This is a genomic window from Sphaerisporangium sp. NPDC049003 (assembly GCF_043197795.1).
Lineage (GTDB): Bacteria > Actinomycetota > Actinomycetes > Streptosporangiales > Streptosporangiaceae > Sphaerisporangium.
This window is the reverse complement of the sequence record NZ_JBICTU010000017.1, coordinates 1-56,712: the sequence shown is the minus strand read 5'-3', so window position 1 is coordinate 56,712 and position 56,712 is coordinate 1. Positions and strand designations below refer to the sequence as shown.

Annotated in this window: 53 protein-coding genes and 1 tRNA gene (1 of these 54 only partly in view); 24 read left to right on the top strand and 30 right to left on the bottom strand. The window is 70.2% G+C overall.

Going from position 1 to position 56,712, the window contains the following annotated elements; translation table 11 throughout:
• Nucleotides 1-1,668, top strand: partial view of an RNA polymerase sigma factor gene (locus ACGFIV_RS19860; RefSeq protein WP_358553623.1) — the 3' portion only. 27 nt of this gene lie to the left of the window's left edge; the window shows 1,668 of its 1,695 coding nt (coding positions 28-1,695); the start codon falls outside the window, past its left edge; the stop codon is at nucleotides 1,666-1,668.
• Between the two features lie 147 nt (nucleotides 1,669-1,815).
• Entirely contained in the window at nucleotides 1,816-2,790 is a 975-nt protein-coding gene (locus ACGFIV_RS19855) for a hypothetical protein (protein WP_358553621.1), read from the top strand.
• Here ACGFIV_RS19855 and yaaA read toward each other — a convergent pair.
• On the bottom strand, nucleotides 2,777-3,541 hold the full coding sequence (yaaA, locus tag ACGFIV_RS19850) for a peroxide stress protein YaaA (RefSeq protein WP_358553619.1): 765 nt from the start codon (nucleotides 3,539-3,541) through the stop codon (nucleotides 2,777-2,779). The two genes, ACGFIV_RS19855 and yaaA, sit on opposite strands and share 14 nt — an antisense overlap.
• Before the next feature lie 102 nt (nucleotides 3,542-3,643).
• Here yaaA and ACGFIV_RS19845 point away from each other — a divergent pair, with 102 nt between their 5' ends.
• Nucleotides 3,644-4,375 (top strand): GNAT family N-acetyltransferase, encoded by a 732-nt coding sequence (locus ACGFIV_RS19845; protein ID WP_392836692.1) that lies wholly within the window; start codon nucleotides 3,644-3,646, stop codon nucleotides 4,373-4,375.
• Between the two features lie 188 nt (nucleotides 4,376-4,563).
• Here the strand turns inward: ACGFIV_RS19845 and ACGFIV_RS19840 are convergent, their stop codons facing one another.
• The gene (locus ACGFIV_RS19840; RefSeq protein WP_358553615.1) at nucleotides 4,564-4,791 is read right to left on the bottom strand and encodes a hypothetical protein; all 228 of its coding nucleotides are present in this window, start codon (nucleotides 4,789-4,791) and stop codon (nucleotides 4,564-4,566) included.
• 244 nt (nucleotides 4,792-5,035) lie between these two features.
• On the opposite strand from ACGFIV_RS19840, the gene ACGFIV_RS19835 reads away from it, so the two are divergent.
• Nucleotides 5,036-7,108 carry a DNA topoisomerase IV subunit B gene (locus ACGFIV_RS19835; protein WP_358553613.1) on the top strand — a complete coding sequence of 691 codons (2,073 nt, stop codon included), beginning with the start codon at nucleotides 5,036-5,038 and terminating at the stop codon, nucleotides 7,106-7,108.
• A 241-nt stretch (nucleotides 7,109-7,349) separates the two neighbouring features.
• Here the strand turns inward: ACGFIV_RS19835 and ACGFIV_RS19830 are convergent, their stop codons facing one another.
• Nucleotides 7,350-7,850 (bottom strand): carbonic anhydrase, encoded by a 501-nt coding sequence (locus ACGFIV_RS19830; protein ID WP_358553611.1) that lies wholly within the window; start codon nucleotides 7,848-7,850, stop codon nucleotides 7,350-7,352.
• A gap of 140 nt (nucleotides 7,851-7,990) precedes the next feature.
• On the opposite strand from ACGFIV_RS19830, the gene ACGFIV_RS19825 reads away from it, so the two are divergent.
• Nucleotides 7,991-8,320: a hypothetical protein gene (locus tag ACGFIV_RS19825; RefSeq protein ID WP_358553609.1), complete on the top strand. Its 330-nt coding sequence runs from the start codon at nucleotides 7,991-7,993 to the stop codon at nucleotides 8,318-8,320.
• A 109-nt stretch (nucleotides 8,321-8,429) separates the two neighbouring features.
• Here ACGFIV_RS19825 and ACGFIV_RS19820 read toward each other — a convergent pair whose 3' ends face one another.
• Entirely contained in the window at nucleotides 8,430-10,964 is a 2,535-nt protein-coding gene (locus ACGFIV_RS19820) for a DNA topoisomerase IV subunit A (protein ID WP_358553607.1), read from the bottom strand.
• Nucleotides 10,965-11,149: 185 nt separating this feature from the next.
• Here ACGFIV_RS19820 and ACGFIV_RS19815 point away from each other — a divergent pair, with 185 nt between their 5' ends.
• Nucleotides 11,150-11,965, top strand: coding sequence for a TauD/TfdA family dioxygenase (locus ACGFIV_RS19815; RefSeq protein ID WP_358553605.1), 816 nt, complete (start codon nucleotides 11,150-11,152; stop codon nucleotides 11,963-11,965).
• Between the two features lie 121 nt (nucleotides 11,966-12,086).
• Nucleotides 12,087-14,183 (top strand): RecQ family ATP-dependent DNA helicase, encoded by a 2,097-nt coding sequence (locus ACGFIV_RS19810; protein ID WP_392836684.1) that lies wholly within the window; start codon nucleotides 12,087-12,089, stop codon nucleotides 14,181-14,183.
• Between the two features lie 222 nt (nucleotides 14,184-14,405).
• Here the strand turns inward: ACGFIV_RS19810 and ACGFIV_RS19805 are convergent, their stop codons facing one another.
• Nucleotides 14,406-15,299 (bottom strand): carbohydrate kinase family protein, encoded by an 894-nt coding sequence (locus tag ACGFIV_RS19805; protein ID WP_392836681.1) that lies wholly within the window; start codon nucleotides 15,297-15,299, stop codon nucleotides 14,406-14,408.
• 147 nt (nucleotides 15,300-15,446) lie between these two features.
• On the opposite strand from ACGFIV_RS19805, the gene ACGFIV_RS19800 reads away from it, so the two are divergent.
• The 3 genes from ACGFIV_RS19800 to ACGFIV_RS19790 all read left to right on the top strand — a co-directional run bounded on the left by ACGFIV_RS19800 (nucleotide 15,447) and on the right by ACGFIV_RS19790 (nucleotide 20,030).
• Complete coding sequence (locus ACGFIV_RS19800; protein WP_358558691.1) at nucleotides 15,447-18,128, top strand: bifunctional GNAT family N-acetyltransferase/acetate--CoA ligase family protein; 2,682 nt, start codon at nucleotides 15,447-15,449, stop codon at nucleotides 18,126-18,128.
• Nucleotides 18,129-18,307: 179 nt separating this feature from the next.
• Complete coding sequence (locus ACGFIV_RS19795) at nucleotides 18,308-18,898, top strand: DUF5998 family protein (RefSeq protein WP_358558689.1); 591 nt, start codon at nucleotides 18,308-18,310, stop codon at nucleotides 18,896-18,898.
• Nucleotides 18,899-19,220: 322 nt separating this feature from the next.
• Entirely contained in the window at nucleotides 19,221-20,030 is an 810-nt protein-coding gene (locus ACGFIV_RS19790; protein ID WP_358558687.1) for a sulfurtransferase, read from the top strand.
• A 118-nt stretch (nucleotides 20,031-20,148) separates the two neighbouring features.
• Here ACGFIV_RS19790 and ACGFIV_RS19785 read toward each other — a convergent pair whose 3' ends face one another.
• The 4 genes from ACGFIV_RS19785 to ACGFIV_RS19770 are packed head-to-tail and all read right to left on the bottom strand — an operon-like array spanning nucleotide 20,149 to nucleotide 24,734.
• Entirely contained in the window at nucleotides 20,149-22,656 is a 2,508-nt protein-coding gene (locus ACGFIV_RS19785; RefSeq protein ID WP_392836675.1) for a CHAT domain-containing protein, read from the bottom strand.
• Complete coding sequence (locus ACGFIV_RS19780; protein WP_358558684.1) at nucleotides 22,635-23,144, bottom strand: hypothetical protein; 510 nt, start codon at nucleotides 23,142-23,144, stop codon at nucleotides 22,635-22,637. Before ACGFIV_RS19780 ends, ACGFIV_RS19785 begins: the two co-directional genes overlap by 22 nt.
• Nucleotides 23,141-23,659, bottom strand: coding sequence for a sigma-70 family RNA polymerase sigma factor (locus ACGFIV_RS19775; protein ID WP_358558682.1), 519 nt, complete (start codon nucleotides 23,657-23,659; stop codon nucleotides 23,141-23,143). Before ACGFIV_RS19775 ends, ACGFIV_RS19780 begins: the two co-directional genes overlap by 4 nt.
• 43 nt (nucleotides 23,660-23,702) lie before the next feature.
• On the bottom strand, nucleotides 23,703-24,734 hold the full coding sequence (locus ACGFIV_RS19770) for a S8/S53 family peptidase (RefSeq protein WP_358558680.1): 1,032 nt from the start codon (nucleotides 24,732-24,734) through the stop codon (nucleotides 23,703-23,705).
• A 191-nt stretch (nucleotides 24,735-24,925) separates the two neighbouring features.
• Between ACGFIV_RS19770 and ACGFIV_RS19765 the strand changes: the two genes are divergently transcribed.
• Complete coding sequence (locus ACGFIV_RS19765) at nucleotides 24,926-25,420, top strand: DUF3145 domain-containing protein (RefSeq protein ID WP_358558678.1); 495 nt, start codon at nucleotides 24,926-24,928, stop codon at nucleotides 25,418-25,420.
• A gap of 171 nt (nucleotides 25,421-25,591) precedes the next feature.
• Here ACGFIV_RS19765 and ACGFIV_RS19760 read toward each other — a convergent pair whose 3' ends face one another.
• The gene (locus ACGFIV_RS19760) at nucleotides 25,592-25,987 is read right to left on the bottom strand and encodes an ATP-binding protein (protein WP_358558676.1); all 396 of its coding nucleotides are present in this window, start codon (nucleotides 25,985-25,987) and stop codon (nucleotides 25,592-25,594) included.
• Nucleotides 25,988-26,228: 241 nt separating this feature from the next.
• Between ACGFIV_RS19760 and ACGFIV_RS19755 the strand changes: the two genes are divergently transcribed.
• Both ACGFIV_RS19755 and ACGFIV_RS19750 read left to right on the top strand, forming a co-directional pair.
• A complete protein-coding gene (locus ACGFIV_RS19755) occupies nucleotides 26,229-27,092 on the top strand; it encodes a helix-turn-helix transcriptional regulator (protein ID WP_358558674.1) in 864 nt (287 codons plus the stop codon).
• A gap of 25 nt (nucleotides 27,093-27,117) precedes the next feature.
• Nucleotides 27,118-27,360: a DUF397 domain-containing protein gene (locus ACGFIV_RS19750; RefSeq protein WP_358558672.1), complete on the top strand. Its 243-nt coding sequence runs from the start codon at nucleotides 27,118-27,120 to the stop codon at nucleotides 27,358-27,360.
• Nucleotides 27,361-27,436: 76 nt separating this feature from the next.
• Here ACGFIV_RS19750 and ACGFIV_RS19745 read toward each other — a convergent pair whose 3' ends face one another.
• The 9 genes from ACGFIV_RS19745 to ACGFIV_RS19705 form a co-directional block, all read right to left on the bottom strand.
• Nucleotides 27,437-28,861: an acyl-CoA carboxylase subunit beta gene (locus ACGFIV_RS19745; protein WP_392836666.1), complete on the bottom strand. Its 1,425-nt coding sequence runs from the start codon at nucleotides 28,859-28,861 to the stop codon at nucleotides 27,437-27,439.
• A gap of 12 nt (nucleotides 28,862-28,873) precedes the next feature.
• Nucleotides 28,874-30,106, bottom strand: a complete 1,233-nt coding sequence (gene fabF / locus ACGFIV_RS19740; protein WP_358558670.1) for a beta-ketoacyl-ACP synthase II — start codon at nucleotides 30,104-30,106, stop codon at nucleotides 28,874-28,876.
• Between the two features lie 73 nt (nucleotides 30,107-30,179).
• The gene (locus ACGFIV_RS19735) at nucleotides 30,180-30,419 is read right to left on the bottom strand and encodes an acyl carrier protein (RefSeq protein ID WP_358558668.1); all 240 of its coding nucleotides are present in this window, start codon (nucleotides 30,417-30,419) and stop codon (nucleotides 30,180-30,182) included.
• Nucleotides 30,420-30,490: 71 nt separating this feature from the next.
• On the bottom strand, nucleotides 30,491-31,438 hold the full coding sequence (locus ACGFIV_RS19730) for a beta-ketoacyl-ACP synthase III (RefSeq protein ID WP_392836879.1): 948 nt from the start codon (nucleotides 31,436-31,438) through the stop codon (nucleotides 30,491-30,493).
• A 5-nt stretch (nucleotides 31,439-31,443) separates the two neighbouring features.
• Nucleotides 31,444-32,370: an ACP S-malonyltransferase gene (locus tag ACGFIV_RS19725; protein WP_392836876.1), complete on the bottom strand. Its 927-nt coding sequence runs from the start codon at nucleotides 32,368-32,370 to the stop codon at nucleotides 31,444-31,446.
• A gap of 117 nt (nucleotides 32,371-32,487) precedes the next feature.
• Entirely contained in the window at nucleotides 32,488-33,597 is a 1,110-nt protein-coding gene (locus ACGFIV_RS19720) for a helix-turn-helix domain-containing protein (protein WP_358557004.1), read from the bottom strand.
• Between the two features lie 105 nt (nucleotides 33,598-33,702).
• Nucleotides 33,703-34,152, bottom strand: coding sequence for a DUF350 domain-containing protein (locus ACGFIV_RS19715; RefSeq protein ID WP_358556999.1), 450 nt, complete (start codon nucleotides 34,150-34,152; stop codon nucleotides 33,703-33,705).
• A gap of 37 nt (nucleotides 34,153-34,189) precedes the next feature.
• Nucleotides 34,190-35,344, bottom strand: a complete 1,155-nt coding sequence (locus tag ACGFIV_RS19710; protein WP_392836660.1) for a glutathionylspermidine synthase family protein — start codon at nucleotides 35,342-35,344, stop codon at nucleotides 34,190-34,192.
• A gap of 33 nt (nucleotides 35,345-35,377) precedes the next feature.
• A complete protein-coding gene (locus ACGFIV_RS19705) occupies nucleotides 35,378-35,824 on the bottom strand; it encodes a hypothetical protein (RefSeq protein ID WP_358556993.1) in 447 nt (148 codons plus the stop codon).
• A 198-nt stretch (nucleotides 35,825-36,022) separates the two neighbouring features.
• Here ACGFIV_RS19705 and ACGFIV_RS19700 point away from each other — a divergent pair, with 198 nt between their 5' ends.
• Nucleotides 36,023-37,045: a PHP domain-containing protein gene (locus ACGFIV_RS19700; RefSeq protein WP_358556990.1), complete on the top strand. Its 1,023-nt coding sequence runs from the start codon at nucleotides 36,023-36,025 to the stop codon at nucleotides 37,043-37,045.
• Between the two features lie 77 nt (nucleotides 37,046-37,122).
• Complete coding sequence (locus ACGFIV_RS19695) at nucleotides 37,123-37,767, top strand: WYL domain-containing protein (protein WP_358556987.1); 645 nt, start codon at nucleotides 37,123-37,125, stop codon at nucleotides 37,765-37,767.
• Between the two features lie 111 nt (nucleotides 37,768-37,878).
• On the opposite strand, the gene ACGFIV_RS19690 is transcribed toward ACGFIV_RS19695, so the two are convergent.
• Together ACGFIV_RS19690 and aceE are read right to left on the bottom strand one after the other, a co-directional pair.
• On the bottom strand, nucleotides 37,879-39,579 hold the full coding sequence (locus ACGFIV_RS19690; RefSeq protein ID WP_358556985.1) for a serine protease: 1,701 nt from the start codon (nucleotides 39,577-39,579) through the stop codon (nucleotides 37,879-37,881).
• Nucleotides 39,580-39,711: 132 nt separating this feature from the next.
• Nucleotides 39,712-42,468 (bottom strand): pyruvate dehydrogenase (acetyl-transferring), homodimeric type, encoded by a 2,757-nt coding sequence (gene aceE / locus ACGFIV_RS19685; protein ID WP_358556982.1) that lies wholly within the window; start codon nucleotides 42,466-42,468, stop codon nucleotides 39,712-39,714.
• Between the two features lie 326 nt (nucleotides 42,469-42,794).
• Between aceE and ACGFIV_RS19680 the strand changes: the two genes are divergently transcribed.
• The 7 genes from ACGFIV_RS19680 to ACGFIV_RS19650 all read left to right on the top strand — a co-directional run bounded on the left by ACGFIV_RS19680 (nucleotide 42,795) and on the right by ACGFIV_RS19650 (nucleotide 46,567).
• A complete protein-coding gene (locus ACGFIV_RS19680) occupies nucleotides 42,795-43,199 on the top strand; it encodes a DUF1918 domain-containing protein (protein WP_358556979.1) in 405 nt (134 codons plus the stop codon).
• A gap of 10 nt (nucleotides 43,200-43,209) precedes the next feature.
• On the top strand, nucleotides 43,210-43,617 hold the full coding sequence (locus ACGFIV_RS19675) for a secondary thiamine-phosphate synthase enzyme YjbQ (protein ID WP_358556976.1): 408 nt from the start codon (nucleotides 43,210-43,212) through the stop codon (nucleotides 43,615-43,617).
• A gap of 134 nt (nucleotides 43,618-43,751) precedes the next feature.
• Nucleotides 43,752-44,180 carry a DUF3052 domain-containing protein gene (locus ACGFIV_RS19670; RefSeq protein WP_358556973.1) on the top strand — a complete coding sequence of 143 codons (429 nt, stop codon included), beginning with the start codon at nucleotides 43,752-43,754 and terminating at the stop codon, nucleotides 44,178-44,180.
• 119 nt (nucleotides 44,181-44,299) lie between these two features.
• On the top strand, nucleotides 44,300-44,761 hold the full coding sequence (locus tag ACGFIV_RS19665; protein WP_392836650.1) for a peroxiredoxin: 462 nt from the start codon (nucleotides 44,300-44,302) through the stop codon (nucleotides 44,759-44,761).
• A 132-nt stretch (nucleotides 44,762-44,893) separates the two neighbouring features.
• Complete coding sequence (locus ACGFIV_RS19660; RefSeq protein ID WP_358556968.1) at nucleotides 44,894-45,127, top strand: hypothetical protein; 234 nt, start codon at nucleotides 44,894-44,896, stop codon at nucleotides 45,125-45,127.
• 205 nt (nucleotides 45,128-45,332) lie between these two features.
• Nucleotides 45,333-46,457: an ROK family protein gene (locus ACGFIV_RS19655; RefSeq protein ID WP_392836647.1), complete on the top strand. Its 1,125-nt coding sequence runs from the start codon at nucleotides 45,333-45,335 to the stop codon at nucleotides 46,455-46,457.
• Between the two features lie 35 nt (nucleotides 46,458-46,492).
• A tRNA-Val gene (locus ACGFIV_RS19650) sits at nucleotides 46,493-46,567 on the top strand.
• 103 nt (nucleotides 46,568-46,670) lie between these two features.
• On the opposite strand, the gene xerC is transcribed toward ACGFIV_RS19650, so the two are convergent.
• The 9 genes from xerC to ACGFIV_RS19605 all read right to left on the bottom strand — a co-directional run bounded on the left by xerC (nucleotide 46,671) and on the right by ACGFIV_RS19605 (nucleotide 53,868).
• On the bottom strand, nucleotides 46,671-47,795 hold the full coding sequence (gene xerC, locus ACGFIV_RS19645) for a tyrosine recombinase XerC (RefSeq protein ID WP_392836644.1): 1,125 nt from the start codon (nucleotides 47,793-47,795) through the stop codon (nucleotides 46,671-46,673).
• Nucleotides 47,795-49,423 (bottom strand): replication initiator, encoded by a 1,629-nt coding sequence (locus ACGFIV_RS19640; RefSeq protein WP_392836873.1) that lies wholly within the window; start codon nucleotides 49,421-49,423, stop codon nucleotides 47,795-47,797. The genes xerC and ACGFIV_RS19640 overlap by 1 nt, the downstream gene beginning before the upstream one ends.
• A 44-nt stretch (nucleotides 49,424-49,467) precedes the next feature.
• A complete protein-coding gene (locus ACGFIV_RS19635; protein WP_358554431.1) occupies nucleotides 49,468-49,620 on the bottom strand; it encodes a hypothetical protein in 153 nt (50 codons plus the stop codon).
• 6 nt (nucleotides 49,621-49,626) lie between these two features.
• Nucleotides 49,627-51,039: an FtsK/SpoIIIE domain-containing protein gene (locus ACGFIV_RS19630; protein WP_392836641.1), complete on the bottom strand. Its 1,413-nt coding sequence runs from the start codon at nucleotides 51,037-51,039 to the stop codon at nucleotides 49,627-49,629.
• 95 nt (nucleotides 51,040-51,134) lie between these two features.
• A complete protein-coding gene (locus ACGFIV_RS19625) occupies nucleotides 51,135-51,467 on the bottom strand; it encodes a hypothetical protein (protein ID WP_392836638.1) in 333 nt (110 codons plus the stop codon).
• On the bottom strand, nucleotides 51,464-51,745 hold the full coding sequence (locus ACGFIV_RS19620) for a hypothetical protein (RefSeq protein ID WP_392836635.1): 282 nt from the start codon (nucleotides 51,743-51,745) through the stop codon (nucleotides 51,464-51,466). The genes ACGFIV_RS19625 and ACGFIV_RS19620 overlap by 4 nt, the downstream gene beginning before the upstream one ends.
• Entirely contained in the window at nucleotides 51,745-52,161 is a 417-nt protein-coding gene (locus ACGFIV_RS19615; protein WP_392836632.1) for a plasmid replication, integration and excision activator, read from the bottom strand. Before ACGFIV_RS19615 ends, ACGFIV_RS19620 begins: the two co-directional genes overlap by 1 nt.
• A gap of 117 nt (nucleotides 52,162-52,278) precedes the next feature.
• Complete coding sequence (locus tag ACGFIV_RS19610) at nucleotides 52,279-53,010, bottom strand: GntR family transcriptional regulator (protein ID WP_392836629.1); 732 nt, start codon at nucleotides 53,008-53,010, stop codon at nucleotides 52,279-52,281.
• Nucleotides 53,011-53,457: 447 nt separating this feature from the next.
• The gene (locus ACGFIV_RS19605) at nucleotides 53,458-53,868 is read right to left on the bottom strand and encodes a hypothetical protein (RefSeq protein ID WP_392836626.1); all 411 of its coding nucleotides are present in this window, start codon (nucleotides 53,866-53,868) and stop codon (nucleotides 53,458-53,460) included.
• A 478-nt stretch (nucleotides 53,869-54,346) separates the two neighbouring features.
• Here ACGFIV_RS19605 and ACGFIV_RS19600 point away from each other — a divergent pair, with 478 nt between their 5' ends.
• Together ACGFIV_RS19600 and ACGFIV_RS19595 are read left to right on the top strand one after the other, a co-directional pair.
• Nucleotides 54,347-55,600, top strand: a complete 1,254-nt coding sequence (locus ACGFIV_RS19600) for an XRE family transcriptional regulator (protein WP_392836623.1) — start codon at nucleotides 54,347-54,349, stop codon at nucleotides 55,598-55,600.
• Complete coding sequence (locus ACGFIV_RS19595; RefSeq protein ID WP_392836619.1) at nucleotides 55,597-56,130, top strand: flavoprotein; 534 nt, start codon at nucleotides 55,597-55,599, stop codon at nucleotides 56,128-56,130. The genes ACGFIV_RS19600 and ACGFIV_RS19595 overlap by 4 nt, the downstream gene beginning before the upstream one ends.
• Nucleotides 56,131-56,712 lie beyond the last annotated feature (582 nt).

The window sequence follows — 56,712 nt, the reverse complement described above, 5'->3', positions numbered from 1 at the left end:
AAGCCATCTGAGCTGAACGAGCCCGTCATTCAGCGGCTCATCGAGCGTGGGCGCTCGCAGGGTTTCCTCGAGTCTGAGGATGTCCGCAAGGCCTTCGAGGAGGCGGACATCCCGATGTCGCACGCCGCTGGGTTCCTTCGGAACCTCAGCAAGGAGGGTGTGACCGTCGTGGTGACCGCCGCGGACTCGGCGGCGCCCAAGAAATCTCGTGGCCCGGCCAAGCGTCGCACCGCCGCCCCCGTGAAGAAGACCAAGACCGCCACCGCGGCGGCCAAGGAGCAGCCCGATACCGTCACGGCCGTGGTGAGTGGTGCCGGGGGCGAGGCCGCGGCGCCGGCTGAGAAGCCGGTCGCCAAGAAGCCCGTGGCCAAGAAGGCCGCGCCGGCGAAGAAGGCCGCATCAGCCCCTGACGCTCCCGCCAAGGTCACAACCCCTGCCGCCCTCGCCAAGAAGGCCAAGCCGGAGGTCGCCGTGCCCGCGTCGCCATCGCCCAAGATCGAAACCAAGCCCAAGGTCTCCTCCGAGGATGACGAGGACCTCGACATCGAGGGCGACCTCGAGCTCGAGGACTTCGACATCGACGTCGAGGTGGAGGCCGTGGCCGAAACCGACACAGAGACCGAGGTAGAGGCCGAAGTGGAGGTCGAGGCGGAAGCCGAGGCCAAGCCCGGAGCCGAGGTCCAGAGCGACGACGAGGTCCTGATCCTCTCCGATGACGACGACGACGCGCCCGTGGCGCAGGTCGCCGCCGCCGGAGCCACCGCCGACCCGGTGAAGGACTACCTCAAGCAGATCGGCAAGGTCCCGCTGCTCAACGCCGAGCAGGAGGTCGAGCTGGCCAAGCGCATCGAGGCCGGTCTCTTCGCCGAGGAGCAGCTCGCGAACGACGGCGAGAGGCTTCCCGTCGACGTCCGCGCCGAGCTTGAGTGGATCGCCGAGGACGGCCGCCGCGCCAAGAACCACCTGCTGGAGGCCAACCTCCGCCTGGTGGTCTCGCTGGCCAAGCGTTACACCGGCCGCGGCATGCTCTTCCTCGACCTGATCCAGGAGGGCAACCTGGGTCTGATCCGCGCGGTCGAGAAGTTCGACTACACCAAGGGTTACAAGTTCTCCACCTACGCCACGTGGTGGATCCGCCAGGCGATCACCCGTGCCATGGCGGACCAGGCGCGGACCATCCGCATCCCCGTCCACATGGTCGAAGTGATCAACAAACTGGCCCGGGTCCAGCGGCAGATGCTGCAGGATCTCGGTCGCGAGCCGACTCCCGAGGAGCTGGCGCGCGAGCTCGACATGACCCCTGAGAAGGTCGTCGAGGTCCAGAAGTACGGCCGCGAGCCGATCTCCCTGCACACCCCCCTCGGCGAGGAGGGTGACAGCGAGTTCGGCGACCTGATCGAGGACTCCGAGGCCATCGTCCCGGCCGACGCGGTCAGCTTCACCCTGCTCCAGGAGCAGCTCCACTCCGTGCTCGACACGTTGTCGGAGCGCGAGGCGGGCGTGGTCTCCATGCGGTTCGGCCTCACCGACGGCCAGCCGAAGACGCTCGACGAGATCGGCAAGGTCTACGGGGTGACGCGCGAGCGCATCCGGCAGATCGAGTCCAAGACCATGTCGAAGCTCCGCCACCCGTCGCGCTCGCAGGTCCTGCGCGACTACCTCGACTGATGACGGCACGGCTCCCGCCCAGACAGGGCGGGAGCCGTTCGTCATCGGCCCCATGGTGCGAAAGGGCCTTCCTTGGACAGCGCCGTTTACGCAGCCGTAACGTGGCGGTAGCGGCGCGAGTCTTGACGGCTTCTAGGCTCACCGCCCATGGGTGTGATCGAAGTGGATCGGGCGCGTGCTCGGGGGCCACGACCGATCGCAAGCCGTCCCTGGGCCGACGCCGTTCTCGACGACGCGGTGAACGCCCTCGGACGCGGATATCTCGAACCCGCCATTCCCGCGCTCGTCGCGACCCGGGGTGACCCCGAGGTCCGCGCGTTGCGGGTCGAGGCGCTGGCCAAGGCCGCCGTGGGCCTCGCGGGAGGCATCGAGGCCCTGCTCTCGCGCGACCGGGTCAACCCCGATCTGTGGCTGTGGCTCGGCCGCACCCGCGTCGAGGAGGCCTGGGAGATCAAGCCCGATGTCCGGGCGCGGGCCGTGCAGGCCGACCGGGTGCGCGTCTTCCATCAGGCGATGGAGGCGGCGCGGGCCCCGCTGCTGGCGGCCGCCCAGCTGATGCCGGCCGATCCGGCGCCCTGGGTCTCCCTTCTGTGGCTGTCCCTCGGCCTGGAGCGGCCGAAGGAGGAGAAGGACTCCATCTGGTCGGAGGCGTCACGCCGTCACCGCACACTGTTCGCCGCCGGTCTCGCCCGGCTGGTCACGCTGTCCCCCGGCTGGGGCGGCACGAGCCAGGAGATGTTCGACTTCGCCCGGGCCGCGGGCCGGCAGGCCCCCGACGGCGATCCGCTGGCGGCGTTGCTGCCCCTGGCCTACTTCGAGCACGTCGCGGGCGAGCGATCGGGGCGGTCGCGCGCCTGGGTCTCGTACGAGGTGCAGCGCGAGATCACCTCGGCGGCGGGCCGCTGGCACGAGCCCAGGGGCGGCAGGGCGCATCCAAGGGCCGTGGAGGCGCACAACGCCTTCGGCGCGGCGTTCTACCTGGCCGACATGCGGCGGCCGGCCCGAGGGCACCTCTCGCGCACGGGCGGCAGGTTCAGCGTCCTGCCCTGGTCGCACATGGGTGACCCCGAGAAGGAGTTCCTCAAGGCGTGTTCACGGCTGAATGTGATCACGAACGGATAACGACGTCCAGGGTCCAGGGCCTGCCCTTCCTGGGCGGGTCGCCGAGCTCGGTCTCGTGGCCGAGCCCCGCCAGGAGCTCGGCCAGCTCCTGGGGGCTCCGCGGATCGGCGCCGCTCTCGACCAGGGAGCGCGCGACGGCGCCGCGCGTGGCCTTGGCCATGTGGCTCACCACCGAGCGGGTGCCGTCGGTCTCTCTCAGCACGCGCACCGTCGTGGCACGCGAGCCGGGCTGCCAGGCCTGGGCGTACGTCGACGACCTCAGGTCGACGACCATCCCCGACTCGGCGTCGAGGACCTCCGCCAGGGGGGAGCGCCAGTGGGCCGCGAGGCCGCCCAGGGGCGGCAGCCGTACGCCCATGGACAGGCGATAGGGCGGGACGCGGTCGGAGAGCCGCAGCGCGCCCCACAGCCCCGAGAACACGATCACCGAACGCTGGGCGCGGCGGCGCGCCCTCGCGTCGAGGGAGCCGAGCCCGAGGTTGTCGTAGAGCACGCCGGTGTAGAGCCGCGACACGGGCAGGGTGGGGGCGGTGCGCAGCCGCCGGTTCCTGTCGAGCTCACCCGCCTGGCCGGGGGACAGGCCCAGAACCGCGACGGCCTCGTCCTCGGGGCCCTGGACCAGGGCGGTGAGAGCGTCGAGGGCCTTCTCGCGCGCGGAGGTCAGGGCGGGGAAGCTCAGTGAGCCGAGATCCAGGGCGGCCCCCCTACCGCGGGTGGCCTTGCCCTCGGACGGCGGCAGCAGGATCAGCACGGGGCCCGATCCTAGCCTCCCGCAGGTCAAGGGGTCTCCACGGCCCCGGCGTACCCGGCCGGGGAGCATCGGCTAAGGGGGAGCATCGGCTAATCTGCGCCGATGAGCGGGGAGAGCCTTGACTTCGACGACCTCGTGCACCGGGCCTGGCCGGCGCCCTGCCAGGAAGCTCTGGACGGCTGGGTGCTGCGCTACGCCGACGGCGTGACCAAGCGCGCCAACTCGGTGCTTCCCTGGGCCACGCCGGATGATCTGGACAAGGCGGTCGGCGGCGCCGAGAGGTTCTACGCCGAGCGGGGGCTGCCGTGCGTGTTCTCCATCGGCCCGCGCGCGTCGCCCGGTCTGGACGAGGAGCTGGCCGGGCGGGGATACCACCTGGTCGACGAGACGGTCCTCATGGTCGCCTCGACGGCCGTGGAGCCCGCGTCCCCCGCGCACGAGGTGGAGATCCTCGACCATCCGTCGCAGGCGTGGCTCGCCGCCTGGTGGGCGGTGGACGGGCGGTTCGGGGACGACGGCCTGGGCGCGGCCGAGCGGATCATGAGAGGCGTGCCCGCGAGCTACGCCGCCGTCCAGTGGGACGGCGGTCCGGTGGCCGTGGGGCGTTCCGTGCTCCAGGGCGGCACGCTGGGGATCTACTGCATGGCCACGCTGCCGCACGCGCGCCGCCGGGGGCTCGGCCGCAGCGTGCTGCGCGCCCTGCTGGCGCACGGCCGGAAGCGAGGCGCCGGTGAGGCGTACCTCGTCGTCATGGCGACCAACCTCGCGGCCAGGTCGATGTACGCCTCGGAGGGTTTCACGCCGTCGGGCGGCTACCACTACCGGGTGCGGTGACCGCTCCGGGGCGCCCCGGGACCTCCGCACGGACGGGCCTCGTCCGCCCGTGCCCGCGGTGTCACCTGGCCGGAGAGAGCGACGCGGCGAGCCCCGAGAGGGACGTCCGGGGGGACGCCATCCGAGATCGCCGCGTTCACTTATGTGGTTGTCACTCGATTATCGGGGTCAGAGCGGCGGGCGCGTGCTCACCGTTCGCTGGCGTTCGATGTAGGGGTTTCGCTCAGGCGCGCCGACTCGTCCTGGATGTCGGCACCCTTGTCGCGAAGGGCCGCGACGTGCCGACGTCCGTGGTGAGCGCAGAACAGTAGCTCCCCGCCCACGGGGAGGGACGCGCGGATGTACGCCTGGGCGCCGCACCGGTCGCACCGGTCCACGGCGGTCAGCGGCTTGGTGGGGGCGAGAGCTCCAGTCACGTATCGCCTTTCGGGTCACCCCACTGACGTGGGGATTTGGCGTCAGTCACTTGGCTCAACATCTAACCCGATGCAGACGTTCCCAATCGCCTTCCGGATACGCCGAGAGCAGAATGTGTCGTTAAGTGACGTGAATCGAGGTCCGCCTGACGCGGAAGCCCATGTTGGTGGCACGCTTAGGCGCGCCGGAACATCAAGAAACGGTAGGCTACGCACACATGTTCGATGCTCAGTGGGAGTGGGAGTGACCGCAGTCAGCACGGAGGCGGGTTACACGGCCCGTCATCTGTCGGTGCTGGAGGGCCTGGAGGCCGTCCGTAAGCGCCCCGGAATGTACATCGGGTCCACTGACAGCCGCGGCCTCATGCACTGCCTCTGGGAGATCGTGGACAACGCCGTCGACGAGGCTCTCGCCGGCTTCTGCAAGCGCATCGAGGTCGAGCTGTTCCCCGACGGGTCCATCGAGGTCCGCGACGACGGCCGCGGCATCCCCGTCGACGTCGAGCCCAAGAGCGGCCTCGCGGGCGTCGAGCTCGTCTATACCAAGCTCCACGCCGGCGGCAAGTTCGGCGGCGGCTCCTACGGCGCCTCGGGCGGCCTGCACGGCGTCGGCGCCTCCGTGGTCAACGCCCTGTCCGCCCGGCTCGACGTCGAGGTCGACCGGGGCGGGCGCGTCCACGAGATCAGCTTCCGCCGCGGCGTGCCCGGCGTGTTCGACGGCGACGGCCCCACCGCCAAGTTCAAGAAGAAGTCGGGCCTGCGTGACGGCGGCGCCCTCGCGAGCAAGATCACCGGCACGCGCGTGCGCTGGTGGGTCGACAGCCAGATCTTCCTGCGTGAGGCCGAGGTCTCGCTCGACGAGATCCACGTCCGCGCGCGGCAGACCGCCTTCCTGGTCCCCGGGCTCACGATCTCGGTGCGCGACAGCCGCGGCGAGGAGCCCGTGGAGGAGGAGTTCCGCTTCGACGGCGGCATCTCCGAGTTCACCGAGTTCCTGGCCCGCGACGAGTCCGTCTGCGACGTCATGCGGCTCCAGGGCGTCGGGCACTTCCACGAGACCGTCCCCGTGCTCGACGAGCAGGGCCACATGACCTCCACCGAGGTCGAGCGCGAGCTCACCGTCGACGTCGCCGTGCGCTGGGGCAAGGGCTACGAGACCACCGTGCGCTCGTTCGTCAACGTGATCGCCACCCCCAAGGGCGGCACCCACGTCAGCGGCTTCGAGCGCGCCCTGGTCCGCACGATCAACGAGCAGCTCAGGGAGACCCGCCTGCTCAAGAACGGCGACGACCCGGTCACCAAGGAGGACATCCTTGAGGGCCTGACCGCCGTTGTCACGGTCCGGGTCCCCGAGCCGCAGTTCGAGGGGCAGACCAAGGAGGTCCTCGGCACCTCGGCGGCGAGCCGCATCGTGTCCCACGTGGTCTCGCGCGAGCTCAAGGACCTGTTCGCCAGCACCAAGCGCGCCCACAAGCTGCAGCTCCGCGCCGTACTGGAGAAGATCGTCGCGGCGGCCAAGGCCCGCATCGCGGCCCGCGAGCACCGCGACAACCAGCGCCGCAAGAGCGCCCTGGAGAACTCCGCGCTGCCCGCCAAGCTGGTCGACTGCCGCAGCGACGCCGTCGACCGCAGCGAGCTGTTCATCGTCGAGGGCGACTCCGCCCTCGGCACCGCCCGCGCGGCCCGCGACTCCGAGTTCCAGGCCCTGCTGCCGATCCGCGGCAAGATCCTGAACGTGCAGAAGGCCTCGGTCGCAGACATGCTCAAGAACGCCGAGTGCGCCGCGATCATCCAGGTGATCGGCGCCGGCTCGGGCCGGGGCTTCGACATCGAGGCCGCGCGCTACGGCAAGGTCATCCTGATGGCCGACGCCGACGTCGACGGCGCCCACATCCGCTGCCTGCTGCTGACGCTCTTCCACCGCTACATGAAGCCCATGGTCGAGGCGGGGCGCGTGTTCGCCGCCGTGCCTCCCCTGCACCGCATCGAGGTCACCAACCCGGGCAGGGGCAAGGACAAGTACATCTACACCTACTCCGACGCCGAGCTGCACAGGGTGCTGCGCGACCTCGAACGCCGGGGCAAGCGCTGGAAGGATCCCATCCAGCGCTACAAGGGCCTCGGCGAGATGGACGCCGACCAGCTCGCGGAGACCACCATGGAGCCGCGCCACCGCACGCTCCGCCGCGTCCGCATCGAGGACGTCGAGGCCGCGGAGCAGATCTTCGCGCTTCTCATGGGCAGCGACGTCGCTCCCCGCCGCGAGTTCATCGTCGGCAGCGCCGCCGAGGTCGACCGCGACCACATCGACGCCTGAGGCGGCGACCGCGCTCACGCGACCCGGCCCCTCGGAGCCGGCCGCGTGTTGGCGCGACCCGGCCCCTCGGAGTCTGCCGCGCGTTCACAGGGGGCGGCCCCTTCGAGCCGCCCGCGCGCTTACGGCACCACCGCCTCGGGGCTGCCGCGCCCTCGTGTGACCCGGCGGGCCCTCTGGGCCCCCGCCGGGTCACACGGCCGCGGTCTCCAGGCTGTGGCCCGTCACAGCCCCGTCTCGGGGGTCACAGCGTGACGGGCATCAGCTTGCCCGTGTGGACGTCGTAGACCGCTCCGCCGATGGCGAGGCGGTCCGGCAGGTACGGGTAGGTGCGGATCCGGATCAGGTCGCGCCGCAGGGCCGCGTCCTGGTCCGGCACCGTATGGAACTCCAGGCTCCGCGTGTCGACGCCGTACTCCCGGCTGATCAGCTCGTGGACGTCCTCGTCGGTCGACTTGGCCATCCGGCAGTCGGTGTGCGGCATGACCAGGACACGGTCGACGCCGAGGAGGTACACGGCGAGCACCAGCGTGCGCAGCACGTCTGGCGTGACCCGGGCTCCCGCGTTCCGAAGGATCTTCGCGTCCCCCGCTGTGAGACCCAGCAGGCCAAGCGGGTCGATCCGCGAGTCCATGCACGTCACCACGGCGAGGCCACGTAGCGCGCGGCCGCTAAGGTTCGAGCCCTGGAAGTTTTGGGCGTATTCCTCATTGGCGGTCAGCAGATCGTCGAATGCTTCCGTCATGGTGCCAATATTCCCGGATGCCGTTTTCGGTAATACCCCCGGGGGTGTCCGGAAGCGGCTTCGCAAAGATCCCACGATCAGTTGTCGCTTTCGGTGATGATGGTTCAACGCTACGTGCAACATCGTCGGGGGGGTTCGCGGTGGGGACGACCGATTCGCTCGCCGGATATCTACGCGCTCGGGCCAGGTGGCGACTCGACCGGGTCCAGCGCAAGGACGGCGGCTGGAACGCGCGCTGCGCGCTCGCGCTGCTGGACGCCGCCGCCTACGCGCAGACGCTTCCCGAGGACGACCCGCTGGTCATCGCGCTGGAGGAGGCCGGCTGCTTCGGCCCGTACGGGTTCGGCGACTTCGAGCCGGGTGAGGCGGCGGCCAAGCTGATCGACTTCTGGCACGACGGCGAGCCGTGGGAACTGCTGACGGCCATTCCACCTGTGGCCAGGGGAGACGCCGTCCCGTCGGGACACTAGCGGCGCGGGCCACCCCTTCTGCCTCTGCGACGCCGGCTATCGCGACCGGCCCCACGGGCGGCTGAGCGGCGCCCGGCTCTGTTAGCCGGGCGCCCGGGCTCAGGAACGGCTACTCGCCCGGCTCGGCCGCCTCCAGGCCCTCCTGGTCTTCTTCCAGGCGCCCACCCGCCCGGCCCTCGCGGCCGACGGCGGGGCCGCTGCCGAGCGCCCCGCCGATCGCGGCGATGGCGGAGGCCATCCGGAGACCGGAGCCGTCGCGGCGGCCCAGCTCGGACGGCAAATCGACGGGCCTGCCTGTCGAGGACACCGCCTTGATCGGGGCCGGGCCCGCCCAGGCGAGGATGAGCACATCCTCACCCTTGAGGAAGCGCTGGGCGCGCACGCCGCCCGTCGCCCTGCCCTTGGGGGGGAACTCGGCGTAGTCGGACACCTTGCCGCCTCCGGTCTCCGTGCCGGGAAGCGCGGTGGCGGAGCCGGCGACGGTCACGACGCGGGCCTCGCGGGCGGGGTCGACGACGCCGAACCAGATGACCTTGGCGCCGTCGTCGAGGCGGATGCCGGCCATGCCGCCGGCAGGGCGCCCCTGCGGCCGTACGGAGGAGGCCGAGAAGCGCAGGAGCTGGGCGTCGGAGCCGATGAACACCAGGTCGTGGTCGTCCGAGGTCAGCTCGACGGCCCCGACCACGCTGTCGCCCGGCTTGAGGCCGATGACCTCGAAGTCGTTGCGGTTCGCGGGATACTCGGGCACGACACGCTTGACCATGCCCTGCGCGGTGCCGAGCGCGAGGCCGGGCCCCTCGGGGTCGAGGGATCCGAGCCCCACGACCAGCTCGCCGGGGTTCAGCGTGACGTACTCGCTGACCGGGTGGCCGCCCGACAGGGACGGCGGGCTGGCCAGAGGCGGCAGGGTCGGCAGGTCGACCACGGAGACCCTGATCAGGCGCCCGGCCGACGTCACCACGCCGACCTCGCCCCTCACCGTCGACCGTACGACCGAGACCAGCACGTCGTGGGCCGAGCGTTCCTCCCCTGCGCCGAGCGGCGAGTCGTCGCCCGTACGGGCGAGAAGGCCGGTCGAGGAGAGCAGCACCAGGCAGGGGTCGTCGGCGACCTCCAGCGGGATCGCGCCGGGGGTCGTGACCGCCGCGGCCTCCAGCAGGACGGTGCGGCGCGGCGTGCCGTACGTCTTGGCGACCTCGGCCAGCTCGGCCGAGACGACCCGGCGCAGCCGGTCCTCCGAGGACAGGATCGCGGTCAGCTCGGCGATCTCGTCCTGGAGAACCTGCCGCTCGCGGTCGAGCTCGATCTTGTCGTACCTGGTGAGGCGGCGCAGCGGCGTGTCGAGGATGTAGTTGGACTGGATCTCCGAGAGGTCGAAGACCTCCATGAGCCGGGTGCGCGCCTCGGCGGAGTCGGCGGACGACCGGATGACCTGGATGACCTCGTCGATGTTGAGGAGGGCGACGATGAGGCCGTCGACCAGGTGAAGGCGTTCCTCACGCCTGCGCCGCCGGTAGGCCGAGCGGCGGCGCACGACCTCGATGCGGTGGTCGACGAAGACCTGGAGCAGCTCCTTGAGACCGAGGGTGCGGGGCTGGCCGTCGACCAGCGCCACGTTGTTGATCCCGAAGGTCTCCTCCATCGGGGTCATGCGGTAGAGCTCGGCGAGCACGGCCTCGGGGTGGAAGCCGTTCTTGATCTCGATGACCAGGCGCAGGCCCTTGTGCCGGTCGGTGAGATCCTTCAGATCGGAGATGCCGGAGAGCTTCTTTGAGGTCACCAGCTCCTTGATCTTGGTGATGACCCGTTCGGGGCCGACGTTGAAGGGCAGCTCGGTGACGATGATGCCCTTGCGGCGCGGGGTGACCTGGTCGATCGTCGCCTTGGCGCGCATGCGGAAGGTGCCGCGCCCGGTCTCGTAGGCGTCCCTGACGCCGGCCAGCCCGATGATCGATCCACCGGTCGGCAGGTCGGGCCCTGGCACGAAGCGCATGAGCTCGTCGAGCGAGGCGTCCGGGCTCTTGATGAGGTGACGGGCCGCGGCGATGACCTCGACGAGGTTGTGGGGCGCCATGTTGGTCGCCATGCCGACCGCGATGCCCGCGGCGCCGTTCACCAGGAGATTCGGGAAGGCGCTCGGCAGGACCGTGGGCTCGGTCTCCTGGCCGTCGTAGTTGGGCTTGAAGTCGACGGTCTCCTCGTCGATCGACTGCACCATCAGCATGGACGCCGGGTCGAGGCGCGCCTCGGTGTAGCGCATGGCCGCGGGCTGGTCGTCGGGCGAGCCGAAGTTGCCGTGGCCGTCGACCAGCGGGAGCCGCATCGAGAACGGCTGCGCCATGCGCACCAGGGCGTCGTAGATCGCGGTGTCGCCGTGCGGGTGGAGCTTGCCCATCACGTCACCGACGACCCGTGAGGACTTGACGTGCCCCCGGTCGGGCCGCAGGCCCATCTCGCTCATCGAGTAGAGGATGCGGCGCTGGACCGGCTTCAGTCCGTCGCGGGCGTCGGGGAGCGCGCGCTGGTAGATCACGGAGTACGCGTACTCCAGATAGCTGGTGCGCATCTCGGTCGAAACGTCGATGTCGACGATCCGCTCCTCGAAGTCCTCGTCTGGCGGGGGTGTGGTAGTCCGTCGGGCCATATCGAACATTGTGCCGAAGGTGCAAGGTGCTGCGCGACTCGACGGGCTTCCGGGTCCGTACGGCCGGCGGTGGTGACCGCCCATCGCGACCGGTCCCGCTCTCGGGACCGTGAGTCCATCTTGACCAAGCGGTTGCTTGCTTACATGCTGGGGTGGGGTGACGAAGAGGGAGGGCTACAGGAGACATGATCGAGTTCAGGCCCATGACCAGGAACATCGGCGCCGAGGTCACCGGGGTCGATCTGCGCAAGCCGCTGTCGGAGGACGAGGTCCACACCATCAGGCAGGGCTGGCTGGAGCACCTGGTGCTCTTCTTCAGGGACCAGCCCATCGACGACGACGAGCACGCCCGGTTCGCGCTGCGCTTCGGCGCCCTCAACATCCCGGCGTTCAACAAGGACCAGACCAGCCCCATCCACCGCCTCGACCAGGTGGACCCCAAGGGCGAGGGAGGCGACGAGTGGCACAGTGACAACACCTTCGAGCCCGAGCCGCCCATGGGGTCCCTGCTGCGTTGCCTCCGGCTGCCCTCGGTGGGCGGCGACACGATGTGGGCCAACGCCTACATGGCGTACGAGACGCTGTCCCCGCCGATCCAGCGGCTCTGCGACGAGCTGACCGCGGTCCACGACATCACGAACTCCATGAAGAAGGCCATTTCCAAGGGGCACAACTATGATCTCGCCGCCATGCAGGCGAAATGGCCGCCGTACGAGCGCCCGGTCGTGCGGGTCCATCCGGAGACCGGCAGGAAGTCCCTGTTCGTGAACCGCGCGTCCACCACCCGCCTGGTCGGGCTGTCGGACCGGGAGAACGAGGCGCTCCTGCCGTACCTCGTCGACCACATCCGCTCGCCGGAGTTCCAGGTGCGCCTGAACTGGCGGCCGGGCACGCTGGCCTTCTGGGACAACCGCAGCACTCAGCACTACGCGGTGGCCGACTACACCGAGCGTCGTGTCATGCACCGCGTCACCATCGCCGCATTCGACGAGCACAGGTAGCCGGCGCCTGGGGACAGTCGCGGGCGAGAACGGCTCGAACCATCTCGAACCGGGCGTCGGTTATCCACAGCGGGGGCCTTGACGGCCTGAAACGTCGCCGGGACCTGGTACCCATGGAGCCATGGTTGACGAGAGCGGTCTGCGGGCCGAGGCGGAGCAGCGGCTGCGAGCGCTCGCGGGGGAGCACGCGAGGCTCAGAGACGACCAGTGGTCCGCGATCCGGGCGCTGGTCGTCGACCGGCGGCGCGCGCTGGTCGTGCAGCGCACCGGCTGGGGCAAGTCGGCGGTCTACTTCATCGCCACCGCGCTCCTGCGGGCCAGGGGCGCCGGCCCCACGGTCATCGTCTCGCCGCTGCTCGCCCTGATGCGCAACCAGATCTCCGCCGCCGGCCGCGCCGGGGTCCACGCCGCCACGATCAACTCCGCCAACGTCGACGAGTGGGATCTCATCCACGCCGATGTCGAGCGCGGCGAGGTCGACGTGCTGCTGGTCAGCCCCGAGCGGCTCAACAACCCCGACTTCCGCGACCTGGTCCTGCCCAAGCTGGCGGCGAGCGCCGGCCTGGTCGTCGTCGACGAGGCCCACTGCATCTCCGACTGGGGCCACGACTTCCGTCCCGACTACCGCCGTCTGCGCACCCTGCTGGCCGATCTTCCTCCGGGGGTTCCGGTCCTCGCCACCACGGCCACGGCCAACGCCCGGGTCACCCGCGACGTCGCCGAGCAACTCGCCGGCCTCACCACCCCCGCGACTTCCGAGGCGCTGGTGCTGCGGGGGCCGCTGGAGCGCGACAGCCTGCATCTGAGCGTCGTGCGCCTTGCCACCGCCGAGCAGCGGCTGGCCTGGATCGCCGAGACGCTGCGCGAGCTGCCGGGGTCCGGCATCATCTACACCCTCACCGTGGCCGCCACCCAGGAGATCGCCGCCTACCTGCGCGACCAGGGGCACGAGGTGGCCGCCTACTCCGGCCAGACCGATCCCGCGGAGCGGCTCGCCGCCGAGCAGGCCCTGCTCGGCAACCGGCTGAAGGCGCTGGTCGCGACCTCGGCCCTCGGCATGGGCTTCGACAAGCCCGACCTCGGCTTCGTCATGCACGTCGGCGCTCCCGCGTCGCCGGTGGCCTATTACCAGCAGGTCGGCCGGGCGGGGCGCGGCGTCGAGCGCGCCGAGGTGATCCTGCTCCCCGGGCCCGAAGACCGCGACATCTGGGCCTACTTCGCCTCACTGGCCTTCCCGCCCGAGCCCGTGGTCCGGGCGACCCTCGCGACGCTGGCCGAGCAGGGCACGATGTCCACGGCCGCGCTGGAGACCCGGGTCGACCTCAGCCGCAACCGGCTGGAGACCATGCTCAAGGTCCTCGACGTCGACGGCGCGGCCAAGCGGGTCAAGGGCGGGTGGCAGGCCACGGGCCGTCCCTGGGTGTACGACACCGAGAGATACGCGCGGGTCGCCGCCGAGCGCGCGGCCGAGCAGCAGGCCATGCTCGGCTACATCTCCACCGGCGAGTGCCGCGAGCAGTTCCTCAGGCGCCACCTCGACGACGACACCGCCAAACCCTGCGGTCGCTGCGACAACTGCACCGGAGCGCACCGCTCGGTCGACATCGCGGCGGGAGCGGTCACGAGCGCCCGCGAGCGGCTTCACCGTCCCGGGGTCGAGGTCGAGCCCCGGCGTCAGTGGCCCACCGGCCTCAAGGAGCTCGGGCTCTCGGGCCGCATCCGTCCCGAGGCGGCGGCGGAGCCGGGCCGGGCGCTCGGGCGGCTCACCGACATCGGCTGGGGGAACGTCCTGAGGCGGCTGCTGGGGGATCGGGCCGCCGACGGCCCGGTGCCCGACGAGGTCTTCGCCGCCGTGGTCGCGGTGCTGAGCTCGTGGCGATGGGCCGAGCGCCCGGTCTCGGTGGTCACCGTGCCTTCCACGACCCGGCCGGTGCTGATCACCTCGCTGGGGGAGCGGCTGGCCGCCATCGGCAGGCTGAGCTACCTCGGCTCCCTGACCTACCGTCAGGGCCCTCCGGGGCGCCAGCACAACAGCGCCCAGCGGGTGCGTGCTCTGCGGGCCACTCTCGCGCCCCCGGTCGCCGACGTCTCCGGCGGTCCGGTGCTCCTGGTCGACGATCGCGTGGACACCGGCTGGACCATGACCATCGGCGCGATGCTCCTCCGCGAGGCCGGCGCCCCCGCCGTCCTCCCCCTGACCCTGGCCACCACCAACTGACCCTGGTCACCACCAACCGGCCGCCGGTAACCGACCTGACCGCCAGCGCCTGATCCGTTCGGGACGCGTGATCCGTTCGGGACGCGTGATCCGTTCGGGACGCGTGATCCGTTCGGGACGCGTGATCCGTTCGGGACGCGTGATCCGTTCGGATGCGGTGGAGTGGTCAGAGGCTGTGGAGTGGTCGGATGCGGTGGGAGTAGTCGGATGCGGTGGGAGTAGTCAGAGGCGGGGGCGGGCGCCCAGGTTGGCGATGGCCTTGGCGGCCAGGGCGTTGCCGGCGGCCAGCGCGTCGGCGGGCTGCTTGCCCTCCAGCCACGGCTGGAGGAACCCCGCGGTGAAGGCGTCACCCGCGCCCGTGCCGTCGACGATGCGCTCGATGTGGTCGGCCGGTGCGCGGACGGGCTCGGCGCGGTTGTTGGTGTACCAGAGGGACCCCTCGGCACCCAGCTTGATCACTACCTGGGGGAACCACGCGGTGAGCACCTTGGCGGCGGACGCCGGATCGTCACGACCCGTGAGCACCTTGGCCTGGGCGTCGTTGGCGAACAGCAGCTTGGCGCTGTGGGTCCACTCAAGGAACGGCTCGGCGCCCGTGCGCTCCAGCGGCGCGGCGGAGGCGCAGTCGATCGAGATCGACATGCCGGCCCGGCGCGCGTGGTCGAGCGCCGCGAGACCGGCGTCACGCGAGCCGTCGTTGAGCAAGGTGTACCCGGAGACGTGCAGGTGACCGCCCTGGGCGAACAGGTCGCGAGGGAGGTCTTCTGGAGAGAGCGCGGCGTTGGCACCGGGGTCGGAGAGCAGCGTGCGCTCGCCCTTGTGAGTGACCAGCACGACACACGTGCCGGTCGGCCGCTCGGGGTCCATCACCAGGCGGGCGTCGACGCCGTATCCCATGAGCTCCATGTCACGGTTACGGCCCGTGATGTCGGCGCCTCGGCGGCCGACGAAGGCCACCTCCGCACCCTCGACGGCGAGCCAGGACGCGATGTTCGCCCCAGAGCCGCCACCATGCATGGTGACGACGGCCGGAGTGTCGCTTGCCCTGGCGAGAGGGTAGCGGGCGCGTGCGACCGCATCGGTCATCAGATCGCCCACCACGACAACCCGCGTCATGATGTCACCACCTTGTTGGCACTACAGGAGGCTGCTGACAGAAAACCTAACAGCTTCAAGCCAGGGCGTGGGGCATAGAGCGGACACGCGTGCACAGTCGATGCACAAGCGTTGCCCAGCAATCCCGACACCAGGGCCCTTACCCTCATGAATGTGGAACCTCACTACCCCGCTCACTGGGAGGCCGACGTCGTCCTGGCCGATGGGGGTACCGCACACCTGCGGCCCATCCGGCCCGAGGACGCCGACCTGCTCCGCGCGTTCTATTCCAGGCTCTCGGACCAGTCGATCTACTTCCGCTTCTTCGGCCCGCGTCCCCGCCTCTCCGACCGCGAGGTGGCGTGGTTCACCACCGTCGACTACGTGAACCGGGTCGCGCTGATCGCGACCCTCGGCACCAAGATGGTCGCGGTCGTCCGCTTCGACCGGCTGGACCAGCAGGACAGCGCCGAGGTGGCGTTCCTGGTGGAGGACGCGCACCAGGGCAGGGGAGTCGCTTCGGTCCTCATGGAGCACCTGCGCGCGGCGGCGCGGGAGCATGGCATCAAGCGCTTCATCGCCGACGTGCTGCCGTCCAACAGTCGCATGATGGCCTTCTTCCGCCAGGCCGGGTACACCGCGCAGAGCCAGTTCGAGGACGGGGTCGTCCGCATGACCCTGGACCTCGCGACCACGGAGACCTCGCGTGAGGTCACGATGGCGCGGGAGCACCGGGCCGAGGCGCGCTCCATCGAGCGGCTGCTCACGCCGGCTTCGGTGGTGGTCGTCGGCGCCGGCCGGGAGGCGGGCGGCATCGGGCAGACGGTGCTCCGCAACCTCCTCGGAGCCGACTTCAGCGGCCCGGTGTACCCGGTCCACCGTGAGGTGAGGGCGGTGGCCGGCGTCCGCGCGTACAAGAGCGTCTCGGCCATCGACGGCGACGTGGATCTCGCCGTGGTGGCCGTGCCCGCGGACGCCGTGCTCGACGTCGTCGAGGAATGCGCCGGGAAGGGCGTGAAAGGCCTGATCGTGGTGTCGTCCGGCTTCGGGGAGACCGGGCCCGAAGGACGGGCCCGCCAGGACGATCTTGTGCGCATCGCCCGCGCGTACGGCCTGCGCGTGGTCGGCCCCAACTGCCTCGGCATCGCCAACACCGACCCGTCCGTCCGCCTGAACGCCACCCTGGCCGCCCACCTGCCCGGACGGGGGCGCGTCGGCTTCTTCAGCCAGTCGGGCGCGCTCGGAACCGCGCTGCTCCAGCGGGTCGCCCAGCGTGGCATGGGCATCTCGACCTTCGTGTCCGCCGGCAACCGGGCGGACGTGTCGGGCAACGACCTCCTGCAGTACTGGGAGGGGGACCCCGCGACCGACGTGATCCTCCTCTACCTGGAGTCGCTCGGGAACCCGCGCAAGTTCGCCCGGCTGGCCCGGCGCACGTCGCGCAAGAAGCCGATCGTCGTCGTCAAGAGCGGCGGCGCCACACAGGGGGTGCCGGTGGGGCACGCCGCGCCCGTCCTCGGGCTGCCGGACACCGCGCTCAGCGCGCTGTTCGAGCAGGCGGGGGTGATCAGGGTGGACGACCTCACCCAGTTGTTCGACGTGGCCCAGTTGCTCGCCTATCAGCCGCTGCCCGCCGGGCCCAGGGTCGGGGTGGTCAGCAACTCCGACGCGCTGGCGCTGCTGGCGGTGGACGCCTGCGTGGCGGCCGGGCTGGAGCCGTGCCCGGCGGCCAACCTCGGGGCACGGGCGGGGGCGCGGGAGTACCGCGAGGCGCTGGCCGACATGACCTGCGAGGTGGACGCCCTCGTCGCGATCTACATGCCGCCCGTGCCGGGGAAAGCCGCCGAGGTCGCCGCCGAGCTCGTACGGGTGGCGCGGGAGACCGGCAAGCCCGTCCTCGCCACCTTCGAGGGGCGCATGGGCATGCCTCACGAACTGCGCGTCCCGGGCGAGGCGGGCGATCCCGGCAAGGGGTCCATCCCGTCCTACCCCGCCGCGGAGGAGGCCGTACGAGCTCTCGCCCACGTGGTGCGGCACGCGTCCTGGCGGGAGAGGCCGCACGGGACCTCCCCCGAGCTCGACGGCGTGGACACCAGGGGCGCCAGGGCGGTCATCGAGAAGGTCCTCGCGGCCGCCGGCGCCGCTGAGCCTGAGGCCGGTTCGGGCGAGAGCCCGATGGCGGGCGGCCCCCTGGAGATCGACGCTACGGAACTGCTGGCCAAGTACGGGCTGGAGGTCTGGCCCGCCGAGGTGGTGACCTCGCCCGACGAGGCCGTCGCCGCGGCCGGGCGCCTCGGCTGGCCCGTCGTCGTGAGGTCCGCCGACCCCGAGGTGGCCCACCGGGCAGGCACGGTGCGGCTCGGGCTGTCCGATCCGGGCGGGGTGCGCCGCGCGTACGACGACCTGGCGGCGCGGCTCGGCCCGGAGGTGGTGCTCTCGGTCCAGCGGATGGCCCCGCAGCCCGCCGTGCCGACCCTGGTGAGGGTGGTGGACGATCCGGACTTCGGGGCGGTGGTGTCGTTCGCCTTCGGGGAGGTCACCGCGCGGCTCCTCGGCGACGAGGCCTTCCGGCTGGCCCCGCTGACCGCCGAGGACGCGACCGCGCTCGTCCGGTCCGTACGTGCCGCGCCCCTGCTGTTCGGCGAGTACGGCTACCCGCCCGTGGCGGTGGAGGCGCTGGAGGACCTGCTGGTCCGGGTCGGACGGCTCGCCGACGAGCTTCCCGGGGTGGCGCTGGACCTCGACCCGATCCTGGTCGGGGAGTCCGGGGTGAGCGTGCTGGGCGCGAGGGCCGTGCTCCGGGACAGCGTCGGCCCGCGTCCCGACAGGGGCCCGAGACGCCTGCGGTGAGCCCGTACGTCACTCCAGGTGTTCCTATCTGGAGTATTGGGGCTTCTGTGGCCAGAGTGGCGGAAAACGCGAGCGCCGGACGGATCCCGTGACCCCGCCGCCGCCCTTCTCCGCGCGAGGCGGCCATGGTGGGCGGCCATGAGGTGAAACAGCGTGCCGAGACAGGGCAGGATGGACCCATGAGGGAAACCCGAGTCTCGGCCGCTGGTCTGCGCGAGGCTATCGAACGCAGCGGCTACTACCCCGATCTCGTGGCCGACGCGGCCGAGTCCGCGCTGGGCAAGGAGCAGGTCACGGCGTACGTCGTGCATCATGAGGCCACCTTCGATCCGGCGATGGAGGTGCGCAGGCACGTCACCGTGGTGGTCCTCTCACCCACCCGGCTCCTGGTGTGCCACACCGACGAGCACCCGCCCGCGGACGGCATGCCCACCTCACACGCGTCCACGACCACGGAGGCCGTGCGTCTCAGCCGCGTCCAGTCCGTGGCGGTCACCCGGGTGGTTCCCGATCCCGCCTCGTACGTCGCGGGCGTGCCCCCGACCGAGGTGACGCTCACGATCGGCTGGGGTGCGATCTCCCACGTGGACCTCGAACCCGCCACCTGCGGGGACGAGAACTGCGAGGCCGACCACGGCTACACCGGCGCGATCACCGCCGACGATCTGTCGCTGCGGGTGAGCGAGGCGGCCGACGGGCCGGAGGCCGTGGGCAACGTCCTGGCCTTCGCCAAGGCGCTCTCCGAGGCGACGGCGCGCGCGGCGACCTGACCTTCGCGACCCGACCCCCCGACGCCGGCCGGCCCCGCCGAGCGGAGGCGCCTCGCGTGGGCCTCTCCGCTCGCGGGACCCGGGCGTGGACATCGGCGGGCACCAGAGCAGAGACTGGCATCTGTCCAAAGACGAAGCCGCTGACCAGTAGCCGTTGACCAGAAGCCAGAAGCCGCTGACCAGCAGTCACCATCCAGAAGCCGTGAACTCGGCAGCCGCGAACCGCAAGCCGCGAACTCAGCGGCCGCCATCCATATGACGAAGGAGGGAAGGGGCTTCCTCCCATGGCTGAAAAGGCACGGGCGTCCGCCCCGGAATTCCCATGAGCCTCAGCCCCTTGATCGACCCCGGTGATCTCGGTGACGCCACGATCCTCGACGTGCGGTGGCGCCTGGTCGGGACGCCCGGCATCGAGTCCTACCGCGAGGGACACCTGCCCGGCGCGGTGTTCTGCGACCTCGACCGTGACCTCGCCGCCCCGGCGGGGCCCGGCGGCCGTCACCCGCTGCCGGAGGCCGGCGCCTTCCAGGAGGCCATGCGGCGGCTCGGTGTGTCCGGTTCCCGCCCCGTCGTGGTCTACGACGAGGCCGACTCCACGGCGGCGGCCCGGGCCTGGTGGACGCTGCGCTACTTCGGGCATCCGGATGTGCGCGTGCTCGACGGCGGCTACCGCAGATGGGCCGACGAAGGGCTTCCGGTGACCAAGGAGGAGCCCGTTCCCGGGCCGGGCGACTTCACGGCCCGTCCGGGCGGCATGCCGGTGCTGGACGCCGCGCAGGCGGCGGCGCTGGCGGATGACGGCGTGCTGCTGGACGCGCGTGCCGGAGAGCGCTACCGGGGCGAGGTGGAGCCGGTCGATCCGGTGGCCGGGCACATCCCGGGCGCGGTCAACGCGCCGACCTCGGAGAACGTCGACGGGGCCGGGCGCTTCCATCCGGCCGAGTTCCTCAGGGAGCGGTTCATCACGTTCGGGGTGCTGCCGGAGGTGCCGGTCGGGGCCTACTGCGGCTCGGGGGTCACCGCCGCCCACGAGGTGCTGGCGCTGACCCTCGCGGGGGTCCCCGCAGCGCTCTACGTCGGCTCCTGGTCGAACTGGGTGACCGACCCCTCCCGCCCGATAGCCAAGACCTGACGCCCAGACCCACAACCCCCCTCACCCCGTCGCCTGGGGCGGGCGCTCACCCCGGCGACTCGTCAGGCCTGATCGCGAAGGGGACGGTCCATCCCAGATCCCGTGCCGTGCTGGGGTTTCAGCCCTCCGGAGGGCTGTTCGGCCGTCCGAGGGAGCCGAAGCAGGCGAAGCCGGGGACGCCGGTCTTCTCGCTCGCCGCCGCGAGCGCCGCGGCCGGGGTGTGCCCGGAGACGAGCAGCGCGTGGAAGAGCGTCATGAGCGTCAGCGCCTCGTCGTCGCGGACCGGCACGAGACCGGCGACGACGCACTCGGTCCCCTGGTCGAGGAACGCCCCGGCGAGGCCGAGCGGCGCTCCGTCGACCGGGGCGTGCGCCATCCCCGCGTCGCAGGCCGACAGTACGACCAGCCCTGGCGTCCGGCGGAGCCGGAGCAGGTCGTAGGCCATCAGCGGGCCGTCGTCCAGCGCGATGCTCGACAGCAGCGGGCCGCGCGCGCAGAAGGTGCCGTGCGCGGCGATGTGCATGATGTCGGACGCGCCGAGCGCTTCCACCACATCGGACAAACGGGCGCCGACCCGTGAGGCCACCACATCGGAGGAACCGGCGCCGACCCGTGGGGCCGCGCCGGAGGCCCCCTGGTGGGTGCGGACGACCATCGCCGCCTCGGCGCCCGCATGTTCCAGACCGGGCCCCGCCACGGCCACCACACGGGGACCAGGAGTCGCCGGACGGCCCTGGGTCGTCGCCAGCCAGGCGTTCGCGCTTGAGGCGACGCAGAGGGCGCGTCCACGGAAAGGGGGTAGCACCGGCCACGGCAGGGTGTGCAGGGCTCCGGTCGGGACGATGATCGCCGGGCGGTCTCCGATGTCACCGGCCAGCGGCCCGAGCAGCCGTGCGGCAAGCCTCTCGGCCTCCCGCGCCGCCCCGCTGCGCGTGCCCGTGTCGCGCAGGCCCGCACGCCGCAGGCCGTACCGGAGCCGGATCGTCGCCTCGGCGGCGGCCGTGTACGAGCCGAGCGGTCGCAGCACGCAGCCCTCGCCCGTGACGACCACGGCGGCGAGCCGGTCGCCGTGCCTCACCGTCTCGATCAGCACGGCGTCGCCGAGCGCCGCGCGCAGCCGTCCGACGGCCGGCGGCTCCCCTGGACGCCCGCGCGCCATCGCCCGCCAGTGCTCGGCCCAGCCCAGCACGATCTCGGGCCGTCCGTCCATCGGCGCGGTCGCGGGCCGTTCGCCGCCCAGCGCGAGTGACAGCCCGAAGTCCGCGAGCCGCGCGCCCGCCCGTACGGCGTGGGCGCGCACTCCGGGGTCGCCCAGGCGCTCGTTGCCCTCGGTGGCCTCCGCGAGGCCCGCGAGCAGTGCGGAGAAGGCTCCCGGCCGGTCGCCCCGCAGGCTCCGCTCAAGGGCCACGGCATGGTGGCGGACGACCCGGTGGGTACGTCCCGCGGGCTGCTCGCCGGCGGTGACGAGACCGAGCTCGGCCTCGGCGGCGTCCCTGTCGGACAGCTCCACCGCCAGCTCGGCCGCCGTGAGCCGGAGCCCCGCCGCCGGGCCCGTCCAGCCTTCGGCGGCCAGCCGTGCCGCCAGGGACCGTACCTCCGCGAGCAGCTCCGGCGTCGGCCGCTCGATGGCCAGGCGGGCGCGGAGGGCCGTCTCGGCGGCCAGCGGCACCCACGCGTCACGTCCCTGACCGGCGAGCTCACCCGCCGCCTGCTCGGCGACCGCCCACGCCTGGTGCGGGTCGCCGACGAGCAGCTCAACCTGGGCCAGCAGCAGGCGGGACTCGGCCAGCGCCACCAGCGCGCCCGAGGCGGCGAGGTCGGGGACGGCCAGGCGGAGGAGCGCACGGGCCTCTCCGGGAAGGTGCGCCGCGAGCAGGGCTCCCGCGAAGTCGGCCCGCATCGCCGCCAGCCGCTCGGGATAGCCGGACAACGTCTCCTCGGCGGCCCGGTAACCGGCGAAGGCGGCGGGGATGTCCCCCTTCCGGGTGGCGACGAACGGCAGGTTGGCCTCGGCGAGGGTGGCCAGGTGGACCAGGCCCGCCTGCCTGGCGGTGGCCGCGCAGGCCGACAGGTCGCGGCAGGCGTCGTCGTACAGCTCCATATAGGTGTGGGCGATGCCCCGGTTGAGCAGGGCACCGGCCAGGAAGCGAGGGTCCCCCGCCCCGGTGAGCCCTGCGACGGCCCGGTCGCAGTGGGCCACCGCCTCCTCGCACCTGCCGAGCCGGACGAGCGCCACGGCGCGCTGCACGCCGAGCCGCGCCGGGTCGAGGCCGGTCAGTTGCCCTTCCGCCAGGTCGGCGACGCGGAGCGCTCCCAGGGGGTCGCCGAGGTCGGCGAGCACGGTCACCAGGGAGAGCCGGGCCTGGGCGGCACGCTCGGGCAGGTCGCGGGCGGCCTCGACCGCGTGGCCGAGGTGCTCCGCCGCCAGCGCGAGGTGCCCGAACTCGCGGGCGGCGAGAGCCAGGGCCCGGTGGGCCACCGAGACCGCCTCCGGGCACCCGGCCGCCTCGGCCTCCGCCAGTACGGCCCGCGCGTGCTCCCGAGCCCGGCCCGGATCGGCGCCCGACAACCGCACCGCCTCCCCGGCAGCCGCCACCAGCCCGTTCACAGGCGGACGCACTGCCATCGGGTGGCGATCGGGGGGTTGCCTGGACGGTGGCAGACGACGCTCAGCCATCCGTGAGGGAGTCCTGTGGTGGCGAACTCGCCGGTCTCGGAGGGGAAGCGGATCTTGCTGACGTGCGGTGTCCTGATCTCGACGCGGGCACCCTTGCCCGGGGCGGGCTGCACCTGGCCGGCCAGATCGATGTGCGAGTCGCAGATCGTGATCTCGACGTCGATGGTCACCCCGCCGGCGGCGAAGCGGAGCAGCCGTGGCTCCCCGTCGGCCGGGCGGCCGCCGGAACGGACCCCGGACGGCGGCCGGACCCCGGACGGCTGCTGGAGCCCGGACGGCTGCTGGACCCCGGACGGCACCCCCACGGGCCCCGCCGTCAGGGCTCCCGGGAGGCGCAGGCCGTACACGGCGCGGGCGTCGGTCGAGACCCGCGCGGGCACCGGATCGGCGCCCGCGGCGATCCTCAGGGCCGCCAGAACATACTCGTCGTCGGTCACCGATCCTCCTCGATAAGGGACCGCAGGCGCCTGAGACAGCGGCCGCGGGTGGGCCCGATGCTGCCGATGGGCATGTCGAGGCGGCGTGCCAGCTGCGCGTAGCCGGCGTCGGGGGCGCACACGATCAGCCGCAGGAGCGAGCGGCACGGCTCGCGCAGCGTGTCGACCGCCGCCCAGAGCCGCCGCCCGTCCTCCTCGGTGAGCATCGCCGCCACCGGGTCGCCGTCGGGGGCGGGGATCTCGGCGGGCAGGGCCGCCAGCGGGGCGCCCGAACGGCTCCGGTGGATGCGCGCCGCCTCGTGGCGCGTGGTGGTGATCAGCCACGCGCCGACGCGCTCGGGGTCGCGGATCGTGTGAAGACTCTCGACCAGCCGGAGCCACGCGGCCTGCACCGCGTCGGCGGCGTCGGTGGAGTCGAGGCCGAAGGCCCGGGCGACGGCCCACATGCGGTATCCGAAGCGCTCGACCAGGTCGCGCCAGGCCGGCTCGTCGAGGAGGTCGAGATCGTAAGGCATGTGATGACTTCGCGTGGTCGGGAGGATGCGCTTGGTGAGCACCTTAGCGGGGCGTGGGCACCAGGACCCCGAGATCGGGGAATCGCCTGCCGTTTCCGGGATCGAGCACCTGGTTCGCCGCCTCGCCGGGGGACATGTGCCGGGCCGCGGCGGCGATGGCGCCGGCCACCACGGCGGCCGCGAAGGACGTCCCGCTCCAGACGGCATAGCTGTGAAAATGCTGAAAGTCCACGAAACTGCTGGTCAAGGATTCGCCACGCGCGCAGGCGTCCACCCAGGGGCCGTACGCGGAGAACCTCGCGCGCTCGCCTTCGGTGGAGTCGAGGGCTCCGACGGCGATGACGCGGGGCATCGCGGCGGGCCAGAAGGGGCGCGGGGAGGCGGTGTTCCCCGCGCAGGCCACGATCACCGTGTCGGGGAACCCGGCGAGGGCGCGCTCCAGCAGCGGCGGGGGCCGGTCGTCGTAGGTGAAGCAGCCGAACGACAGCACGAGCACGTCGACGCGGGTATCCCGCAGGAGGTTGAGCGCCCGGAGCACCCCGGCCTCGTCGCCGTACCCGTTGCTGTCGAGCACCCTCGCCACGCGCAGCCGCACGCCGGGCGCCTGCCGGAGCACCAGCCCGGCGATGAACGTGCCGTGCCCCGCCTGGTGGTCGAGAAGCCCGTCGCCGTCGGCGTCCAGGACCTCGCCGGGCTGGCCGCGGAACCATTCGGCGTCCCTGAACCACGGGTGCGGGGCCACGCCGGTGTCGAGCAGGCCGACGGTCACCCGGGAAGGCTCGCCCGGCTCGTACGCGGGCGCCGGGGCCGGGATTGGCGCCCCGGTGGGCCCGCCGAAGAACAGCGGCTGGCCGACGACGACGTGGTTCGGGGAGACCTCGTGCCCCTGGCCGGAGAGCGTGGCGGCGATCTCGCAGGGGTCGGCCCCCGGCGCCAGCCGTAGGAGGTAGACCCCGTCGATGTTCTCCACCGCCTGGGTCCATCGCGCGGCGGCGACGGGAGACCTGGCGAGCAGGACGCCGGGGCGGATGAGGGTGCTCCGTCCCGGCATGTGCTCCACTGCCTGCACGTTCACCGGCGGCTCCTTATGGGGGAGGTAAACACGGAATGTATCTTCCCCCATACGGAGAGTTGCCAAGCGTGATTAGGTATGACCCGGCTCTGGTGCCCCGCCACGACGGACGGTAGTCTCTCCCTCAGTCACTTGTGATCATCCCAGTATGAGGACGTTGGGGAAGGCGCACCTCGTACGAAACGGGAGGTCCGGTGTCTGCTCGTGGCGTGCTGTACGTCCACTCGGCTCAGCCCGCGCTGTGCCCGCACATCGAATGGGCGGTCGCGGGTGTGCTTGGCATACCCGTCGACCTATCGTGGACTCCTCAGCCAGCTCAGCCTGGCACGGTGCGCACGCAGGCCGAATGGGAGGGCCGCCCCGGCACGGCCGGGGCGATCACGTCCTCTCTCATGGGCTGGCAGCGCATCCGCTTCGAGATCACCGAGGACGCCTCCGCGGGCGTCGACGGCTCCCGGCACGCCTACACGCCGACCCTGGGCGCCTTCACGGCGGTGGTCGGGGTGTCCGGCGACATCATGATCCCCGAGGACCGGCTCCGTAACGTCATGCTCATGGCGGCGCAGGGCCGGGTCGTCCTTGAGGAAGAGCTCGACAAACTGCTCGGAAAGCAGTGGGACGAGGAACTGGAGCCGTTCCGCTACGCCGGCGACGGCGCCCCCGTCCGCTGGCTCCACGCCGCCGTCTGACCACCCGCCCGGTACGCCTCGATCCTTCCGGGTGAATCGAACCGGATCTTGGACCGTTCCGAAGATGATCTCCGGGCGGAGGGTGACGGTGACGCGCGTGGGCGGCTGGACGCCGGCGTCGGAGTTCGCATGTGCGAGAACGACTGCCCGGTGGACCTCGTGGAGCCGCCCTCAGGGGACCAGCTCGAACCAGATCGCGGTGGCGACGTGGTCCCTGCGCACGCCGAACCGTGACGAGAGCGCCTGGACCAGGAAGAGCCCTCTGCCGCCGAGTGAGACGGCGTCCGGAACCATGACCCTCGGAGAGGAGACGGCGGACCCGTCGTCGACGACCTCTATGCGCACCAGGTCGCCCGCCTGGACCATGACGGTGACCGTGCCCAGGTCGCCCGAGCGGCTGTGCTGGACGGCGTTGGTGAACAGCTCGCTCGTCAGGAGCTCGGCGTCCCCGGTGATCCGGTCGTACCTGGCGTGCTGGAGCGCCTCCCGTACGAGGGCGCGTGCGCGGGATGCCTGGTCGCGCGTTCCGGGGAAGTTGGCCGTGACGAGAGGCGTGGCAGAGGACAAGCCCTGTCCTGCGGGTGTCTTCATTTACTGCCGCCTCTCAAGTGTCACCAGACTCACTGGCCACTTTGTGTGGTTAGATGCTCGCCCTAGGTCACAGTCTTAGCAGAGCCTTTAATGCCTCAACTTGCAATCTGTCAGATTGGTTGGTGTCAAAGAGTGTCTTGTCGGATGCTCTAGGTAACCGTCAGACTGGGCGGCCAGTGTTCTTCCGAGGGGCCAGTGTTCCGAGAGGGGAGGGTGCGTGACCGCACGACGTCGCAGCCCGACCGCGCGGCATCGCCGTCTGGTCGCCGAACTGCGCGGGCTCAGGGAGGCCAGCGCCAAGTCGCGTCAGGAGGTCGCCGAGCTGGTGGGCACCACCGACATCACGCTCTGGCGCTATGAGACGGGGCTCACGCGGCCCGCCCCCGCCGACGTCGCGGCCCTGCTGGAGGTGTACGGCGTCGCCGGCGAGGCCCGTGGCGAACTGCTGGAGATGGCCAGGGAAGCCCGCAAGCGCGGCTGGTGGCACCGCCATCGCCAGACGCTGAAGCCGGGGTTCGACTCCTATATCGGGCTGGAGGCCGAGGCGTCGGTCCTGCGCACCTACCAGCCGCAGGTCGTCCCCGGCCTGCTCCAGACCGAGGCGTACGCGCGGGCGGTCATCGAGGCGACCGCGATGCGCTCGGGCCTCGCGGAGGTGGAGGAGAAGGTCGCGGTGCGCATGTCGCGGCAGGATCTCGTCACCCGCGCGGGCGACCCGATCCAGATCGTCGTGGTGCTCGACGAGGCCGTGATCCGGCGCCAGGTCGGCGGGCCGGGCGTCATGCGCGGGCAGCTCCGCCACCTCCTTGAGGCGGGGGCCCTGCCGAACGTCGACATCAGGATCCTCTCGTTCGGCTCGGGCGCTCATTCCGCGCTGGACGGGCAGTTCAACCTCCTGGAGTTCCCGGAGCCGGGCGATCTCGACCTGGTCTACCTGGAGCAGGCCGCCAGCGGTCTCGTGCTGGAGGAACCACAGGAGCGGCGCAGATACGCGTCGATGTTCGCCGACCTCCTGGGCAGGGCGCTCTCGCCCGGGGAAACGGCGATCCTCATCAGTTCGGTCGCGGAAATCAAGGGCTGAGGCCCTCCGGGAAAGGAGACGCAAGGTGACCCACGAGCCTCGTGGCGGCTGGCGCAAGAGCCCGCACAGCACCAACGGCGGCGACTGCGTAGAGGTCGGTGTTCTCGACGGCCATCAGGCCACCGTCCCGCGCGCGGGCATCGGCGAGCGGCTGATCGCCTTCCGGGACTCCAAGGATCCGAACGGCCCCAAGCTCTACGTCACTCCGGGCGAGTGGGACGCCTTCAAGGACTGGATGTCCGACGGGGGTCCCGTCCGAACCACCTAGCCGCGCCGGCCCGGCGCCGGCCGTTCACGCGACGAGGCCCCGCGGATCGGTGCGGGGCCTCGTCGCGTGAACGCTGTCAGAGCGGGATGTTGCCGTGGGCCCCGCGTGCGGGGGCGGCCTGCGCGAGGACCTTGGCGATGGCGCCGCGGCTCTCGGCCGGCTTGATGACCTCGTCGATGACACCGAGCTCGATCGCCCGGTCGAGGCCGCCGGCGACCTTCTCGTGCTCCTCGGCGAGCCGGGCCTCAAGGGCCGAGCGCTCCTCCTCGGGGGCGGCCGCGATCTCGCGGCGCTTGAGCACCCGTACGGCCGCGACCGCGCCCATGACGGCGACCTCGGCGGTCGGCCAGGCGAACACCTTGGTGGCGCCAAGGGACCGGGAGTTCATCGCGATGTACGCGCCCCCGTACGCCTTGCGGGTCACGAGCGTCACGCGCGGGACCGAGGCCTCGGCGAAGGCGTGCAGCAGCTTGGCGCCGCGCCGCACCACGCCGTCGTGCTCCTGCCCGACGCCGGGAAGGTAGCCGGGGACGTCCACCAGGACGACCAGCGGCACCCCGAAGGAGTCGCACATGCGCACGAACCGGGCGGCCTTCTCGGCGGAGAGGGAGTCGAGGCAGCCGGCCAGCCGCATCGGGTTGTTGGCTATGACGCCCACCGTGCGGCCCCCGAGGCGGCCGAGCGTGGTGACGATGTTGGGCGCCCACTTGGGATGCAGTTCGACCCCGGGCTCGTCGAGCAGGCCGTTGACGAGCGGGTGCACGGAGTACGCCCGGCGGACCTTCTCGGGCAGCAGGCCGGAGAAGTCGACGTCCCGCACCGAGTCGAGGCGGACGCGGCCCTGGTGGCCGAGCAGCACTGCAAGGCGGCGGGCGTTCAGCAGCGCCTCGGCGTCGGTCTTGGTGACCACGTGGACCACGCCGCTGCGCTTGCTGTGCGGCTCGGGGCCGCCGAGGCCGGCCATGTCGATCTTCTCGCCGGTGACGCTGCGGACGACGTCGGGGCCGGTGACGAAGATGCGGCCCTGGTCGGACAGGATCACGAGGTCGGTGAGGGCGGGCCCGTACGCCGCTCCGCCCGCCGCCGGGCCGAGGACCACGGAGATCTGCGGGACCACGCCAGAAGCCCTGGTCATGGCGGCGAACACGCGGCCCACGGCGTGCAGGGACTCGACGCCCTCGGCGAGGCGGGCGCCCCCGGAGTGCCACAGGCCGACGATCGGCACCCGCTCGCGGACGGCGACGTCGTAGGCGTGCCCGATGTGCTCGCAGCCCTCGCTGCCCATCGCGCCGCCCTGGACGCGGGCGTCGCTGGAGAAGGCCACCACCGGCACGCCCTCCACGCGGCCCATGGCGGCGAGCACGCCGCTGCGGTCCTCCGGAGAGATCAGGTGGATCGAGCCCTCGTCGAACAGCGCTGAAAGACGTATCAGCGGGTCGCGAGGATCAGGAGCCTCCTTTTCGGAGGACGCGGACGCCACCCCGTCGCCGAGCACGGTCACTGTCGCTCCCAATCAGATGCTGGCGAAGGCGACGGCGACGTTGTGGCCGCCGAACCCGAACGAGTTGTTGATCGCGGCGATCTGGCCATCGGGGAGCTTGCGGGGCACGTCCCGCACGATGTCGATCTCGACGCCGTCGTCGAGGTCGTCCAGGTTGACGGTGGGAGGCACGATCCGGTCGTACAGCGCCTTGATCGTGAAGACGGACTCGATGCCGCCGGCCCCGCCGAGCAGGTGACCGGTCATCGACTTGGTCGCCGTCACGAGCGGGTGGTCGCCGATGATGTCCAGGATCGCCACGGCCTCGACGACGTCCCCCGCGGGAGTGGAGGTGGCGTGCGCGTTGACGTGCCGGATGTCGGCGCCGGTCAGACCGGAGTCCTCAAGGACCCGGCGGGCCGCGCTTCTGAGGCCCGCGCCCGTGGGCTCGGGCTGGGCGATGTGGTGGGCGTCTCCGGAGTAGCCGACCCCGGCCACCTCGGCGTAGACGCGGGCGCCCCGCGCGCGGGCGTGCTCCTCGGACTCAAGGACGATGATGCCCGCGCCCTCGCCGAGCACGAAGCCGTCGCGGCCCTTGTCCCAGGGACGGGAGGCGTGCTCGGGGTCGTCGTTGCGCGTGGACATCGCCCGCATCGCGGCGAAGGAGCCGATGTTGAGCGGGTGGATGGCCGCCTCGGTGCCACCCGCCACGACGACGTCCGCGCGCCCCGACCTGATCATCTCCATGGCGTACCCGATGGACTCGGCACCGGTGGCACAGGCGCTGACGGTGGCGTGGACGCCCGCGGTCGCGCCGAGCTCGATGCCGATCCACCCGGCCGAGCCGTTGGGCATCAGCATGGGGACGGTGAACGGCGAGAGCCGCTGCCAGCCCTTCTCCTTGAAGACGTCGTAGGCCCCCAGGATCGTGGTGATCCCGCCGATGCCGCTTCCGACGACCACACCGAGCCGGTCGGGCGCGACCTTCGGCGTGCCCGCGTCCTGCCAGGCCTCTCGCGCGGCGATGAGCGCGAACTGCTCGGCGCGGTCGAGGCGGCGCGACTCGGGCCTCGGGAGCACCTCGGTGGGGTCGACGGCCGCCCGCGCCGCGAACTTCACCGGCAGAAGGTCGACCCACTCCTCGGTGAGAGCGCGGACCCCCGACTGCCCGGCGAGGAGCGCCGACCAGGTCGAGGCGACGTCTCCACCGAGGGGCGTCGTCACGCCGAGCCCGGTGACGACGACACGTACCCGGTCTGTACTCACTTTGATGCGCTCCTTGTGATCGTCGTGAAGCTGGGGGGCTCAGACGCCCGGACGCGCCGGACGCCTGAGACGGTCAGTTCTGGATGAAGTTGACGACGTCCTTGACGGTCTTGAGGTGCTTGAGCTGGTCGTCGGGGATCTCGACGCCGAACTCGTCCTGGGCGGCGACGGCGATCTCGACCATGGAGAGGGAGTCGATGTCGAGGTCGTCCACGAAGTTCTTCTCGGGGGTGACCTCGGCAGCCGGGATGCCGGTGATCTCGTTGATGATCTTGCCGAGGCCCGCGAGGATGTCCTGCTCGGTCACTGCCATGTCGTGATTTCTCCTTGGATTGAGTTCTCTTCTTGCTGTGTACGGCGAGCCGTGCGGGCCTCCGTACAGGTTCAGGGGATCTCCACCACCTGGCCGGCGTAGGTCAGACCGGCGCCGAAGCCGAGGAGCAGGGCCAGGTCGCCCGACTGGACCTCGCCGCGCTCGATCATGCGGCTCAGCGCCAGCGGGATCGACGCGGCGGAGGTGTTGCCCGCGAGCACGATGTCCTTGGCGATGACGGCCCGGTCGGCGCCGAGCTTGCGGGCGATGGCCTCGATGATGCGCAGGTTCGCCTGGTGGGGGACGAAGGCCGCCAGCTCCGAGGGATCCACCCCGGCACGTTCGCAGGCCTCCTTGGCCACCGGGTGAAGCGCGGTGGTGGCCCAGCGGAACACGGTCTGGCCTTCCTGGTGGAGGAAGGAGTCGCGGTCCTTGACGATGATCGCGTCGGACTTGTCGCCCGCGCTGCCCCAGACGACGGGGCCGATGCCCGGCGTGTCCGAGGGCCCGACCACGGCCGCCCCCGCGCCGTCGGCGAAGATCACGCAGGTGGCCCTGTCGGTCCAGTCGACCCACTGGGAGAGCTTCTCGGTGCCGATGACGAGCACGTTGGTCGCGGACCCGGCGAGCACGGCGTCGCCCGCCGCCGCCAGGGCGTAACAGAAGCCGGCGCAGGCGGCGTTGACGTCGAAGGCGCCGGGCGCCTCGATGCCGAGCCGGTGCGCGACGCGGGCGGCCGCGTTGGGGATCTGTGCCTCAAGGGTGCAGGTGGCGACGACGACCAGGTCGATGTCGCTCGCCGACAGCCCGCTCGCCGCCAGCGCCTTGCCGCCCGCCTGCACGGCGAGGTCGACGTCGGACTCCTCGGGCCCCGCCACGCGGCGCTCCTTGATGCCGACCCGGCTCTGGATCCACGCGTCGTTGGTGTCGATGGTCTTGGCCAGGTCGTCGTTGGTGACGACCCCGGCCGGCTGGTAGCCGCCGAACGCGAGCACCTTGGCGCCCGGGGCGCCCCGCATGATCCTCACTGGGCGGTCTCCTTGCTGATCACGGCGCGGGCTGCCGCGAGGTCGTCGGGGGTCTTGAGGGGGACCGTCTCGATGCCGCGGAGCGCTCGCTTGGCGAGGCCGGTGAGCGTGCCTCCCGGCAGCAGCTCGATCATGGCGGTCACGCCGAGATCGGCCATCGTGGCCATGCATCGGTCCCACCTGACCGGGCGCCCGACCTGGTCGATCAGCCGCTGGACGAACTCGGCGCCGGTGGCGACCGCCGCCCCGTCGGCGTTGGACAGCAGGGTCACGCGCGGGTCGCCCGGCGTGACGCCGGCCGCCTCGGCGCGCAGGTGCTCGACCGCGGAGGCCATGTGGTGGGTGTGGAACGCTCCGGCGACCGAGAGCGGGATCAGCCGGGCACGGGCCGGGGGGTCGGCCTTGAAGGCCGAAAGCTGGGCCACCGTGCCCGCGGCGACGATCTGCCCGGCCCCGTTGATGTTGGCGGGGGTGAGGCCGTGACGCTCGATAGCGCCGAGCACCTCGTCCTCGGCGCCGCCGAGGACGGCGGTCATGCCGGTCTCGGTGACCGACGCGGCCTTGGCCATCGCCTGGCCTCGCTCGCGGACCAGGCCGATGGCCTGCTCCGGGGTGAGCACTCCGGCCAGGGCACCCGCGGTGAACTCGCCGACGCTGTGACCGGCGACCACGCCGGGGACGCCGGACGGCCCCTCGTCGAGCAGGACCTCGGCGACGGCGAGGCCGGCGGCTACCAGCAGTGGCTGCGCGACCGCGGTGTCCCGGATCTCGTCGGCCTCGGCGGTGGTCCCGTAGGAGATCAGATCGAGACCGGCGACATCCGACCACCCTGACAGCCGGTCACGGAGACCGGGGATCTCGAGCCACGGGGACAGGAAGCCTGGAGCCTGGGCACCTTGGCCGGGAGCGACGATGACGAGCACAAAATCCACCATGCCCTGTAGGAGTTCACCACACTGCTAATGATCCGTACGAACTTTGTCGGGGGGTCTTTGTAGGAAACCTCCAGTGGAGGTTTCCGGCCCATTACCGAACCCCGGTTAGGTTACGGTCGCCCGCGACAGCCTGCCGAGGATCAGACCGACCTGCAACGTGAAGGCGGACCTTCCCTCGGTCGGCACGTAGCCGGTCAGCTCTGTGATCTTCTTCAGACGGTAACGCACCGTGTTCGGATGGACGAACAACAGACGGGCCGTGGCTTCCAAAGATGTGCCCTGCTCCAGGTAGGTCGCCAGTGTATCGAGCAGGGGCGTGCCCTCCAGCGGCTTGTAGACGTTCTCGATCAACTGGGCGCGGGCGTCGTCGTCGCCGTCGATCGCCCGCTCGGCCAGCAGGTCCTCGGCGAGCACCGGCCGGGGCGCGTCGGGCCACCCCGTGGCAGCGCGCAGGCCCGCCGTGGCGGCCCGCGCCGACATGGCCGCCGCGTGCAGGTCGGGGACCTCCGGGCCGATGACGATCGGGCCGGGCCCGAAGCGCGGCACCACGTGCCTGGCGGCGTCCTTGATGCTGTCGGCGCCCCCCACGATGACGATCAGGCGGTCGCCCTGCACGCCGGCCAGCAGGTCCTGCCCGAGACGGCGGCCCTTGTCGCGCATGCCGTCGATGACCGTCTGGGGATCGGCGTCGGGGGCGTGCCCGGCCAGCACCACCACAGGGGAGGACGTCCAGCCGAGCGCCGCGGCCCAGGAGTGCAGCCCGTCGTCCACCTCGCCGCGGACCAGCGCGTCCACGATGAGCGCCTCAAGGCGCGCGTCCCAGGCGCCGCGCACCTCGGCCTCGCGGGCGTAGACGTGCGCGGCGGCGAACGCCACGTCGCGGGTGTAGCGGAGCATCGCCTGCCGGAGCAGTTCCTCGCCGCCTGGCGCCGCCAGCTCCTGGACCTCGGCCTCCACCACCTCGACGACGACGCGCACGAGGTCCACCGTCTGCTGAAGGGACACCGAGCGTTTCAGCTCGCGGGGGGCGGTGCCGAAGATCTCGATGCTGGGGGTCGGCCTGCCCTCGTCGGCGTGCTGGAACCACTCGACGAAGGCGGCGATGCCGGCCTGGGCCACCAGCCCGACCCAGGAGCGGTCCTCGGCCGACAGCGCGCGGTACCAGGGCAGGCGATCGTCCATCCGGGTCATCGCCGCGGTGCCGAGACTTCCCATCGCGCGTTCGAGGCGCCGCGCGGTGTCCTCACGTACCCGGTCGTTCACATCCCTAGGGTGCCAGGTCAACGCGAGTGCGACAGCCGTACGGGACGTGGTGGTGCGCTATATCACCGCGACCGCGGTGATGAGCCCGATCGCGAGATGGGTCACGGCGAGCAGGACGGCGCCGGGCTGGAGGGCCGGTTCGGCCACCAGCTGGCGGACCGAGATGCCCGCGACGCGGTCGAACAGGAGCATCCCGAGGGTCTGCACGGCGATGCCCACCAGACCGAACACCAGCGTGGCGAGCAGGCCCTCCTGGAGCACCCCGCCGGAGGACCAGATGGAGGCCGCGACGATCAGGCCGACGGCCGCCAGCCCGGAGGCGGTGAGCAGCGTGGCGTTGGGGTTGCGGTCCGTCTGGATGATCTTGCTGAGGCGGCCGGGGGTGGCCATGTCGATCACGTAGAAGCCGGCGACCAGCAGCAGGACGCCCAGCACCGCGTACGCGAGGATGGCGAGGGCCCCTCGTCCGAGCGCCTCTCCCAGCGAGTCTGCGAGCGCGATGATCATGTGTTTCTCCTAGCGCGTATGGGGTGGGGACACCGGCTCAGGGGATGATGCGGTGAGGGACGAAGGAGGAGGAGTCATCGGTGATCAGACCGGAGGTCTCCCTGATGCCGAGCCCGGCGGCCTCGTCCCCGACGACCCACGCGCCCAGTACGGGGCGCCAGCCGCCGAAGTCGGGCAGCGCGTAGAACTCCTGGTAGACGTAGCCCTCGGCGCCGTAGCCGCCCTCGGTCCGCTCGGTGCCCCCGGGCGTCACGATGCTCATGCTCGCGCCCTCCCGGCCGAGCAGCGGCTTCACGATGTGGGCGGGCAGGTCGCGGGGGCCGTCGAGGTAGGCGGGGAGCAGGTTCGGATGACCGGGGTACATCTCCCACAGCACCGCCAGCAGCGCCTTGTTGGAGAGCAGCATCTTCCACAGCGGCTCGATCCACGTCATGGAGATCTGCTGCCTGACCGCCTGCGGCCCGAAGGGGTCGGCGACCGCCCACTCCCACGGGTAGAGCTTGCACAGCGTACGGATGACCCGCTGCTCCATGTCGACGAAGCGCAGGCTCCGGGAGTCCCACCCGATGTCCTCCATGGCGACCGCGACGGTGGTCAGGCCCGCCTGCTCGGCGGTCTCCTGCAGGTACCCGAGCGTCATCACCTCTTCGCCGGTCTCGTCCATGTTCGTCCATGCGAAGTGCGCCGGGCCGCTCTGGAGCGGAAGCTCCTTCCACCGGTCGACCAGGCGTTCGTGGAGGGAGTTCCACTGGTCGCCGCCGGGGTGGACGTCCTTGAGCCAGAACCACTGGACCAGCGAGCTCTCGACGAGGCTGGTCGGGGTGTCGGCGTTGTATTCGAGCAGCTTGGCGGGCCCGGTCCCGTCGTAGCGCAGGTCGAAGCGGCCGTACACGTGCGGGTCGCCGCGCCGCCATGACGCCTCGACCTCGGGCACGGCCCAGGCGGGGATCGCGAAGTCGGCGTAGCGGTCGTGGGCGATCACGTGGCGGACCGCTTCCAGGCACATGCCGTGCAGCTCCTCGACCTGGCTCTCCAGGTCGAGGACCTCCCGCATGGTGAAGGTGTAGTGCACGCTCTCGTCCCAGTACGGGCGGGTCAGGTGTACCGGATGCGCGGAGCGGTGGTAGGCCAGCCCCTGCGATTCGATGATCTCTTCCCAGCCGTCCCGGGGCGTGGACTCCTCTCGCCGCACGTCAGCCCCTTCCCCGGCCGTGCCGCAGGGGGCTCAACTGCCGCCCGACCCTCGGCCGCCGAAGCCGCCCCGCTGGATGACCGTGCCCGACCGGGCGCTGATGTGCGCGTCCGACGGCCGGACGGTCGTGCCGCGAAGGACGCGCCCGGCCGCGCGGGAGCCCCCGTAGTACCAGCCGTAGGCGCCGTGCGAGCCGTGATAGCTTCCGCCGTGGTCGTCGTCGCACCTGTCGTCGTCCACGACCTGGTACGACCCGTCGGGCTGGCGGCTGCCGAGATCCACGCAGTCGGCGGTGACCTGATCGGCGGAGGTGCCCTGGGCGGCGCAGAATCCGATGACCAGAGTCGAGAGCAGGCCCATGGTCCCGAGGACGATCGCGCTGGACGACCAGCCCTCGTCCGGTGGCTTGCCCCGCTGGGCCGCCGCCCCCTGTGACAGCGGGTGGATCGGCAGGACAGGGTCCGGTTTGGGGTCGGCCATTGAATTCCATCTCTCGAAAAGTCAGCACAGCGTACCGTTTGGACCGATCAACGGGAGAATCGGAACTGAAGTTTCCGAATGGGCCGGATATCGCGATCTCGGTGCGTGGGAGCCGGCATCCCGGCAGGCGGGAGCGTCCGGCCGGCGGCGAGATCGGCGCACGGGAGAATGTCGCCCCCGCCGGGTAGATTCGCGGTTGTGGAACCGGTCGAAGCGCTGAAGAGGATCGCCTTTCTCCTGGAGCGGGCGGGCGAGCCGACCTACCGGGTGCGCGCCTTCCGCGGCGCCGCGTCCACCGTCGAGGGCATCTCGCGCGATGAGCTCTCACGGCTCGCGCGGTCGGGAGGCCTGTCCGACCTGAAGGGCATCGGCAAGGTCACCGCCCTGGCGATCACCGAGGCGCTGGACGGCGCGATCCCCACCTACCTGCGCCGCCTTGAGGACACGGCCGGTCTCGACCTCGACGAGGAGACCGCCGCCCTGCGCGCCGCGCTCAGGGGCGACCTGCACAGCCATTCCGACTGGTCCGACGGCGGGTCGCCCATCGAGGAGATGGCCGTGGCGGCGCGCGACCTCGGCCACGACTACCTCGCCATGACCGACCACTCGCCGCGCCTGACCGTGGCACGCGGCCTGTCCCCGGCCCGGCTGCGCGAGCAGCTCGACGTCATCGCCGCCCTGAACGACAAGCTGGCGCCGTTCCGCGTCCTGACGGGCATCGAGGTCGACATCCTGCCGGACGGGTCGCTCGACCAGGAGCCCGAGCTTCTCGATCGGCTCGACGTGGTGGTCGCCAGCGTTCACTCCAAGCTGAGGATGGACGCCGGCGACATGACCCGCCGGATGGTCACGGCCATCGCCGACCCGCGTGTCGACGTGCTCGGCCACTGCACCGGGCGCGTCGTCCGCGCCGGCGGCAGGCGAGGCGGGCTCAGGCCCGAGTCGGCGTTCGACGCCGAGATCGTCTTCGAGGCGTGCCGGCGGTTCGGGGTCGCGGTCGAGATCAACTCCCGTCCCGACCGGCTCGACCCGCCCAAGCGGCTGCTGCGGCTGGCGTACGAGATGGGATGCGTGTTCTCGATCGACTCCGACGCGCACGCTCCCGGCCAGCTCGAATGGCAGCACTTCGGGTGCGAGCGGGCCGCGCGGTGCGGCGTCGAGGCCGCCCGCGTGATCGACACCTGGTCCCTCGGCGACCTGCTCGACTGGACGACCGCGTAGGCGCCGGCGGGCGCGCCGACGACAGGGCGCCGTCGCGAGGCGGGCCAAATGTCGGTGCCCCGGCGTAGGTTCGGGACGTGAACCGTACCGATCGGCTCAACGCTCTGGTCCAGGAGCTGCGCGCGATCTCCCCCCGGTGCCGGTCCGCACGCGAGCTGAGCGCGCGATTAGGGGTGAGCGTCCGCACGGTCGAGCGCGACATCTCGGCCCTCCAGCGATGGGGGGTGCCCATCCGCGCCGATCCGGGCGAGCACGGGGGCTACGCCTTCGCCGAGGCCGGGCCGCCGCCCCCGCTTGCCCCCGCCCCCGCCGAGGCCGGGCCGCCGCCCCCGCTCGACCCCGCCCCCACCCCCGCCGAGGCCGAGGCCGGCACGCGGATCGATGCCGACGCCGATGCCGATGCCGTCCTGGACGCGAGGGCGGCGGTCGCCCGGGTGATCGCCGGCGCGCTGCGACAACGCCGGGTGCTGCGCATCGTGTACGAAGACCGCTCGGGTGTCACCACCGAGCGCGATGTCGAGCCCGGCGTGTTCATCGGCGGGCGCGGCGGCTTCTGGTACCTGGTGGGCTGGTGCCGGCTCAGGGAGGACGTCCGGGTGTTCCGGCTCGACCGCGTCATCGCCGCCGCGCTCACCGGCGAGCCGGCCAAGGCACGCCGGCAGCTCGACGAGTACGCCCCGGACATCCCCGATCTGATCGCCCGCGACTCCGCCCTCGGCTGAGGTCCCCAGCCCGCTTCCAGGGCGCGTCTGGGCACCAGAGCGTTCCCGAGGGCCGCCGGACAGGCAGAAGGCCCGCCACATGGTCGTGTGGCGGGCCCTGGGAGGGGTGGGTCACTGGCCGGGCGGCCGGTTCCCGAGCTGGCGGCGGAGCTCGTTCAGCTCACGCTCCAGATCGGCGACCTGCGGCTGCTGCTGCCCGTGCTGGCCCTGCTGGGGCTGTCCCTGCGGGCCGTGCTGGGCCGGGTAGCCCCCGTTGTGCTGAGGCGTCTGGTAGCCCTGCTGCCCGCCACCCGCCGGGTTGTACGGGAGCGCGGCCTGCTGCTGTTGCTGGGCCCACGGCGGCGGGGGGACGGCGCCACCGTACCCCTGCTGGGGCGGGTACGACGCGGGCACGGCCTGCTTGCGGCGCTTGCTGAGCGAGGTCACGAGCACCACGACGATGATGAGGCCGATGACCACGCCTCCGCCGATCAGGAGCCACGGCAGCATCGCCGACGGTGCCTCGTCCTTGCCCGAGGAGATCGCCTGCTGGCTGTCGCTGATGTACTTGGCGACGTAGGGGTGGTTGGGGAAGAGCGCCTGCACCTCGCGGAACTTCGGCAGCGCCTGCGAGTAGTAGTGCCGGAAGTAGTCGTCGAGCGCCTCGTTGTACCGGGTCGAGGTGAGCCCCTGCGACGGCTTGATGTTCTTCTCGTTGAGCTTCTCCTTGATGATGCTCACCGGAAGGACGAACGTCTGGGTCTCGGTGTTCTCGCCGCCGTCGGTCACCGAGCCGGCGATCAGCATGCCGATGACCTTGCCGTTCTTGCTGAAGACCGGGCCTCCGGAGTTGCCGTGGTAGGCCGGGGCCTGGGTCTGGATGTACGGCACGCCGGTCTGGGTGGCGCGCTTGGCGTTGTACGGACCCTCGGTCAGGGCCGGGTCCAGCTTGGACTCCAGGCTGAAGAACGGGGTGTTGGTCACCAGGCCGGGGAAGCCGCTGATGTACAGCGTGTCACCGATCTGCACGTCCCCGTCGTCGCCCAGGGGCACGGTCGGCAGGTTCTGCTGGCCGTTGACCTTGAGCAGGGCGAAGTCCTTGCCGGGGTAGCTCTCGCCGACCGACACCAGCTCGGCGGGCACGGGCTTGGCCGTCTTGTCGACGCCGCCGCCGGGCAGGCTCTGCACGACCGCCAGGCTCTTCTCCAGCCCCTGGATCTGCAGGTGGGTGCTGTTGAAGTTGACGTAGATCTGCGTCGCCAGCTTCAGGATCTCCTCGTCGGTCTGGTAGTCGCCGAGGCTCTGCAGGGCCGTCTGGGCGTCCTCCTTGTTGAACTTCCCGAGCGCCTGCTCGGCGAAGAGCTGGCCGAGCTGCTCGTCGGGGGTCTCGACGCAGTGGGCGCCGGTCACCATGTAGCCGTCCGGCGTCACCCACCAGCCGGTGCACAGCCCGCCAACCTCGGCGTCCGCGGTCCGGTTGGGACCCGCGGCGCGCAGGTAGGTGTCGGGGCTGGCGGCCATGTGCTCGAAGACGAACTTCAACTTGCTGCGCTCGTCATCCGCGATCTTGCCGGAGGACGCGGCATCACGGGCCTGCTGACCCAGTGCCGCAAGGGCCGAATCCTTGGTCTCGGGAGTGGGGACGACCACCTGACCGCTGTAGGTCAGGCTGGTCAGCTGGACCGCGGGGTTGGCCTGGGCGGCCAGACGGGTTCCCACGGGCACGTTGGGTTCGCCATCGGCAGTGGCGGGCGCGGCCACGGCCGTCATGCTCATGGCGATCGACGCCGAGGCGGCGACCATCGTGAGCCTTTTCCTGATGTTTCCGTTCACGTTGCCAATCGTGAAACACACGGCTTGTCCATGGCTTGTGACTGACTTGGCGCGCGGCTCCAGCGGGACTTGGTCACGAAACAGGCCCCCGCGCGTGGTCGCGCGGGGGCCTGCCGGCCGGCAGTGAGGAGGTCAGACCCCCATGGACTGCGTCTCGTTGCTCTCCGGGGTCGGCTGCGCGACGACCTCGGTGACGCCGTTCTTGAGGTGGTAGCGCGAGATGGCCTCACGCAGGGCCTCCTGCTTGATCTCGCCGCGCTTGGCCAGCTCGGTCAGCACGGCCAGGGTGATCGACGCGGCGTCCACGTGGAAGTGGCGGCGCAGCGCCGAACGGGTGTCCGACAGGCCGAAGCCGTCGGTGCCGAGCGACGACCAGTCGCCGGGCACCCAGCGCGAGATCTGGTCGGGCACGGCCCTCATGTAGTCGCTGACGCCCACGAACGGGCCGGGCACGTCGGTCAGCACCTGGGTGACGTAGGGCACGCGCTGCTCGGACTCGGGGTTGAGCAGGTTGTGCTCCTCGCAGTCGAGCGCGTCCCTGCGGAGCTCGGTCCACGAGGGCGCCGACCACACCTCGGCCGCCACACCCCACTCTTCGGCCAGCAGGCGCTGCGCCTCAAGGGCCCAGCGGCCGGCCACGCCGGAGGCGAGGATGTTCGCCCGGGGACCCTCGATGTCGGGGGCCTCCGCGAACCGGTAGAGACCCTTGAGCACCCCTTGGACGTCGAGGTTCTCGGGCTCGGCCGGCTGCGGATAGGGCTCGTTGTAGACGGTGAGGTAGTAGAAGATGTCCTCGGGCTGTTCGCCGTACATGCGCCGCAGGCCGTCCTGGACGATGTGCGCGATCTCGAAGGCCCATGCCGGGTCGTACGACACGGCGGCGGGGTTCGTCGAGGCGATCAGCGGCGTGTGGCCGTCCTCGTGCTGGAGGCCCTCGCCGTTGAGCGTGGTGCGCCCGGCCGTGGCCCCGAGCAGGAAGCCCCGGCCCATCTGGTCGCCGAGCTGCCACATCTGGTCGGCGGTGCGCTGGAACCCGAACATCGAGTAGAAGATGTAGACCGGGATCATGTTCACGCCGTGCGTGGCGTACGCCGACCCCGCCGCGATCACCGAGCCCATGGAGCCCGCCTCGCTGATGCCCTCGTGCAGGATCTGGCCCTCGGCCGACTCCTTGTAGGACAGCAGCAGGTTGCGGTCGACCGCGTCGTAGGTCTGCCCGTGGGGGGAGTAGATCTTGGCGGTCGGGAACATCGCGTCGACGCCGAAGGTGCGGGCCTCGTCGGGGATGACCGGCACGAACCTCGCGCCGATCTCCTTGTCGCGCATGAGGTCCTTGAGCAGGCGGACGAACGCCATCGTCGTGGCGACGTTCTGCTTGCCCGAGCCCTTCTTCAGGTCGGCGTAGACCTTGTCGCCGGGGAGCTTGAGCGCCTTGGCCCGCGTCACGCGCTTTGGCAGGTAGCCGCCGAGCGCCGCGCGGCGCTCGCGCATGTACGCGATCTCCTCGTCGTTCTCGCCCGGGTGGAAGTACGGCGGCAGGTCGCCCTCAAGGTCCTTGTCGGGGATCGGGAGGTAGAGCCGGTCGCGGAACTCCTTGAGCTCGGCCTTGCTCATCTTCTTCATCTGGTGCGTGGCGTTGCGCGCCTCGAAGTCCTTGCCCAGGGTCCATCCCTTGATGGTCTGGGCGAGGATCACCGTGGGCTGGCCGACGTGCTCGCGAGCCGCCTTGAACGCCGCGTACACCTTGCGGTAGTCGTGGCCGCCGCGCGACAGCTTGCGGATGTCGTCGTCGGACAGGTGCTCGACCATCTTGCGCAGCCGGGGGTCGTCACCGAAGAAGTTCTCCCGGATGTACTCACCGGTCTCGACGGAGTAGGTCTGGAACTGTCCGTCGGGGGTGGTGTTCATCTTGTTGACGAGCACGCCGTCGACGTCGGCGGCCAGGAGCTGGTCCCACTCGCGGCCCCAGACCACCTTGATGACGTTCCAGCCGGCGCCGCGGAAGTACGACTCCAGCTCCTGGATGATCTTGCCGTTTCCGCGCACCGGCCCGTCGAGCCGCTGCAGGTTGCAGTTGATGACGAAGGTGAGGTTGTCGAGCTCCTCGCGGGAGGCGAGGCCGATCGCGCCCAGCGACTCGGGCTCGTCCATCTCACCGTCGCCGAGGAAGCACCAGACGTGGCTGCGGCTGGTGTCCTTGACCTTGCGGTTGAGCAGGTAGCGGTTGAACCGCGCCTGGTAGATCGCACCGATCGCCCCGAGGCCCATGGAGACCGTGGGGAACTCCCAGAAGTCGGGCATCAGGCGCGGGTGCGGATATGAGGGCAGGCCCTTGAACCCGAGGGACAGCTCCTGGCGGAAGGCGTCGAGCTGCGACTCGCTCAGTCGTCCTTCCAGGAACGCCCGGGCGTAGATGCCGGGGGCGGCGTGGCCCTGGATGAAGACCTGGTCACCCGACTCACCGTGGTCCTTGCCGCGGAAGAAGTGGTTGAAGCCCACTTCGTACAGCGACGCGGCCGAGGCGTAGGTGGCGATGTGGCCACCGACGTTGGTGCGGGCGTTGGCCCGGGTCACCATCACCGCGGCGTTCCACCGGGTGTAGGCCCTGATGCGCCGTTCGACGTACTCGTCGCCCGGGAACCACGGCTCGCGCTCCGGCGGGATGGTGTTGATGTAGTCGGTGCTCCGCAGTCCGGGCACCCCCACCTGATGCTCTCTCGCACGCTCTAGCAGGCGCAGCATCAGGTAACGGGCTCGGCTACGACCCTCCGTCTTCACGACGGTGTCAAGCGACTCGAGCCACTCCTGGGTCTCGCTGGGGTCGACATCAGGCAGCTGGCTGGGTAGGCCGTCGCTGATGATCGAGAAACGCTGGCGTCCGGAAGCCACTGGGTCTCGCCTTCCGAGGATGGACTGGTAAGCCTCTTCTTCGATGTCTAGGTCGTCTTCCATCCTGGCCGCTTACTCCGGAAAGTGCATCTCTACCGTCCGGTAACCAAGATGTCCCTGCTGGCAGGGGCACAACTGTGGCCTAGACCACCGATGGTAGGACGATTCTCCCAGCAAGCAACAATTGGCACCAAACCGGGGGTTCGTCCCTGCCCCGAACTGGGGGGTCGTCAGGGGGCCCGCTTCCCCCCTGCCTCCCCCGTGAGGGTGGCTCCCAACCGCCTGGACGTGGACGTATCCGCTCGCCCGCGACTCCTGGGGCCGAGGTGTCCCTAGTAAAGAGGGCGAGGACCGGGGTCTCGCCCCCTCGGCCCCCTTCGGCCGCCTCGGGAGTCCGGGGCCTCGCGGCCGGTCATGGCCGGGTAACGTTTCGGTGTTGTTTTCCCCTCCCTCTGCCGGGGGAGGCCCTCCTCCCCTTTTCGCCGGGCGCGAGCCGTACGACCCTGGTAGGGGACCCTGAAGAAGGAGGGATCGACGTGTACGCGACCATAGGCGACCGACTCCTGGTCCACGGAACCACCGTGGGCGACAGGGATCGGCCCGGCTTGATCATCGAGGTGCGCGGACCCGACGGATGCCCGCCGTACGTCGTTCGCTTCGACGACGGGCACACCGGATTGGTGTTTCCCGGTCCGGACGCGATTGTCGTCCCAGTTCAGCGGGGATCATAAGATCCGTTAAGTGAAATCGCAGACGTTCGAGGTGAGCACGGGAACCAGGGAACGGGTGCATGACATCACCCGGCGGTGCGAGGAGTTCGCGCGGTCGTGCGGGGGAGACGGGCTGCTTCACGTGTTCGTCCCCCACGCGACGGCGGGGGTGGCGCTGATGGAGCTGGGCTCCGGGAGCGACGAAGATCTTCTCAGTCTGCTGAGCGACCTGCTGCCGGCCGACGAGCGGTGGCGGCACGCCCACGGCTCGCGCGGTCATGGCAGGTCACACGTGATGCCGGCGTTCATCCCGCCGCACGCGACGATTCCGGTGCTGGACGGGCGGCTGGCGCTGGGGACATGGCAGTCAGTCGCTATCGTCGACCTCAACGTCGACAACTCGGAACGGCGTGTTCGTTTGTCGTTTTTGTCCGAATAGCAGATAACGGTGCGGGTCACCGGTCGTGGCGACCGTTGACGACGATGGGTCACAGCGTGTGGACTGTGCCGAAGCGGCCTCGCAGGGGCCGGTAAACCGCATAGGGCGGGGCCATCCAAGCAGGAGGGATAAACGTGAGCGCGACCGCGGGTCAGGCGCAGGGCGAGCGCGGCCTGGCCGAGCGACTCGGTCTGAAGCCGGGTCAGGTGGTGCAGGAGATCGGCTGGGATGAGGACTCCGATGAGGAGCTTCGCCAGTCGATCGAGGAGCTGACCGGCAACGAACTGGTCGATGAGGACTCCGAAGAGGTCATCGATGTCGTGCTGCTGTGGTGGCGCGATGGGGATGGCGACCTGTTCGACGCCTTGAGTGATGCGATGGCCGGACTGGCCGACGGCGGTCAGATCTGGCTGCTGACTCCCAAGGTGGGACGGGAAGGTCACGTCGAGCCCAGCGACATCGGGGAGGACGCCACCACGGCCGGTCTCTCCCAGACCAGCAGCGTCAGCGCGGCCCGCGATTGGTCGGGTACGCGGCTGGTCGCTCCCAAGGGCCGCCGCTAGGTAGAGCTCTTCGATTCGCTTCCCCTGCCGTACGGCTGACACAGGCCGTACGGCAGGATGATGTGCGCTCGCGGTCATCCGTTCATCTTCTGGGCACTTTCCGCGGGGAAAGGACTGGCATGGCAGTCGAGGTGGGCGACAAGGCCCCGGACTTCGAGCTGAAGGACCAGCACGGCACGCCGGTGAGGACCGCCGACCTCCGGGGGAGGCGAGTGGTGCTCATCTTCTACCCGCTCGCCTTCAGCGGCATCTGCCACGGCGAGCTGTGCGCGATCCGTGACGAGTTCGTCGCCTCGGCGCCGGAGGACGTCCAGGTGCTGACCGTGTCGGTCGACTCGGTGTTCACCCACCGGGCCTGGGCCGACCAGGAGGGCTTCACCTTCCCGCTGCTCTCCGATTTCTGGCCGCATGGCGAAGTAGCGCGAACGTACGGTGTCTTCGATGACGAGAGGGGTCTCGCGCTTCGTGGCACCTTCGTCATCGACGGCGAGGGCGTGGTTCGGTGGAAGGCAGTGAACCCGATCCCCTCGGCGCGCGACATCTCCGAGTACCACAAGGTGCTTGAGGAAATCTCCAGGTGATGTGCGCCGGGCGATGACCTGGCGAAGACGAAGGCGGTGGCGACGATGCCCTGCTATCGGTGCGGGGTCCGGCAGACGGACCCGGTGCGTGGCGCGAGCCCGTGGCGGCGAGGGGTTCGCCGTGAAGCACAGGTGCTCATCTGCCCGGCTTGCCAGCGTGAGCACGATCTCGATCTCGACCACTGCGGATCATGCGGCTCCACCATGCTGATCTGCAGGCTGGGGGAGGTGGAGTGCCGGTCCTGCGGTTCGGTACGGCTCGCGCACTCCTCGGAGTCCTCGCTGGTGAAGGCCGGGGCGCCGGGTCTGTCGGAGGAGGTCGAGGCCGCACTGAGCCGCGTCCTGGGAAGGCACCCCGCCTCCTGACCTTGCGATATGACCCATTTAGTAATCTTTGCCGCCTTTTTCCGGTTTTGACTCATGCGCGCTTATGGGCAAAACTGCGCGGGAATGCGCAACACGCCCCGGTGCCTGCCACGGCCGGCCCTGCCGTGAAGATCGTGAAAGAGGGGAAGAACTCGGTGTACGAGTCCAGCCACTTGAGTTCCCCCACCGGCCCGGGGGCGGACGCGTGAGCGCCGTCAAGGCGGGCTCCTATGTCGTCGCCCTCGACGTCGGCGGCACCGCCATGAAGGGCGGCCTTGTCGGTTCCACGGGCGAGGTGCTGCTGACCGACAAGCGCGCGACCCCTCGTGCCGAGGGCCCCCTGCGCGTGGTCGAGGCGATAAGCGCCTTCATCGACGACCTCGCCGAGGCAGGCCAGGGCAGCCCGTCCGGCGTCGGCCTCGCCGTACCCGGCCTGGTCACCTCCGGCACGGCCGTCTACTCGGCCAACATCGGCTGGAAGGACGTCCCCGCCGCCGACTTCACCTCGCTGGAGGTACCGATCCGGCTGGGCCACGACGTACGGACGGGTGGGCTCGCCGAACGCGTCCTCGGCGCCGGCCGCGCCGAGCCGGACTTCCTGTTCCTCCCCATCGGTACGGGAATCGCCGGAGCCATGATCATCGCCGGCGAGCCGTACGGCGGATCCGCCGGATGGGGTGGCGAGATCGGGCACATCCCGGTCTTCCCCGAAGGCGAACGCTGCGCCTGCGGCCAGGTCGGCTGCCTGGAGACCTACGCCTCCGCCGCCTCGGTGGCCCGCCGCTACGGCGAACGCCGCAGCCGCGCCACCTCCGTAGGCGGCCTCAGCGCCCCGTCCTCCAGCGGCTCCGGCAGGCCGATCGCCCCTGGCGGTACCGGCATGGAGCCCGCCGCTGGCGGATTCGGCAGGCCGATCGCCCCTGGCGGTGCCGGCATGGAGGCCGTCGCCGGCGGCTCCGGCACGGTCGTCGCCTCCGCGGAGGACGTCGTGGCCCTGGCCATGCGCGGCGACCCGGACGCCTCCACCGTCTGGGACGAGGCCCTGGAGGCCCTGTCCCTCGCCCTCGCCTCCTACACGCTCCTTCTGGACCCGTCGTCGATCGTCATCGGCGGAGGCCTCGCCGAAGCGGGCCCGGCGCTGTTCGAGCCGCTGGCCGAACGGCTCGAAAGCAGGCTCACCTTCCGGGCGGTCCCTCCGCTGAGGCGGGCCGCCCTCGGGATGAGCGCGGGCATGCTCGGCGCGGCCCTCCTGGGCTGGCAGGCCGCCGGCATCCCCGACGCGGGAGCCACTTGGGCCCTGGATGTGCTCAGGTCGCCTTCTGTACCGTAAGGTGTAGCCCGTCCGCGCTCCGCGAGGGGCGTCCGGGGCGCTTAGCTCAGCGGTAGAGCACTCGCCTTACAAGCGAGGGGTCACTGGTTCGAACCCAGTAGCGCCCACCAGCCAAAACACCCCCGCCAGAGATCTTCTGACGGGGGTGTCGTGCCATTAGCGTGCCATTAGCTTCGCGATCATGGCCGTGTGGACCGTGATCCTTAGCTCTGTTCACTTGTCGGTCCCGGCTTCTTCGATCATGCTGTTCATCGCGTCGGCGATCTTCCGGTCGGCCTGTGCCGTGCTGTGCTGGTAGATCATCGCGGCGCGCACGCTGTCGTGCCCCATCCGCTCCATGAGATCGCGGAGGCTCGCTCCGGACCCGGCCGCGAGAGTATTGCCCGTATGCCGGAGATCGTGGAAGTGCAGCCCGGGGAAGCCGATCTTTCGCGTGGCGTCCGCCCAGTTGGCCGCCCTTCGGAAGTTGCTCCGCCGGAAGATGCCGCCCCGGGCCCCTGTGAAGATCAGCGCGTGGTCTCCCGGGTCGGTGAACTTAGCGAGGTGCTGTTCCAGTGCGGGGATGATCCCCGAAGGGATCGCAACGGTGCGCACACCGGCCCGTGACTTGGGCGGACCGACGATCAGCTCTCCGGTGTCCAACTCGACATGCTGTTGCCGAACGCTGACCGTGCCTGCTCGCAGATCGAGGTCCATCCGCCGAAGGGCCGCCACCTCGCCCCATCGGAGGCTCGCGAACGTGGCCAGCAGTAGAAGCGCGCGAAGGCGTTCCGGCATCAGGTCGGCGAGCTTGAACACCTGGGCGACCGTGAGCACCGGCCGTTCCTCCGGCTTCTCTTCGCCGGCCCCTTTGATCCGGCACGGGTTGCGCGGGATGATCCGGTCGTCGGCCGCCGTCATCAGCACGGCCCGCAGGAACCGGTACGACTTCGCCACCTCGGACGCGCCCACACCCTTGCCGACGAGCGTTGCCCGCCACTCCCGCACCACGGCCGTTTCGATCTTGCCGAGCGGCACGTTGCCGAGATGCGGCACGATGTACCGCCGAAGAAGACCCCGGTAGATCTCGACCGTGCGAGGCCGCAGGCTGGTACGTTCTCTGATCCACTTCTCGGCGTACTCACCAAGCTTGACCTTCGACCGCTGAGGGTCGGTCCAGTCACCCGTGATGAGCTTCGCTTCCACGAGCGAGAGCGCTTTGTCGGCACCGCGCTCAGTGGCATAGGTCGACTCACCGGTTCGAATCCGCCCGTCCGGTCCGGGATAGCGGATCTGGAATCGGCCAGACGGCAGCTTGCGGATGCTGCCGAAACGGCGACGTCCGTCCTTGTTCGCCATCAGGCAGCCCTCCCCGTTGCCGAAAGGTCTGGGACGGGTTGTCCGTCTGCTCGTGCTTGGGCTTGCTGGAGAGCTGCGCGCCATCTCTGCCGTTCGGCGATCTCTTTGAGGAGCCGTTCAGCCAGGGACGGCACGTCACGATCGGCCGGAGTGACCACCCGCCACAGGTATCGGTGCGGGTCTACTGGTTCGGACTGATCATCGGTTGCCGAAAGCCCGAGCTGTTCCAGCACCCAGGCCCGCCGGTCCTGCTTGTGCTCCGACAGCGTCTTGCCAGACCACTTACGCGAGACCAGGACACGACGGCCGGCGTAGCCGAGGTGCTCAGGTTTGTGAGCCTTGGACCGGCACGAGCCCGGACGCATCCCCGGTTTGGCGCCCTTGGGCTGTACGCCGTAGCGCAGCCAGTTCGGACAGGTCGGCGCACACGGCTCGTAACGGAGCACGTTCATGAGCCGTTCCACGTGCGCCCGCACAGCTTCGCTCTCGGAGGTGTGACACTCGGCCAGAGACTTGGTGAGGTACTTCGACAGGTAGTACAGCCCGAGATCGGCACCGGGGGAGCCGGCAAGCACGCCCTTGACGTCGACCTGTTGGCCGAGGCGCACGACGTGCAGGGGTTCGGCGTCCTCGTCGGCGTCGAGCACGTCGAGTGCCTGTTCCCAGGTGGGCAGCAGTTCGCCCGTGGTGGGGTCGAGGTAGTCGCCGGCCTGCCCGTCCTCACGGTCTCCGGCGTGCTCATCGGCGACCCAGACCGGTAGGTGTTCGCCCTCGAAGCGGACTTCATCGCACGACGGCCACCACACCTGGTGGTAGGTCGCCGCCGCCACGGCCTTGACCTCGGCCCGCGGCATGGTGCCCCGCACGGCCATGTGCAGGTGCGGCGCGAGACGGCGTTGAGGTTCGACGGTGGCGAAGTACTGCAGGTCATACCCGGCGACCCGGCGAAGGTTCTGCACGAACCGGTCAACCAGTTTGGGGAAGTGGATCGCATCCCTTGCCGCCCGAACGTAGTCGTATGTGGAGGGGTCGACCGGAGTGCCGTCCGACTTCACTTTGCCGTAGCTGTCGCAGGTCAGGGTGATGAACAGCGACGGCCGGTAGACCCTGCCGTCCGAGGCGGCGAAGGTGCGTCCAACGGTGCGATTCTCCCGCTGCCGTTTGGGCAGATCGGGAGCGTCCTGCCGGCGACGAGTCGAGCGCGAGCGCCGCGGCTTGCCCTCCCCAGGGACGACGCTGCCCCGCACGCCGGAGGTGGCAAGCTCGTCTTCCAGGGTGGTGATCACCTCATCCCACACCGCTGTGTCCCCGCCGGTCTCCTCGGCCAGCTCGCGGAGCACATGGGCATCAGCCCGTTCCTCGATGAGCCAGAGCTGGCGTTCGGTCGGTTCGTTGGGTTCGGCGACCGGTTCGGCCTCCAGATGCCAGCCCTCCCGGCATTGGGCCTTACGGAGCTGCACGGCCCTACGTGCGCACGGCTCGCACTTGCTTTCCAGCGTCGCGCCGCACGGGATGTTGACGATCTCGGTCTTGCCCGTCTCGGTGTCGGTGCGCTTGAGCGGGATCGGGCGAATGCAGACGCCGTGCTGTTTGGCCACCTCCTCGATGACGTCCAGGGCCATCGGCATGGACTGGCGTACGGCCCGGGGGATGTTGCGGTCGTTTGGGTTGATCACCGGGCACCACCGTCCTCACAGGGCAGGGTGATCGCGGTCTGACCGCATTCGTGGCACTCGACCAGGCCGCGGACGGGGTCGAGCCAGAGCATGTTGAGCGTGCGGCACATCGAGCAGCGCAGCCCGTCGAGGAAGTGAGCCAGCGTCATCGTGCCTCACCCACCCCGGCGAACTGCTGCACCATGGCGCGGATCGGAGTCGGAGACGAACGCCGCCCGGACCCGCACCGGTTCGGGAGAGGCTTCCAGCCGGACGTACCCGACGCCGGCCCCGCGTGCGGGGGTCGAGGAGATCTGATCGGCCAGCGCGCCACGGTCCCGCGCCCCGTCGCCGAGCACGAGGTCTACCTGTGTGGGTTCGTCGAGCCGTAGGGCGATCTTGTCGGGGAACAGGTTGCGGATGCTCAGGATCTCTTTGCGCGGGTCCTGGAGCGCGGCCAGGACGCCGACGCCGACCGCTCGACCTTGCGTGGTGAGCGTGGCGAGGGCCGAGCTGATGCGTTCTTTGAGTTTGCGGTCGGTCTGGTAGGCGGTGAGGAATGCCACCTCGTCAACGACCACCAGGACGAAGGGATCCTGCACGGTGGGGACGTGGTTGCGCTGGATGCCGGCGAACCGGCCCGCGCGTTCCTGCATGACCTTGACCGCTGCTTCGAGCAGATCGGCGCAGTCGGCCGGGTCGGCGGCGTACCGGTCCCCGAACAACGCCCGACCGTAGGACAGCTCCATGAGCTTGGGGTCAAGCGCCCACACCTGGACCAGCCCGGCGCGCATCGCGGGGAGTAAGCCGCGGATTGCCGACCACAGCCACGAGCCTTTGCCCGCACCGGTCGCGCCGGCCACCAGGACATGAGTCCCGTGCAACTTGAGCAGGTACAGGGCGCCGTCTTCCCGCAGGCCGATCGGGACCGCCGCCACCTGTACATCCCCCGTGATGGGTAACGCGGGGATGGGCGTAGCGAGCAGATCACAGCGAGGGAAGACCAGCGTCATACGGCCGGGCTTGCTGAGTTTGACCCGGCATTCGGGACCGGCGAACCCGTGGGCGAGGTTGTCGGCCTTGTCCTGCCAGTCGGCCGCAGCCTGCCCCGACAGCATCTTCACCGTGACCACATCAGCCGTCGCGGTGCAGGTGACCTTGAGCAGGCGGGGAAGGTACTCACGGCCGCCCACGTGCTTGGCCAGGCCCGAGACGACCATGACCGGTTGCCAGTGCCGCCGGTAGGTCCACATCCACCGCCACCACGCCCGAAGCCGCAGCCCCATCCAGACGGTGAATGAGACAGGATCGGTCAGCCGCCACCCGGCCAGGGACGAGACGACAGCGACGACGACCACCAGGGCGACGCGCCACCCGTACAGCAGGCATAACGCCACAGGGACGGCCACGACCAGGCAGGCGATCGGGTGCCGCCACACCATCCGGATCAGGCCCACGACGGTCCGGAACAGCATCGAAAAGATGGTGAAAATGGCCGGGGTGTTGACCACGACCGGGCGGAACACCAGCGAGTTGGGGACGGTGGAGACGATGTCCCGGGTGTAGTCACCGGGGAGTTTACGCAGCATAAGCTGAACGCCTCTTCTCGTGAACTTGAGTCTCAGGGGGAGAGAGATCGGGGGCCGCCGGAAGTTGGCGCTTCTGGCGGCCCCGCCCGAAACGATCAGGCCACCTTGGCCGGCGACGCCTGCTCAGTGGTGTTGTGCTCGATGCGCGTGGCGTGCTCGTCGCGCAGTCGCTCACAGTCGGCCAGGAAGCCCGCCGCAGCCTCCAGCAGGCCCCGGGCGAACTTCACGTGCATGTCGGTCACCGTCGTCTCGGCGGTGAGGCCGATGCTCAGGTGCGAGTCGGCGAAGTCGACCGACACGAACGACGCCGGGGTGTCCCTGGCCGGGAAGTAGGACACCCGGGCATGCTCGTCGGGGTAGACATGCATACCCACCCGGGGAGCTTCGTCCGGCTCCATGGTGATCGTGGTGTAGCTGTAGCCCTTCACGCCGCTTCCTCCTGCCGCTTGGATTCGCGCTTGTTCTGGTTGTGGTGGAGCCGCTCGACCTCTTCGGCGAAGGCCCGCGCCTGCTCGGCCAACTCCCGGGCGAACACCCGCACGGCGTCGTCCACCCGCGTGGCCGGGAGCACGACCTTGACTACGGATGCCCCGGCCGACAGCTCCAAGATCGGCGTGCGGTCGGGGTAGGTGTGGCAGTCGACCGCGCCCCGGCCCTGCACGTGCACGAAGGTCTGCGTCCACGAGACCCCCGACCGGCGGCCCATCACGCCGCGTCCTTGGCGCTCACCGAGGGCTTGCCGGCCGCCCGGGGAGCGCGCATCTCCCGCGCCCGGATCGAGTACGCCAGCCGACCCGTCGCCTGGTGGACATACGGGGTGACCGTCATGCCGTCGAACTCCACCGGAGTGAACGGCAGACCCGCCATCGACGCCGGGGGAACCGGCTGCACCGGGGCGAGGATCTTCACCGACACCGTCTTCTGCGCGGCCTTCACGCTCGGGTCGGCGTCCATCACCGCGACCTGCCACACCAGCTCACCCGTGGTCTTGTCCCGCGCCGGGACGAACTTACCGGCGGTGGAGGCTTCGAAGTCCTTCACCTGCTCGACCTCCCCCACGACGTAGCAGCCGTGCGGGAACACCTGCTCGAAGCCGATCGGGATCGGTCCCTGAAGCGCCATGAACACCCCTCTCAACTGGCCAGCCAGCTTGACTGACCAAGTGTGGATATGTCCATTAAACGCAAAACCCGCTTGGCTAGTCAAGCAAACCAAGCGGGCTAGATCGGGAAACTTGAATTACCGGATCGGGTAGGCGTCCTCCAGCTCATGACGGTCCCCAGGCAACACGGTTTGAAGTACCACCCACGCCTTCCCCGTGGCGTCACACGCCACCGCGAACAGATCCAGCAGCGCAGCCGAACCGGGAACCCCGAGCAGGTCACGCTCCTCCTTGGTCGGGTTGCGCGCGGTCAGGTGCTCGATGATGTGATCCAGCCCCACCCCTGCCGCAGATTCCACCAGCCGCCGGACCCCGTGCGCCAGCTCTCCCGGTTCGGCCAGCGCCGTACCTTCCGCCAGGTGCGCCGGCACCCACACCGCGACGATCTCCGACGGCTCATCGCCCTGATGCACCACCGTCTTACGCAGCACCACCGAGGCGCCCTCATCGGCCCCGAGGTAGGAGGCGATCCGCCGAGGAGCTTTCACCGGCCCGGCCGACACCAGCCGCGTCGTAGCCGGGATCTCTTTACGGTCGAGCAGTCCGCGCCCGGTACGAGGATGCTGCCCCGCAGACAGAGCAGGCCGGCCCCGCACGAACCGTCCCTTGCCCTGCTGAGTGACAATCCACCCGTTATCCCGTAGCACCCCCAGCGCCTTGACCACGGTTGGACGCGCCATCCCGAACTCGGCCATCAACTGGTGTTCGCTCGGTAGCGGTGAGCCGGGCGGGTACTCCCCGGCCTCGATACGCCGTTCCATCTCGGCGATCAATTGCGCGTACTTGGGTGGCGTGTACTCGAACGACATCCGGGGGACCTCACATTCAGCTTGCCTGCCTAATCAAGCACGTTAGCAGGACAGCCAGGCTGTGCGAAGCCCCTACCAGCGGTAACGCGCACCAACCAAAAGCCCCACGAACGCCGCAGCCGCCGCACACGGATAAGCCCCCACGACGACACATCGTGGAGGCTCACACCGCGGAACACTACGAAGACGAGACGGCTCTCCCGTCATCCGGCGCCGTACGCGGACCGGGCAGGCGCAGCCCGTTGCGTCGCGCCTCCACCTTGGATTGCTCATCCAGCCGCGCAGCAAGATCGGTAAGAGTGTCGGCTCCCAGAACGTTTCGGATGCCCGACCTCTCGGTGTCAGCCGACCAGGAATGGTGGCGTATGGCGATCCACCCGCCATGAAAGTCGTGGATCTGCCATGTTCTGCCATGGCGTTGCTGGAGTTGACCGAGGGTAGGAGCGGTCACCGCGCCGCCTGCCAGTCCCGAGCCGTCCCCACCAGGTAGGCCAGCGCCTCGCGGCCCTCCTCCACAGGGAACAAGAACTGTGGCGCGTCACCGGCCGGACGGACGCAGTAAGCCGGCTCACTCTTACCGGTCACGATCGTCACCGTCGCACGAAGGCGGTTATCCGCTCCCCGCACCTCCAGCTCAGGCGACACATAGCCCGGAATCCCCAGGTCATCGAACAGCAGACGCAGCCGAATCACCCGGACCACCAGGCCGCGGATCCCGTGCTTCCGAAGCCCATCATTGAGCCCGCCCAGCAGAGTGCCGTAATACGCCGCAGTCGACTGCGATACGACGGCACTGGCGATGCCCATGTCCGCCTTCCCTCTGCCCTGTTGGCGATCCGGCAAGATCGAGCCCGTCATGCCGCTTCCTCCTGACCGTCCGGACAGTCGAAGCACGCCACCCGGCGAAGCCCCACCGGCTCACCCTCCAACCGAGCCCCGGCATTCGCTCGATGCGCCCGGATGAACCGCCAGCCCTTTCCCCGGCACGCGGCGCATTCCGTCTGGTTCTGCTCGTCCTGTAAACGCATGGGTCCAGAGTTGTGAAAGCCAAGTTGGTAACCCATCCCGAGCCGTTATCCCTTGACGGGATAACCCCAAGTCACCTACCTGTTGTAGGTCGGCGATCGGTAACGACCCGGGGGACCAGCGCATGCGGCCACAGGTGAGCGAGCCCATCGGCCTATCTGCCACGTTCTGGCAGCGCCAAGAAGTATTTGGGGCTCTACGCGCCCGCGATATCGGCCAGATATTCCGCCTGGTCCGCCAATACGGCGGAATGAGCCAAACACGCATCGGTATCGCCGTCAGCCTCAGTCAAGGCAAAGTCAGCGCCATCATGAACGGGTCCGCGCAGGTCACAGCCCTTGAGGTGTTCCAGCGCGTCGCCGATGGGCTGGCCATGCCCGACCTCGCCCGCATCGCTCTCGGACTCGCACCCCTCAGCTCGGCCGCCGCCATCCCTCCTTGGGATACCACCCCGCCACCCGCCGAGCCGTCTCGCATAGCGCCACCTACTGTGGACCTCGTCCGATCAGGGGAGGACGAGGACACCATGAGACGCCGCGACTTCGTGGGACTGACAGGCGCCGCCCTGTTCAGCGCCGTACTCCAGCCCACCCCAACCAGCCGGCCAGCAGACGGCATCGAAGACATCGCCGCCGCCCTGGTCGACTACCCCACCCCGACAGACCAGCCCATCGACCTCGCCACACTGGCCCGCGCCGTCACCCAGGCCAAGAGCACCTACCAGGCATGCCGCTACGCCGAAGTGACCGCCCGGCTTCCCAGCCTGCTTCGCTCAGTACGAATCGCCTGCGCCACGACGACGGGGGATGCCCGCCAGCGGGCACACGTGCTGTCCGCCGAAGCCCACCACGTCGCCGCGTCCATCCTGCTCAAGCAAGACGACAAGGGTCTTGCCTGGCTGGCAGCCGACCGCAGCACCCAAGCCGCCCACGCGTCAGAGAACTCCCTGATGATCGGCTCCAGCGCCCGCATCATCACCCGAGCCCTCATGGACGGCAAACACCACCGCGCCGCCATCACCACGGCCAGCGCCGCCGCCCAGCGCATGGACACCGACCTCACCCGACCGAGCGACAACGACCTATCGGTGTACGGGTCCCTGTTGCTCAGCGGAGCCGTCGCCGCCGCCCAGACCGGAAACCGGCCCACTGCCGCAGAACTTCTCGATGAAGCCGACCAGGCAGGCCGCCGACTCGGCCACGACGGCAACCACATGTGGACCGCCTTCGGCCCGAACAACGTCCTATGCCACCGGGTGAACATCGCCCTCACGATGGGCGACGCCGGCACCGCGGTTGACTACGCCCGCCAGGTGAACATCAACGCCTTACCGATCAACGAGCGCAAAGCCACGCTGCTACTCGACACCGCCCGTGCGTTCCTCACCTGGAACAAGCACGACCAAGCCCTCTACGTCCTACGCGCCGCCGGCGAAATCGCCCCTGAAGAGATCACCGCCCGCCCCGCCACTCTCCGCCTGGTCCGCGACATCCTCGCCACCGCGCCCATCACCGTCCGGCGAGAAGCCCGCGAGTACGCCGAATCCCTCGGAGTGTCCGCGTGAGCAAGGTCCTCTACATCATCGTGTGCGCCGCCGGCTCCGCCGCAGACGTCGACAAGCTCGTCACGCTGGCCCAAGACGCGGGATGGACGGTCCAGATCATCGCCACCCCACCCGCACTCGACTTCATCGACGTACCAGCCCTGGAGAAGCAGACCGGCCGCCCCGTCCGCAGCCAGTACCGCAAGCCGGGGGAGCCGAAGTCCCCCAGGGCAGACGCCATCATCGTGGCCCCCGCCACCTACAACACCATCAACAAATTCGCCCAAGGCATCGCCGACACCTACGCCCTCGGCCTACTAGCCGAAGCCCCCGGACTCGGCATCCCCGTCGTCATCCTGCCGTTCGTGAACTCGGCTCTGGCCGGCCGAGCACCCTTCTGCCGCAACGTCGAACAGCTACGCGCCGAAGGCGTACACGTCCTGCTCGGCCCCGGCAAATTCGAGCCCCACGCCCCCAACTCCGGGGCTGACCACACCGACACCTACCCGTGGCATCTCGCTCTGTCCGCCCTTCCCCCGTCGGAAACGTAGACGGACACAGTTCGGATCTTGCCGAATTGTTCTGTTATGTATCAAGGCGGCGGCTACGCCGCCGCGCGGCCTTGCGCCCGCTCGGCGGCCGGGCATGCGGCCTGGCGGCCGGTCCCGGCCGCCAGCAGCTCAGGCCGTTGCGCAGGCTATCTCTTATTCTGGTTAGCTCACTCGGCGACTGCGCCATGTGCCGACCTAAAGGGCATGGCAATTAAGATGCCTTAAGTGCCCCGCGACAGTATCGTGACACCCGTGGCTCAAGGTGCGAAGACCTGGCGTTCTGGCCGTTTCTGGGTGGCCGGCGCTCCGGAAAAGACCGTAGGTGGTTGGCTGGATCTCTCGGAGCGCTGGCCCCTGCTCATACTCGCGGACCCTCTCACGCCGTCCATGCGGGAGGTGTCTCGGTCGGTAGGATCAGACGGTAAACCATTTGTGACGATGGTCCCGACTGACGACGATGACGCGCGTAGCAGTCGCGTCATCCATGCGGAACCTGTCAAACGTGTTGAGACATCAGGCTACTTGTGTGGTTTGTGGTGAAGCGCCGTCGTCTTGAGACGTGAGTGGTTTGTTGATCCACAC

Coding starts and splice junctions, on each gene's coding strand:
- ACGFIV_RS19785 (WP_392836675.1), bottom strand. CDS start 22,656: ATGGCAGTGCGTCCGCCTGTGAACGGGCTGGTGGCGGCTGCCGGGGAG.
- ACGFIV_RS19815 (WP_358553605.1), top strand. CDS start 11,150: ATGATCGAGTTCAGGCCCATGACCAGGAACATCGGCGCCGAGGTCACC.
- ACGFIV_RS19600 (WP_392836623.1), top strand. CDS start 54,347: ATGAACGGGTCCGCGCAGGTCACAGCCCTTGAGGTGTTCCAGCGCGTC.
- ACGFIV_RS19715 (WP_358556999.1), bottom strand. CDS start 34,152: ATGATCATCGCGCTCGCAGACTCGCTGGGAGAGGCGCTCGGACGAGGG.
- ACGFIV_RS19615 (WP_392836632.1), bottom strand. CDS start 52,161: ATGGCGCTTCAGGGACCGATCCCGATCGGCTTCGAGCAGGTGTTCCCG.
- ACGFIV_RS19665 (WP_392836650.1), top strand. CDS start 44,300: ATGGCAGTCGAGGTGGGCGACAAGGCCCCGGACTTCGAGCTGAAGGAC.
- ACGFIV_RS19620 (WP_392836635.1), bottom strand. CDS start 51,745: ATGGGCCGCCGGTCGGGGGTCTCGTGGACGCAGACCTTCGTGCACGTG.
- ACGFIV_RS19855 (WP_358553621.1), top strand. CDS start 1,816: ATGGGTGTGATCGAAGTGGATCGGGCGCGTGCTCGGGGGCCACGACCG.
- ACGFIV_RS19830 (WP_358553611.1), bottom strand. CDS start 7,850: ATGACGGAAGCATTCGACGATCTGCTGACCGCCAATGAGGAATACGCC.
- ACGFIV_RS19720 (WP_358557004.1), bottom strand. CDS start 33,597: ATGGGAAGTCTCGGCACCGCGGCGATGACCCGGATGGACGATCGCCTG.
- ACGFIV_RS19605 (WP_392836626.1), bottom strand. CDS start 53,868: ATGACGGGCTCGATCTTGCCGGATCGCCAACAGGGCAGAGGGAAGGCG.
- ACGFIV_RS19630 (WP_392836641.1), bottom strand. CDS start 51,039: ATGCTGCGTAAACTCCCCGGTGACTACACCCGGGACATCGTCTCCACC.
- ACGFIV_RS19730 (WP_392836879.1), bottom strand. CDS start 31,438: ATGCGGGGCGCCCCGGGCGCCAAGGTGCTCGCGTTCGGCGGCTACCAG.
- ACGFIV_RS19775 (WP_358558682.1), bottom strand. CDS start 23,659: ATGCCTTACGATCTCGACCTCCTCGACGAGCCGGCCTGGCGCGACCTG.
- ACGFIV_RS19810 (WP_392836684.1), top strand. CDS start 12,087: ATGGTTGACGAGAGCGGTCTGCGGGCCGAGGCGGAGCAGCGGCTGCGA.
- ACGFIV_RS19705 (WP_358556993.1), bottom strand. CDS start 35,824: ATGGCCGACCCCAAACCGGACCCTGTCCTGCCGATCCACCCGCTGTCA.
- ACGFIV_RS19635 (WP_358554431.1), bottom strand. CDS start 49,620: ATGACGCTGGCTCACTTCCTCGACGGGCTGCGCTGCTCGATGTGCCGC.
- ACGFIV_RS19805 (WP_392836681.1), bottom strand. CDS start 15,299: ATGACGCGGGTTGTCGTGGTGGGCGATCTGATGACCGATGCGGTCGCA.
- xerC (WP_392836644.1), bottom strand. CDS start 47,795: ATGGCGAACAAGGACGGACGTCGCCGTTTCGGCAGCATCCGCAAGCTG.
- ACGFIV_RS19820 (WP_358553607.1), bottom strand. CDS start 10,964: ATGGCCCGACGGACTACCACACCCCCGCCAGACGAGGACTTCGAGGAG.
- ACGFIV_RS19790 (WP_358558687.1), top strand. CDS start 19,221: ATGAGCCTCAGCCCCTTGATCGACCCCGGTGATCTCGGTGACGCCACG.
- ACGFIV_RS19800 (WP_358558691.1), top strand. CDS start 15,447: ATGAATGTGGAACCTCACTACCCCGCTCACTGGGAGGCCGACGTCGTC.
- ACGFIV_RS19640 (WP_392836873.1), bottom strand. CDS start 49,423: ATGCCGATGGCCCTGGACGTCATCGAGGAGGTGGCCAAACAGCACGGC.
- ACGFIV_RS19795 (WP_358558689.1), top strand. CDS start 18,308: ATGAGGGAAACCCGAGTCTCGGCCGCTGGTCTGCGCGAGGCTATCGAA.
- ACGFIV_RS19735 (WP_358558668.1), bottom strand. CDS start 30,419: ATGGCAGTGACCGAGCAGGACATCCTCGCGGGCCTCGGCAAGATCATC.
- ACGFIV_RS19845 (WP_392836692.1), top strand. CDS start 3,644: ATGAGCGGGGAGAGCCTTGACTTCGACGACCTCGTGCACCGGGCCTGG.
- ACGFIV_RS19610 (WP_392836629.1), bottom strand. CDS start 53,010: ATGTCGTTCGAGTACACGCCACCCAAGTACGCGCAATTGATCGCCGAG.